This is a genomic window from Erwinia sp. B116 (genome assembly GCF_002865965.1).
In the GTDB taxonomy this organism is placed as follows: domain Bacteria; phylum Pseudomonadota; class Gammaproteobacteria; order Enterobacterales; family Enterobacteriaceae; genus Erwinia.
Genome location: NZ_JRZZ01000002.1, coordinates 243467 through 285945, shown reverse-complemented (window position 1 = coordinate 285945; position 42479 = coordinate 243467). Strand labels below are relative to the sequence as shown.

The 42479-nt window shown below is 59.2% G+C and carries 35 protein-coding genes and 1 pseudogene; 16 read left to right on the top strand and 20 right to left on the bottom strand.

All coding sequences use genetic code 11. The features are described 5' to 3' along the window. A partial coding sequence (locus tag NV64_RS23635; RefSeq protein WP_369878850.1) for a hypothetical protein occupies window positions 1-421 on the bottom strand: 421 nt, incomplete at its 3' end. 80 nt (window positions 422-501) lie between these two features. On the opposite strand from NV64_RS23635, the gene NV64_RS02745 reads away from it, so the two are divergent. Beyond that, the gene (locus tag NV64_RS02745; protein WP_101505261.1) at window positions 502-1512 is read left to right on the top strand and encodes an alpha/beta fold hydrolase; all 1011 of its coding nucleotides are present in this window, start codon (window positions 502-504) and stop codon (window positions 1510-1512) included. Window positions 1513-1573: 61 nt separating this feature from the next. Here NV64_RS02745 and gyrA read toward each other — a convergent pair whose 3' ends face one another. Further along, a complete protein-coding gene (gyrA, locus tag NV64_RS02740) occupies window positions 1574-4231 on the bottom strand; it encodes a DNA topoisomerase (ATP-hydrolyzing) subunit A (RefSeq protein WP_101505260.1) in 2658 nt (885 codons plus the stop codon). Between the two features lie 192 nt (window positions 4232-4423). Here gyrA and ubiG point away from each other — a divergent pair, with 192 nt between their 5' ends. From ubiG to yfaE, 4 genes are all read left to right on the top strand, one after another. Beyond that, complete coding sequence (gene ubiG / locus NV64_RS02735) at window positions 4424-5155, top strand: bifunctional 2-polyprenyl-6-hydroxyphenol methylase/3-demethylubiquinol 3-O-methyltransferase UbiG (RefSeq protein ID WP_056239587.1); 732 nt, start codon at window positions 4424-4426, stop codon at window positions 5153-5155. A gap of 440 nt (window positions 5156-5595) precedes the next feature. Beyond that, entirely contained in the window at window positions 5596-7881 is a 2286-nt protein-coding gene (gene nrdA, locus NV64_RS02730) for a class 1a ribonucleoside-diphosphate reductase subunit alpha (protein ID WP_101505259.1), read from the top strand. A 120-nt stretch (window positions 7882-8001) separates the two neighbouring features. Next, the gene (gene nrdB / locus NV64_RS02725) at window positions 8002-9132 is read left to right on the top strand and encodes a class Ia ribonucleoside-diphosphate reductase subunit beta (RefSeq protein WP_101505258.1); all 1131 of its coding nucleotides are present in this window, start codon (window positions 8002-8004) and stop codon (window positions 9130-9132) included. 12 nt (window positions 9133-9144) lie between these two features. Further along, window positions 9145-9405, top strand: coding sequence for a class I ribonucleotide reductase maintenance protein YfaE (gene yfaE, locus NV64_RS02720; RefSeq protein WP_056239579.1), 261 nt, complete (start codon window positions 9145-9147; stop codon window positions 9403-9405). Between the two features lie 276 nt (window positions 9406-9681). On the opposite strand, the gene NV64_RS02715 is transcribed toward yfaE, so the two are convergent. Together NV64_RS02715 and paaZ are read right to left on the bottom strand one after the other, a co-directional pair. Beyond that, a complete protein-coding gene (locus NV64_RS02715) occupies window positions 9682-10872 on the bottom strand; it encodes a nicotinamide mononucleotide deamidase-related protein YfaY (RefSeq protein ID WP_101505257.1) in 1191 nt (396 codons plus the stop codon). Between the two features lie 81 nt (window positions 10873-10953). Beyond that, complete coding sequence (gene paaZ, locus NV64_RS02710; protein ID WP_101505256.1) at window positions 10954-13011, bottom strand: phenylacetic acid degradation bifunctional protein PaaZ; 2058 nt, start codon at window positions 13009-13011, stop codon at window positions 10954-10956. A 294-nt stretch (window positions 13012-13305) separates the two neighbouring features. Here paaZ and paaA point away from each other — a divergent pair, with 294 nt between their 5' ends. From paaA to paaX, 8 genes are read left to right on the top strand one after another with little or no spacing between them, the layout of a single operon-like run. Next, window positions 13306-14274, top strand: coding sequence for a 1,2-phenylacetyl-CoA epoxidase subunit PaaA (gene paaA / locus NV64_RS02705; protein ID WP_056239568.1), 969 nt, complete (start codon window positions 13306-13308; stop codon window positions 14272-14274). After that, the gene (gene paaB, locus NV64_RS02700; RefSeq protein WP_056239566.1) at window positions 14249-14533 is read left to right on the top strand and encodes a 1,2-phenylacetyl-CoA epoxidase subunit PaaB; all 285 of its coding nucleotides are present in this window, start codon (window positions 14249-14251) and stop codon (window positions 14531-14533) included. The genes paaA and paaB overlap by 26 nt, the downstream gene beginning before the upstream one ends. 6 nt (window positions 14534-14539) lie before the next feature. Next, a complete protein-coding gene (gene paaC, locus NV64_RS02695; protein ID WP_101505255.1) occupies window positions 14540-15301 on the top strand; it encodes a 1,2-phenylacetyl-CoA epoxidase subunit PaaC in 762 nt (253 codons plus the stop codon). A 9-nt stretch (window positions 15302-15310) separates the two neighbouring features. Further along, a complete protein-coding gene (gene paaD / locus NV64_RS02690; protein WP_056239560.1) occupies window positions 15311-15805 on the top strand; it encodes a 1,2-phenylacetyl-CoA epoxidase subunit PaaD in 495 nt (164 codons plus the stop codon). A 10-nt stretch (window positions 15806-15815) separates the two neighbouring features. Next, on the top strand, window positions 15816-16871 hold the full coding sequence (gene paaE, locus NV64_RS02685) for a 1,2-phenylacetyl-CoA epoxidase subunit PaaE (RefSeq protein WP_101505254.1): 1056 nt from the start codon (window positions 15816-15818) through the stop codon (window positions 16869-16871). An 8-nt stretch (window positions 16872-16879) separates the two neighbouring features. Further along, on the top strand, window positions 16880-17728 hold the full coding sequence (gene paaG, locus NV64_RS02680; protein ID WP_082502384.1) for a 2-(1,2-epoxy-1,2-dihydrophenyl)acetyl-CoA isomerase PaaG: 849 nt from the start codon (window positions 16880-16882) through the stop codon (window positions 17726-17728). Window positions 17729-17788: 60 nt separating this feature from the next. Continuing rightward, window positions 17789-19105 carry an AMP-binding protein gene (locus NV64_RS02675; RefSeq protein ID WP_101505253.1) on the top strand — a complete coding sequence of 439 codons (1317 nt, stop codon included), beginning with the start codon at window positions 17789-17791 and terminating at the stop codon, window positions 19103-19105. 43 nt (window positions 19106-19148) lie between these two features. Beyond that, window positions 19149-20096, top strand: a complete 948-nt coding sequence (paaX, locus tag NV64_RS02670; RefSeq protein ID WP_101505252.1) for a phenylacetic acid degradation operon negative regulatory protein PaaX — start codon at window positions 19149-19151, stop codon at window positions 20094-20096. Between the two features lie 65 nt (window positions 20097-20161). Here the strand turns inward: paaX and elaB are convergent, their stop codons facing one another. After that, window positions 20162-20473 (bottom strand): stress response protein ElaB, encoded by a 312-nt coding sequence (gene elaB, locus NV64_RS02665; protein ID WP_056239550.1) that lies wholly within the window; start codon window positions 20471-20473, stop codon window positions 20162-20164. A 236-nt stretch (window positions 20474-20709) separates the two neighbouring features. On the opposite strand from elaB, the gene NV64_RS02660 reads away from it, so the two are divergent. Further along, a complete protein-coding gene (locus tag NV64_RS02660) occupies window positions 20710-22365 on the top strand; it encodes a glucan biosynthesis protein D (protein ID WP_056239548.1) in 1656 nt (551 codons plus the stop codon). Between the two features lie 33 nt (window positions 22366-22398). Here NV64_RS02660 and NV64_RS02655 read toward each other — a convergent pair whose 3' ends face one another. From NV64_RS02655 to lrhA, 15 genes and pseudogenes are all read right to left on the bottom strand, one after another. Further along, window positions 22399-22851: a GNAT family N-acetyltransferase gene (locus NV64_RS02655; protein WP_056239545.1), complete on the bottom strand. Its 453-nt coding sequence runs from the start codon at window positions 22849-22851 to the stop codon at window positions 22399-22401. 65 nt (window positions 22852-22916) lie between these two features. Continuing rightward, window positions 22917-24368, bottom strand: coding sequence for an NADH-quinone oxidoreductase subunit NuoN (gene nuoN, locus NV64_RS02650; RefSeq protein ID WP_056239542.1), 1452 nt, complete (start codon window positions 24366-24368; stop codon window positions 22917-22919). Between the two features lie 6 nt (window positions 24369-24374). Next, on the bottom strand, window positions 24375-25895 hold the full coding sequence (nuoM, locus tag NV64_RS02645; protein ID WP_101505251.1) for an NADH-quinone oxidoreductase subunit M: 1521 nt from the start codon (window positions 25893-25895) through the stop codon (window positions 24375-24377). Between the two features lie 107 nt (window positions 25896-26002). Then, window positions 26003-27841 carry an NADH-quinone oxidoreductase subunit L gene (gene nuoL / locus NV64_RS02640; protein WP_056239534.1) on the bottom strand — a complete coding sequence of 613 codons (1839 nt, stop codon included), beginning with the start codon at window positions 27839-27841 and terminating at the stop codon, window positions 26003-26005. After that, the gene (gene nuoK, locus NV64_RS02635) at window positions 27838-28140 is read right to left on the bottom strand and encodes an NADH-quinone oxidoreductase subunit NuoK (RefSeq protein ID WP_056239530.1); all 303 of its coding nucleotides are present in this window, start codon (window positions 28138-28140) and stop codon (window positions 27838-27840) included. Before nuoK ends, nuoL begins: the two co-directional genes overlap by 4 nt. Continuing rightward, window positions 28137-28691 carry an NADH-quinone oxidoreductase subunit J gene (nuoJ, locus tag NV64_RS02630; RefSeq protein ID WP_056239527.1) on the bottom strand — a complete coding sequence of 185 codons (555 nt, stop codon included), beginning with the start codon at window positions 28689-28691 and terminating at the stop codon, window positions 28137-28139. The genes nuoK and nuoJ overlap by 4 nt, the downstream gene beginning before the upstream one ends. Window positions 28692-28701: 10 nt before the next feature. Next, window positions 28702-29244, bottom strand: a complete 543-nt coding sequence (nuoI, locus tag NV64_RS02625) for an NADH-quinone oxidoreductase subunit NuoI (protein WP_056239524.1) — start codon at window positions 29242-29244, stop codon at window positions 28702-28704. A gap of 12 nt (window positions 29245-29256) precedes the next feature. Then, window positions 29257-30234 carry an NADH-quinone oxidoreductase subunit NuoH gene (gene nuoH / locus NV64_RS02620; protein ID WP_056239521.1) on the bottom strand — a complete coding sequence of 326 codons (978 nt, stop codon included), beginning with the start codon at window positions 30232-30234 and terminating at the stop codon, window positions 29257-29259. Beyond that, window positions 30231-32957, bottom strand: coding sequence for an NADH-quinone oxidoreductase subunit NuoG (nuoG, locus tag NV64_RS02615; protein ID WP_101505250.1), 2727 nt, complete (start codon window positions 32955-32957; stop codon window positions 30231-30233). Before nuoG ends, nuoH begins: the two co-directional genes overlap by 4 nt. A gap of 49 nt (window positions 32958-33006) precedes the next feature. Then, window positions 33007-34347, bottom strand: a complete 1341-nt coding sequence (gene nuoF / locus NV64_RS02610) for an NADH-quinone oxidoreductase subunit NuoF (RefSeq protein WP_056239514.1) — start codon at window positions 34345-34347, stop codon at window positions 33007-33009. Beyond that, window positions 34344-34859: an NADH-quinone oxidoreductase subunit NuoE gene (gene nuoE / locus NV64_RS02605; RefSeq protein WP_056239511.1), complete on the bottom strand. Its 516-nt coding sequence runs from the start codon at window positions 34857-34859 to the stop codon at window positions 34344-34346. The genes nuoF and nuoE overlap by 4 nt, the downstream gene beginning before the upstream one ends. Before the next feature lie 2 nt (window positions 34860-34861). Beyond that, window positions 34862-36675: pseudogene (gene nuoC, locus NV64_RS02600) on the bottom strand (NADH-quinone oxidoreductase subunit C/D). A gap of 104 nt (window positions 36676-36779) precedes the next feature. Further along, a complete protein-coding gene (locus tag NV64_RS02595; RefSeq protein WP_056239505.1) occupies window positions 36780-37454 on the bottom strand; it encodes an NADH-quinone oxidoreductase subunit B family protein in 675 nt (224 codons plus the stop codon). A gap of 16 nt (window positions 37455-37470) precedes the next feature. After that, a complete protein-coding gene (locus NV64_RS02590) occupies window positions 37471-37908 on the bottom strand; it encodes an NADH-quinone oxidoreductase subunit A (RefSeq protein WP_056239504.1) in 438 nt (145 codons plus the stop codon). 665 nt (window positions 37909-38573) lie between these two features. After that, window positions 38574-39503, bottom strand: coding sequence for a transcriptional regulator LrhA (gene lrhA, locus NV64_RS02585; protein ID WP_056239501.1), 930 nt, complete (start codon window positions 39501-39503; stop codon window positions 38574-38576). A 1030-nt stretch (window positions 39504-40533) separates the two neighbouring features. On the opposite strand from lrhA, the gene NV64_RS02580 reads away from it, so the two are divergent. Then, window positions 40534-41751 carry a pyridoxal phosphate-dependent aminotransferase gene (locus NV64_RS02580; protein WP_056239498.1) on the top strand — a complete coding sequence of 406 codons (1218 nt, stop codon included), beginning with the start codon at window positions 40534-40536 and terminating at the stop codon, window positions 41749-41751. Between the two features lie 80 nt (window positions 41752-41831). Then, the gene (gene yfbR / locus NV64_RS02575; protein WP_056239495.1) at window positions 41832-42428 is read left to right on the top strand and encodes a 5'-deoxynucleotidase; all 597 of its coding nucleotides are present in this window, start codon (window positions 41832-41834) and stop codon (window positions 42426-42428) included. Window positions 42429-42479: the final 51 nt, after the last annotated feature.

Here is a 42479-nt window from a genome sequence, read left to right as displayed (position 1 = left end):
TGACCGTTAACGCGCTGTGGCTGAACGCGAGCGGATAAAACGCGTCGCTGCCGCCGCGCAGGCGGTGCAACATTGCGGCGGCGCAGCCCAGCCAGACGGCGGGCAGCAGCGGATCGATCGCCTGCGGCAGCCACGCCACCGCCGCCGCCATGGTCAGGATCGCCCCGGCAGCAGCAAGGTAACGCGGCCGCCGGCCCATCGCCTGCGCCAGCGCGGCGCGGCACAGCAGCGGCAGCGCGGTGGCGGTCACCGGCAGCAGCCGCGGCCAGCCGTTAGCATCCGGCAACGCCACCAGCCCGGCGTTCAGCGTGTGAACCAGGCAAATCAGCAGCAGCGCTCGCCACGGCCACCCCGTCGCCCGCCGTTGTAACAGCAGCAGCAGGCAGACCAGGCTGAGCAGAAAATTAACCGGTATCAGCATGGGACTCTATCGCGATCGAGGACGCCACGCGTCCGTAAACTTCTGATAATAGGCTTCTTTATACACAAGGAATCCAAAAAATGCGCGTAATAATTGTCTTACTGCTGCTGATTACCAGCTTCACCAGCCACGGTTATAGTGTGGGCAGCCAGCTTGAAACTGTCAGCAACGGCCAGCATGGCCGCCCGTTAAAAGTGAGGATTTTCTACCCCAGTGCCGACGCGGGCGTCCCCACGTTGCAGGGGGCGAATGCCGTTTTTGGCGGATTCAGTGCGATTGAGCATGCTCATCCTGCGGACGGACGTTTCCCATTGATCGTGCTGAGCCACGGCAGCGGCGGCAACAATACCAGCCTCGCCTGGCTGGCGGTGCCGCTGGCGGCCCGCGGGGCGATCGTCATCGCCGCCAGCCACCCCGGCAGCACCACCGGCGACTCGCGGCCGCAAACCGACCTGACGCTGCAAATCCGCGATCTCAGCCAGCTGATTAGCCACTATCTGCAGGCCCCGGCCTGGCGGCCTTACATCGACCGCAACAACGTCGGTGCCATCGGCCACTCTAAAGGCGGCTACAGCGTGCTGGCGCTGGCCGGGGCGCAGGTGACCCGCGAGAGCCTGACCCGCTACTGTCAGCAGATGCCGCAGATGCCGGACTGCCAGTTTTACCAGCGCGGCGGCGTGCAGCGCGAGCAGACCGACAATGCCCGGCTGGCGGCCAGCTACCGCGATACGCGGGTGAAGTGGGTGGTGGCGCTCGATCCGGGCATGAGCTACGCCTTCACCCCGGCCAGCCTGCAGAGCATCAGCGTGCCGCTGCGGGTGATTGCCGCCGGCTACTACATCCGCGCCACCGGCGATATGACGCTGGGCGCAGAACGGCTCCCCCTGCCGGTAACGGTGCTGAAAGACGCCGGGCATTACGATTTCCTGCCGCTGTGCCAGCCGACGGCGCAGAAGATTTTAGCCGGGGAGGAGGAAGGGGAAGCCTTTATCTGCGAAACGCCCGCGGCAGAGCGAGAACTGATCCACCGCCAGACGATTGCGGCAGTCGGGGCGCTGATGCAGCGCGTCACGCATTCGGGAGGGAAATAACAGGCATAAAAAAGCCGGTTCAGCTGAACCGGCTTTTTATCAACGCTCGCAGGGTGAACGATTACTCGTCGTCTGCCTCAGCGGCGTCGTCATCGGCGTCGGCCGCATCGTCTTCCGCGTCCACTTCCGGGGCGATATCGTCATCCCCTTCCGCCACGCTGCCGTCGATGGCGTCCAGCTCTTCTTCTTCCACCGGTTCCGCCACGCGCTGCAGGCCGACCACGTTCTCGTCTTCAGCGGTACGGATCAGGATCACACCCTGGGTGTTACGGCCCACCACGCTGACTTCGGAAACGCGGGTACGTACCAGAGTACCGGCGTCGGTAATCATCATGATCTGATCGCTGTCGACCACCTGCACCGCGCCGATCACCGGCCCGTTACGTTCGGTGACTTTAATCGAGATCACGCCCTGAGTCGCACGCGACTTGGTCGGGTACTCGCTGTTGGCGGTACGCTTACCGTAACCGTTTTGCGTCACGGTAAGGATTGCCCCCTCGGCACGCGGTACGATCAGCGACACCACGCTGTCGCCTTCGGCCAGCTTGATGCCGCGTACGCCGGAAGCGGTACGGCCCATGGCGCGCACGGCGGTTTCTGCAAAGCGCACCACTTTACCGGCCGCAGAGAACAGCATCGCCTCGTCCTGGCCGTTGGTCAGCGCCACGCCGATCAGCTCATCGTCGTCACGCAGGTTCACCGCGATAATGCCGGCGCTGCGCGGACGGCTGAACTCGGTCAGCGCGGTTTTCTTCACGGTACCGCTGGCGGTAGCCATAAAGATGTTGAAGCCTTCCGCATACTCGCGCACCGGCAGGATCGCGGTGATACGCTCGTTGGCTTCCAGCGGCAGCAGGTTGACGATCGGACGTCCACGTGCGCCACGGCTGGCTTCCGGCAGCTGGTAAACCTTCATCCAGTACAGGCGGCCACGGCTGGAGAAGCACAGAATGGTGTCGTGGGTGTTGGCCACCAGCAGACGGTCAATAAAGTCTTCTTCTTTAATACGCGCGGCCGACTTGCCTTTACCACCACGGCGCTGGGCCTCGTAGTCGGTCAGCGGCTGGTACTTGACGTAGCCCTGATGCGACAGGGTTACCACCACATCTTCCTGGTTGATCAGGTCTTCGATGTTGATGTCCGCGCTATTGGCGGTGATTTCAGTACGGCGTGCATCGCCAAACTGGTCGCGGATCAGGATCAGCTCTTCGCGGATCACTTCCATCAGACGATCGGCGCTGCCAAGGATATGCAGCAGCTCGGCGATCTGCAGCAGCAGATCCTTGTACTCGTCCAGCAGCTTCTCGTGCTCAAGGCCGGTCAGCTTCTGCAGACGCAGGTCGAGGATCGCCTGGGCCTGCTGTTCGGTCAGGTAGTACTGGCCGTCGCGGATACCGTACTGCTCTTCCAGCCACTCCGGACGCGCGGCGTCATCACCGGCACGCTCCAGCATGGCAGAGACGTTGCCCAGCGCCCACGGACGCGCGATCAGGCCGGCCTTCGCTTCGGACGGGCTGGCCGCACGGCGGATCAGCTCGATAATCGGGTCGATGTTGGCCAGCGCCACCGCCAGGGCTTCGAGGATGTGCGCACGGTCACGCGCTTTACGCAGCTCAAAGATGGTACGGCGGGTGATCACCTCACGGCGGTGGCGGACAAAGGCTTCCAGAATGTCCTTCAGCGGCATGATTTTCGGCTGGCCCTGGTGCAGCGCCACCATGTTGATACCGAACGAGGTCTGCAGCTGGGTCAGTGAGTAGAGGTTGTTCAGCACCACTTCACCGACCGCATCGCGCTTCACTTCGATCACGATGCGCATGCCGTCTTTATCGGACTCATCGCGCAGGGCGCTGATGCCTTCCAGACGTTTCTCTTTCACCAGCTCGGCGATTTTCTCGATCAGGCGCGCTTTGTTGACCTGATACGGGATCTCATGCACCACGATGGTTTCGCGGCCGGTTTTGGCGTCCACTTCCACTTCGCCACGGGCGCGGATGTAAATCTTGCCGCGGCCGGTGCGGTAGGCTTCTTCAATTCCGCGGCGGCCGTTGATAATCGCGGCGGTCGGGAAGTCAGGGCCCGGAATGTGTTCCATCAGCCCTTCGATGCTGATGTTCTCATCGTCGATATAGGCGAGGCAGCCGTTGATCACTTCGGTCAGGTTGTGCGGCGGTATATTGGTCGCCATCCCCACCGCGATACCGGATGAACCGTTGATCAGCAGGTTAGGGATTTTGGTCGGCATCACTTCCGGGATCTGCTCGGTGCCATCATAGTTTGGCACAAAGTCGACGGTCTCTTTTTCCAGGTCCGACAGCAGTTCGTGAGCGATTTTTGACATGCGCACTTCGGTGTAACGCATGGCCGCCGCGGAGTCGCCGTCCACGGAACCGAAGTTACCCTGGCCGTCGACCAGCATATAGCGCAGCGAGAACGGCTGTGCCATACGCACGATGGTGTCATACACCGCGCTGTCACCGTGCGGGTGATATTTACCGATGACGTCGCCGACAACACGGGCGGATTTTTTATACGGCTTGTTCCAGTCATTACCGAGCACGTTCATGGCGTAAAGCACACGGCGGTGTACCGGCTTCAGACCATCACGGACATCTGGCAACGCACGGCCAACGATGACCGACATTGCATAATCCAGATAAGAGTTCTTTAACTCTTCTTCGATATTGACCGGTGTAATTTCGCGGGCCAGGTCGCTCATGGAGGCGCTTTCCTTACTGTTAATTCCCGGATTCAAAGGTGCGAAAGTATATCACAATGCGTCCAGGTGGTGAACGGAAAGCGGCGGTTTGGCCGCTTTATTGCATTCCCGCCCGGGTGGCTGGCGTTGCGCCGCCCACCGCCGCGTGGAAAGATGTATACTTCAGCAAATTTTGGCAGGAGTAAGAACCGAATGACGACGGAAAAACACCCGGCTGGCGCCAACGTAGACGCCAGCGAGATCGCAAAATTTGAGGCAGTGGCCTCACGCTGGTGGGATCTGGAGGGGGAATTTAAGCCCCTGCACCGTATCAACCCGCTGCGCCTCGGCTGGATTGGCCAGCATTCGGGTGGGCTGTTTGGTAAGAAGATCCTCGACGTCGGCTGCGGCGGCGGCATCCTCGCCGAGAGCATGGCGCGTGAAGGGGCCAACGTCACCGGGCTGGATATGGGGGCCGAACCGCTGCAGGTGGCGCGCCTGCACGCCCTGGAGAGCGGCGTCAGCATCGACTACGTGCAGCAAACCGTCGAAGAGCACGCGGAGCAGTTCGCCGGCCAGTACGACGTGGTGACCTGTATGGAGATGCTGGAGCACGTGCCGGACCCGCGTTCGGTGGTGCACGCCTGCGCGCGGCTGGTAAAGCCCGGCGGCGAGGTGTTTTTCTCCACCATTAACCGTAACAGCAAGGCGTGGCTGATGGCGATTATCGGCGCGGAGTACGTGCTGCGCATGGTGCCGCGCGGCACCCACGATATTAAGAAATTTATCCGCCCCGGCGAGCTGCTGAACTGGGTGGATGAAACGCCGCTGCGCGAGCGCCATATCATCGGCCTGCACTACAACCCGCTGACTAACCACTTTAAGCTGGCCCCCGGCGTCGACGTTAACTACATGGTGCACACCCACCGCGAGCTGGCGGATTAACCCGCAGCGGGCGGATCCTTCCGCCCGTTTATTTCGCCGCCCTGCCGACGCCGGTTAGCAGGGCGAACCTGTTTACCCTGCTGGCTCCCTGCCCGGTCACCCCACGGATATGCTGGCTTTTGCCGTCCCATTAGTCGATTCGCGAAGAATGCGCAAGAATTCCGCGATCGAACTTTTTGTGCAAAATAATTCTCTGCCCATTGACATCAACCTGGAGCCTTTAGATACGCGGACTTAGCCAAATACCCCGTCACCCGCCCTCAAAACCCTGCGAAAATCAAGCCTTGTTAAGCATGGGGAAAACCCTAAAATATGCCCCATCTAGTGACAACAACTTCTTCCAACCCCTACATATAGTGTTTATCCACAGAGTTACTCACAATGAGCAGGCTGTGTATAAACGTGGGGATTATTTGCTATAAGGACAGGTAAAACGCGACATGAATCAGAGTCTGCTTGTAACCAAACGCGACGGCCGCACCGAACGCATCGATCTCGACAAAATCCACCGTGTGCTCGACTGGGCTGCCGAAGGGCTGCAAAACGTCTCCGTCTCTCAGGTTGAACTGCGTTCACATATTCAGTTCTATGAAGGCATCCGCACCTCTGATATTCATGAAACCATCATCAAGTCTGCCGCCGACCTGATCTCGCGTGACGCGCCGGACTACCAGTACATGGCCGCGCGCCTGGCGATCTTCCACCTGCGTAAAAAAGCCTACGGCCAGTTTGAGCCGCCGGCGCTGATTGACCAGGTGAAACGCATGGTCGATATGGGCAAATATGACCGTCACCTGCTGGAAGACTACAGCGTGGAAGAGTTCGCCGAGATGGACGGTTTTATTGACCACTGGCGCGATATGAACTTTTCCTACGCCGCGGTCAAGCAGCTGGAAGGCAAATATCTGGCGCAGAACCGCGTCAGCGGTGAGATCTACGAGAGCGCGCAGTTCCTCTACATCCTGGTCGCCGCCTGCCTGTTCTCCGGCTACCCGCGCGATACGCGCATGAGCTACGTTAAGCGTTTCTACGATGCGATCTCCACCTTTAAAATCTCGCTGCCGACGCCGATCATGTCCGGCGTGCGTACCCCGACCCGCCAGTTCAGCTCCTGCGTGCTGATCGAGTGCGGCGACAGCCTGGACTCGATTAACGCCACCTCCAGTGCGATCGTGAAGTACGTTTCCCAGCGCGCCGGTATCGGCATCAACGCCGGCCGCATTCGCGCACTGGGCAGCCCGATCCGCGGCGGTGAAGCCTTCCATACCGGCTGCATCCCGTTCTACAAACACTTCCAGACCGCCGTTAAGTCCTGTTCACAGGGCGGCGTGCGCGGCGGGGCAGCCACGCTGTTCTACCCGATGTGGCATCTGGAAGTGGAAAGCCTGCTGGTGCTGAAAAACAACCGTGGCGTGGAAGGCAACCGCGTGCGCCATATGGACTACGGCGTGCAGCTGAATAAGCTGATGTATCAGCGCCTGCTGAAAAACGAAGATATCACCCTGTTCAGCCCGTCTGACGTGCCGGGCCTGTACGACGCCTTCTTCGCCGACCAGACGGAGTTTGAGCGCCTGTACACCAAATACGAAAAAGACGACAGCATCCGTAAGCAGCGTATCAAAGCGGTTGAGCTGTTCTCGCTGATGATGCAGGAGCGCGCCTCCACCGGTCGTATCTACATTCAGAACGTTGACCACTGCAACACCCACAGCCCGTTTGATCCAAGCATCGCGCCGGTACGCCAGTCGAACCTGTGTCTGGAAATTGCGCTGCCGACTAAACCGCTGCTGGACGTGAACGACGAGAACGGTGAAATCGCCCTCTGTACGCTGTCGGCGTTTAACCTCGGTGCCATCGACAGCCTGGACGACCTGCAGGAGCTGGCCACCCTCGCCGTGCGTGCGCTGGACGCGCTGCTCGACTATCAGGATTATCCAATCCCGGCCGCCAAACGCGGTGCCATGGGTCGCCGTACTTTAGGTATTGGCGTGATTAACTTCGCCTACTACCTGGCGAAGAACGGCGTGCGTTACTCCGACGGCAGCGCCAATAACCTGACGCATAAAACCTTCGAGGCGATCCAGTACTGGCTGCTGAAGGCCTCCAACGATCTGGCGATCGAACAGGGTGCCTGCCCGTGGTTCAACGAAACCACGTATGCGCAGGGCATTCTGCCGATCGACACCTACAAGAAAGATCTGGATGCGATCAGCGACGAGCCGCTGCACCTCGACTGGGAAGCGCTGCGTGAGTCAATCAAAACCCACGGCCTGCGTAACTCCACGCTGTCGGCGCTGATGCCGTCTGAGACTTCGTCGCAGATCTCCAACGCCACCAACGGTATCGAGCCGCCGCGCGGTCATATCAGCATTAAGGCGTCGAAAGACGGCATTCTGCGTCAGGTGGTGCCGGAGTATGAGCGCCTGAAAGACCAGTATGAGCTGCTGTGGGAGATGCCGAACAACGACGGCTATCTGCAGCTGGTTGGCCTGATGCAGAAATTTATCGATCAGGCGATCTCTTCGAACACCAACTACGACCCGACGCGCTTTGCCAACGGTAAGGTGCCGATGAAGCAGCTGCTGAAAGATCTGCTGACCGCCTATAAGTTCGGCGTGAAAACGCTGTACTATCAGAACACCCGCGACGGCGCGGAAGATGCGCAGGACGATCTGGCGCCATCGATTCAGGATGACGGCTGCGAAAGCGGCGCCTGCAAAATCTGATACAGCTGAACAGGGCCGGGGCAACCCGGTCTCTGTACGTGATACCGTCGGCCGGGCTCTCCCGGCCGCTATCTTTTCATACCGGCCGGCGTTTCCGGCATCAAGACACTGGAACTACTGATGGCTTACACCACGTTTTCACAGAATAAAAATGACCAGCTGAAAGAGCCGATGTTTTTCGGCCAGTCGGTTAACGTTGCCCGTTTCGATCAGCAGAAATACGACATTTTTGAAAAGCTGATCGAAAAACAGCTGTCGTTCTTCTGGCGTCCGGAAGAGGTGGATGTTTCCCGCGATCGCATCGACTATCAGGCGCTGCCGGACCACGAAAAACACATCTTTATCAGCAATCTGAAGTACCAGACCCTGCTGGATTCGATTCAGGGCCGCAGCCCGAACGTGGCGCTGCTGCCGCTGATTTCAATCCCGGAGCTGGAAACCTGGATTGAGACCTGGGCGTTCTCTGAGACCATTCACTCGCGCTCTTACACCCATATCATCCGCAACATCGTTAACGATCCGTCGCTGGTGTTTGACGATATCGTCACCAACGAGCAGATCCTGTCGCGCGCCAAAGATATTTCCGGCTACTACGACGATCTGATCGAGATGACCAGCTACTGGCATCTGCTGGGTGAAGGTACCCATCAGGTGGCCGATAAGACCGTTACCGTTAACCTGCGCGCGCTGAAGAAGCAGCTCTATATCTGCCTGATGAGCGTCAACGCGCTGGAAGCGATCCGCTTCTACGTCAGCTTTGCCTGTTCGTTCGCGTTTGCCGAGCGCGAGCTGATGGAGGGTAACGCCAAGATCATCAAGCTGATCGCCCGTGATGAGGCCCTGCATCTGACCGGCACCCAGCATATGCTTAACCTGCTGCGCAGCGGCGAAGACGATCCGGAGATGGCGGAGATCGCCGCCGAGTGCCGTCAGGAGTGCTATGACCTGTTTGTGCTGGCGGCCGAGCAGGAGAAGGAGTGGGCGGAGTATCTGTTCAGCGGCGGTTCGATGATCGGCCTGAACAAAGATATTTTGTGGCAGTACATTGAGTACATTACCAATATCCGTATGAATGCGGTGGGGCTGGATCTGCCGTTTAAGACCCGTTCTAACCCGATTCCGTGGATCAACTCCTGGCTGGTGTCGGATAACGTGCAGGTGGCACCGCAGGAAGTGGAAGTGAGCTCTTATCTGGTCGGCCAGATCGATGCGGAAGTGAACACCGACGATCTCAGCGATTTCGAGCTGTAAGCGGCCCGTTCGATGTCCCGTTCGTTGATTACGCTGCGTGCTTCGGGTACGCAGCTGGAGTGTCAGGGTGAGCACCCTTCCCTGCTGGCAACGCTTGAAGCACAGCAGATCTGCGTGGAGTATCAGTGCCGTGAAGGTTACTGCGGTTCCTGTCGCGTGCAGTTGCTGAAGGGCCAGGTGAGCTATGCTGAGAAGCCGCTGGCGTTTGTGCAGCCGGGGGAGATTTTACCCTGCTGTTGTCGGCCGCAGGGTGATATTGAGATCGATCTCTGATCGGCACCTTGTGCCATTCCGTTTCCGGACCAGGTGGGCTGTGCTCGCTGGAAAAGCTTAAAAGCTTAAGGCAGCGCCTGTTGGAGCAGTGTGCTCGGCTCAGGGAGCCTGTACACTCCGCAAAGACGCAAAAAACGTCGTCCCTGACGGCTCAGCACGGGACATCCCTGTCCCGTGATGCTTTGCTCCGTGTACAGGCTCCCATCGCTTTATGTTCTGAGTCGTCTGTATGGAAAACAACTGCAATGAGCACAATGAGCAATGATTAACTAGCGATTAGAGAGTTTCCACCACGTCGATCCAGCCGTGGCCGGTGGTGACGGTCTGGCCGTTCAGCCAGCGGCGCAGCATGTTCATCGCCAGCATCGCGACCATGTCCTGTCTCGCTTTCAGAGCGTAGCGGCTGACGTTGAACTTCACTTTCTGCGCATAGGTTGCCTGCTGGGTGTGTAGCGCAAAGCCCAGCAGGTCGTTATGAATGCCGCCGACCACCAGCCCCAGTTCGGCCCCGCTTTCCAGCGCCAGCTGCTCTGCGCGGGCGGCCAGTTCGGCCAGCGTTTCCGGCTGGGTGGGCAGGATGTTACCTGCGGCCAGTTCGCTGCCGCCGGAGGCCAGCTGCCACTGCAGCAGGCCGGCGGTAAACTGCTCGCTGACGCTCAGGCGCAAATCGCGTTCATGCAGACGGCGCGCCAGCTGTTCCGGCAGCGTTTCGAAGCCTTCAAAAATGACGCTGTCGCCGGCCAGTTCGCGTACCTGTTGCCAGAATGCTTCCATCTCGGCCAGTCTTGACGCCGGGCCGTTCAGCTTCAGTTCGATGATCGGCATCGATGCGCGGTAGCCCATCACCAGTCCGTCAGGCAGCGACAGCGCTTCGATCTCTGAGGCCAGGTCGCTTTCGCCGCGGCCAAAGGTAGTCATGCGCAGGCACAGCGGCGGTTCGGGCAGCTGGAAGCGCGCTTTCAGGCGCGGCAGGATCTGATCGGTGACCATGACCTTGTATTCCGACGGTACGCCCGGGGTGAAGAAGATCCAGCAGCGGTTCAGCTCAATCGCAAAGCCACAGGCGGTGCCAACCGGGTTATCGATCATTTCGGCACCAAGGGGGATTTCAGCCTGTTTGCGGTTGCTCGGTGCCATCACCTTGCCCCGGCTGGCAAAGAACGCCTCCATTTTTGCCAGCCATTCGGCGTGAATTTGCAGTGGAACGCCTGCCGCCGTGGCGGCGGCCAGTGCGCTGAGGTCGTCGCTGGTCGGGCCGAGGCCACCGTTGACGATCAGCACGTCGGCGACCTTGCTGCGTTCAGTCAGCACCTGCACCAGCTCCGGCAGGCTGTCGCCCACCGTCTGGCGGCTGGTCATCGGCAGGCCGTGCTCAAACAGCAGCGCAGCCAGCCAGGCGGCATTGGTATCGACGATCTGCCCGTGCAGGACTTCGTCACCCGTAGCGAGCATTTCCACTCTGATCATTGTTTTCTCCGGTAGGGTCGTTTTTTTCACTTTAAGAACAGCTTAGGAGAAAAACAATGGCTGCTGTGCAATTAAAGCGACTCAGGCCGACGGTACCCGCTGCGCCACCAGAGTGAGGATGCGGTAAAGCGCGACGTGCTGCTGGTGCTGGTTAAAGACCTGTACGTCCCACTCCACCACGCCACAGGGCGGTTCGTCCGTTTTGGGGGCTTTTCTTCTCTTGCTCAGGCAGGTCAGCTGCGCCTGCAGGGTATCGCCGATTTTAACCGGATGGGTAAAGCGCAGCGCTTCCAGCCCGTAGTTGGCCAGCACCGGGCCGACCCCGGCATCGACAAACAGCCCGGCGGCGGCGGCAACCACAAAGTAGCCGTGTGCCACCCGCTCACCAAACAGCGACTGCGCGGCGGCGGTTTCGTCAGTGTGGGCATAGAAACGATCGCCGCTGAGGTTGGCAAAGTTGACGATGTCAGCTTCGGTAATCGTGCGCCGGGCGGTCAGCACGCCGTCGCCCGGCTGCAGCTCCTCAAAGTGTTTGCGGAACGGGTGGCGGTGGTCGGTGTACAGCGGCGCGCCGCGCAGCCACTGGCCGCCCACCGCCGCCAGCATCAATGGGCTGCCCTGCACGGCGGTGCGCTGCATATAGTGTTTGACCGCCCGCAGCCCGCCCAGCTCCTCGCCACCGCCGGCGCGCCCCGGGCCGCCGTGAACAAGTTGCGGTAACGGCGAGCCATGGCCGGTGGACTCTGCCGCTGCCGCCGTGTCCAGTACCAGCAGGCGGCCGTGGGCACAGGCGACAGCCCTTACTGTCTGTGCCGCCAGCGCCGGATCGGCGGTGACCAGCGTCGCCACCAGGCTGCCCTGGCCCATCAGCGCCAGCGAAATCGCCTGTTCACGGCTGGCGTAACTCATCAGCGTGGCCACCGGGCCGAACGCCTCCACACCGTGTACTGCCTCGTTGTGCAGCGGGTCACGGCACAGCAGCAGGGTGGGCGGGTAAAAGGCACCCGCCGGGTTGCTGCCCTCGCTCAGCTCCAGTTGCGCCAGCGAACCGCCACACAACGCCTCGCAGCCACTACTCAGCAGCCGGTCAACCTGCTGCTGCACCGCCTCACGCTGGGCGTGGCTGGCCAGCGCGCCCATGCTGACCCCGGGTAGCGCCGGGTCACCCACCACCACCGCAGCCAGCGCCTCAGACAGCGCCTGCTGTACCGCTGGCAGCTGCGTTTCAGGCACCAGAATGCGGCGGACAGCGGTACATTTCTGACCGGCCTTGCTGGTCATTTCGCGTACGACTTCATCAATAAATAGTGAGAATTCAGCCATTTTTGGCGTCACGTCATCGCCGAGGATGCAACAGTTCAGCGAATCCGTCTCCATACTGAACGGAATGGATTTCGCCAGCAGGCCAGGGTGAGCCCGCAGTTGCCTGCCGGTCTGCGCCGACCCGGTAAACGTGACCACATCCTGATAATCGAGATGGCTGAGCAGGTCCCCCACCTCACCGCAGATCAGCTGCAGCGCCCCCTCCGGCACCAGCCCGCTGTCGGTAATCAGCCTGACCAGACCCTGCGCCAGCGGTGCCGAGGTACTGGCAGGCTTGACGATCGCCGGCATCCCGGCCAGCCAGCAGGGAGCCAGTTTCTCCAGCATCCCCCAGCAGGGAAAGTTAAAAGCGTTGATATGCAGCGCCACGCCCTGACGGCTGCTCAGCAGATGCCGGGCAACAAACTGCCCCTGTTTTGACAACGGGATAGCGTCGTCTTCCAGCCACAGTGTGTCCTCCGGCAGTTCGCGACCGGCGAGGCTGGCATAGGTAAACAGCGTACCGATGCCGCCCTCAATGTCCACCCAGCCATCGCGGCGGCTGGCCCCGGTGCGGGCCGAAAGGGCATAAAGGCGCTCTTTGTTGGCCAGCAAAAATTTTGCCAGTGCCTTCAGCATCTGCCCACGCTGCAGAAAAGTCATCGCTACCAGCGCCTGGCCACCGTGCAAACGCCCGTAAGCCAGGCTTTCCACCAGGGGCAGCCCCGCGCTGCACAGTTGATAATCGGCTTCACCGCTTAATGGATGGTTAAACCGGCGGGCGTTGCCTTTACCGAACGCCCAGATGCCACACAAATAACTGGTCACATTTTCCATTCTTCCTCCACCAATACCATTTAATGATACTTATCATTTTTATGGTGTATCACATTACAGCAAAATCTAACCAGCGCTGTTTTTGCTAAAAATGGAAAACGCATTTTTAATGCACTTGTCATTTAAAAAAATTAAATCACTGTTAAATCTCGTTTTTTAAAAATATTTGTGAAGCGCGATCTTAAAACCACATTTCCTGTGTGGATCAGGGAAGGCGCTGCTCGTAGAGTGGATAAATGATACTTATTTTTTCATTTAACACCGAATAGTGAATCAAATTAAATGGAGAGCACGATGGATAACGCCGACCTGCAGAGGCGATTTGACGCCGCCATCGCCGACGAGCGGGCGATCGAACCCCGCGACTGGATGCCTGATGCCTACCGCCAGACACTGATCCGCCAGATTGGCCAGCACGCCCATTCTGAGGTGGTCGGCATGCTGCCGGAGGCGAACTGGATCACCCGCGCGCCCAGCCTGCACCGTAAAACAATTCTGCTGGCCAAAGTGCAGGATGAAGCCGGGCACGGGCTTTACCTCTACAGCGCCGCCGAAACCCTCGGCTGCAGCCGCAGCGAGCTGTATCAGAAGATGCTGGCGGGCCGGATGAAATACTCGTCAATTTTTAACTACCCGACCCCGGAATGGGCCGATATCGGGGTCATTGGCTGGCTGGTCGATGGCGCGGCCATTGTTAATCAGGTGGCGCTGTGCCGCACCTCTTATGGCCCCTACGCACGGGCGATGGTGAAAATCTGCAAGGAGGAGAGTTTTCACCAGCGCCAGGGCTATGACGCCTGTCTGGCGCTGGCCTGCGGCACGCCGCAGCAGCGCGCCATGCTGCAGGCAGCCATCAATCGCTTCTGGTGGCCGGCGCTGATGATGTTTGGCCCCAGTGACAAAGACTCCACCCACAGCGCGCAGAGCCTGGCATGGAAAATAAAGCGCCACAGCAACGACGAGCTGCGGCAGAAATTTATTGATAACACCGTACCGCAGCTGGAGGCACTGGGAATGACCGCCCCCGATTCGGCGCTGCATTTTGATGAGGCCAGCGGTCACTATCGTTTTGGTGAGATCGACTGGCAGGCGTTTTATGCGGTGATCGCCGGCCACGGCATCTGCAATTACGAGCGGCTTGCGGCCAAAAACCTGGCCTGGCAGGCGGGCAGCTGGGTGCGCGAAGCTGCACTGGCCCACGCTACAAAACATCCATCCCACGCTGCAGGAGCACCTAATGACTCAGGAATGGCCGCTGTATGAAGTTTTTATCCGAAGCCAGCAGGGGCTGGCTCATCGCCACGTCGGCAGCCTGCACGCCGCCGACGGGCAGATGGCGCTGGAAAACGCCCGCGATGCCTACACACGGCGCGGGGAAGGCAGCTCGGTATGGGTGGTGCCTTCCGCGCAAATCTGCGCCTCACAGCCGGAGGATCGCGGCGCATTCTTTGACCCGGCTGACGATAAAATCTATCGCCATCCGACCTTCTTCCCGCTGCCTGATGGCATCAAAAATATGTGAGGCCGGATGAACCTTCCACAGGATGACCTGCTGCACTACGTGCTGCGTCTGGCGGATACGCCGCTGATCCTCGCCCAGCGGCTGGGCGCCTGGTGCGGCCACGCGCCGGAGCTGGAGATTGACCTCGCACTGTCCAACATCGCGCTGGATCTGCTGGGCCAGGCGCGGAATTTCTATCAGTATGCCGCCGGACTGGCCGGGCCGGGCTGGGATGAGGATCGCTTCGCTTTTCAGCGCGACGAATCCGCGTTCAGTAACCTGCTGCTGGCCGAGCAGCCTAACGGCGGTTTCAACGACACGCTGGTGCGCCAGTTCCTGCTGGATGCGTGGCACCACTGCCTGTACCGGCAGCTCAGCCTCAGCCGTGATGCGTCGCTGGCAGCGATAGCAGCCAAGGCGCTGAAGGAGGTCACCTATCACCTGCGTTTCAGCAGCGGCTGGATGATCCGGCTCGGCGACGGCACCCTGCAAAGCCATGACAGAATGCAGCAGGCGCTGAACGGGCTGTGGCGCTTTACCGCTGAACCCTTTCTCAGCGATGCAACCGAGCAGCGCCTGGTGCAGCAAGGGATCGCGCCCGATGCGGCCGCACTGCAGGCGGCCTGGCATACGCTGACCGCCCCGGTGCTGCAGGCCGCCACCCTGACCCCACCGACTGAGGCGGCCTGGCGCCACGGCGGTAAACAGGGGCAGCACAGCGAACATTTTGGCTATCTGCTGGCAGAGATGCAGTTCCTGCCACGCAGCCAGCCTGGCTGCCGCTGGTAAGGGGGGACGATGAAGATCACGCAAATGACTCTGCAGCATCCTGCTGTTGCCGGTATCTGGCGCTGTCTGCGGCAGATCCCCGACCCGGAGCTGCCGCTGTTATCCATTACCGAGCTGGGGATGATCCGCGCGGTCAATGCAGCTCCGGCTGGCTGGCAGGTGGTGCTGACACCCACTTACTCCGGCTGCCCGGCCACCAGGTTCCTGCAGGACGACATCCGCCAGCGGCTGCAGCAGGCAGGGTATCCGTCGGCCGAGGTGGTGGTTAGTCTGCATCCGGCCTGGAGCAGTGACTGGATCAGTGAGACTGGCCGCCGCAAGCTGCTGGAGGCTGGCATTGCGCCGCCCCACCGCTGTGCGGCAGCGACGATCTGCCCTGTTGCCTGCCCGCGCTGCGGCAGTCTGCACACCGAACAAATCAGTGAGTTTGGCTCTACCGCCTGTAAAGCGCTGTACCGCTGCTGCGCGTGCCGCGAACCCTTTGATTACTTCAAGTGTCTGTGAGGGGAAAACGATGTCACAGTTTCATCATCTGACGGTAGAGGCCATTGAACGACAAACGGCCGATGCCGTGGCCATTACCTTTGCCCTCCCTCCGGGCGCGGCGGAGATCTGGCGCTTCACGCCCGGCCAGCATCTCACCCTGCGCGCCCGCGTTGATGGCGAAGATCTGCGCCGCTGTTACTCCATCAGCTCCGCGCCAGAAGATAACCGGCTGCAGATTGGCGTCAGGGCGGTGCCGGGCGGCCGCTTTTCACAGCATCTGCACCGGCATCTGCACCCCGGCGACACGCTGGACGTCATGCCGCCACAGGGGCAGTTTGGCTACCGGCCCCGTCCCGGGCACCAGGGTGATTATCTGGCACTGGCGGCAGGGTCAGGCATTACGCCGTTGCTGGCGATTATCAGCAGCACGTTGCAGCAGGAGCCCGACAGCCGCTTCACGCTGGTTTACGCCAACCGCCATACGCAGTCGGCGATGTTTCGCAAGACGCTGGCCGATTTGAAAGATCGCTTTCTGCAGCGGCTGCAACTCTTCTGGCTGTTCAGCCAGGAAAGCTCGGACAGCCCGTTACTCAGCGGGCATATCGACGCCGGGTACCTGGCGCAGCTGCATGCCCTGATCGGGCTGAACCACTTTCAACAGGCGTTTATCTGCGGCCCGACGGCGATGATGGACAACGCACAAAGCGCGCTGGGACAGGCCGGGATCGCCGCACAGAATATTCACCGCGAACAGTTTGATGCCGGCCACCAGCACCCGTTACCCATCCGCACCAGCCGTGATCAGCGCTGCGACGTGGAAATTCTGCATGACGGCCGCCGCCAGAAAATTGCCCTGCAGCCGCAGGACCGCAGCATTCTGGACGCTGCGCTGCGCCAGGGGATCGACCTGCCCTTCGCCTGTAAGGGCGGGGTTTGCGCCACCTGCAAATGCCGCCTGAAATCCGGCGACGTGACGATGGAGGTCAACTACAGCCTCGAACAGGATCAGCTGAACGCAGGCTATATCCTCAGCTGCCAGGCATGGCCGAAAGGCGACGGCGTGGTGCTGGACTTTGACGTTTAGGAGCCATGATGAACGAGACACCGAATTCACCACAGGCCAGCGCTGACGGCGGGCAGCAGGCCGGCGAACATCAGCCGCCGGTGCTTGCACGGCTGACGCACGGCGTGCTGCAACTTACCCTTAACCGCCCGCAGCGGCTGAACAGTTTTAATCCCGCGATGCACCTGGCGCTGGCCGCCGCGCTGGAACGCGCCGAAACCGACGACGCCGTGCGCTGCGTGCTGCTGACCGGGGCCGGCCGGGCGTTTTGCGCCGGGCAGGATCTCAGCGACCGCCGTACTCGCCCGGGCGATAACCCCGCCGACCTCGGGCTGTCGGTTGAAAAACACTATAACCCGCTGATCCGACGGCTGACCGCGCTGCCAAAGCCGGTGGTCGGCGCGATTAACGGCGTGGCAGCCGGAGCCGGGGCCTCGCTGGCGCTGGCCTGCGATCTGACGCTGGCCGCACGTTCGGCCAGCTTTCTGTTTTCATTCTGCCGCGTAGGGCTGGTGCCGGACAGTGGCGCCAGCTGGTTTCTGCCGCGCAAAGTGGGTTACGCCCGGGCGGCGGGTATGGCCCTGCTGGGCGATAAGATCGGCGCAGAGCAGGCCCTGAACTGGGGGTTGATCTGGCAGGTGTGGGAGGATGACCAGCTGGAAAACGCCTGCATGCAGCTGGCGCAGCGTCTGGCCGGGCAGGCAACCGCCGCGCTGGGTATGACCAAGCGGGCACTGCAGGCAGCGGCCACCCACACCCTCAGTCAGCAGCTGGATCTGGAGCGCGACCTGCAACAGCAGGCCGGGCGCAGTGACGATTACCGCGAAGGCGTCAACGCTTTCCTGACAAAGCGGCAGGCACACTTCAGCGGAAGATAGCAGCCAACACGCCGCGCGGGGTCAGCACGGCAATCACATCATCTATCAGGGAGAGACAAAATGAGCAGCCTGGTTCCAACCCTTGATCCGATCGAATATGCCTCACGCGAGGCACTGGAAGCCCTGCAGCTGGAGAGGCTGAAGTGGACACTGCATCTCGCCTGGGAAAACGTGCCGATGTACCGGAAAAAGTTTACCGCGGCGGGCGTACACCCCGGCGATTTACGGCAGCTGAGCGATATCGTTAAGTTCCCTTTCACCTCCAAGCAGGATCTGCGCGACAACTATCCTTTTGCCACCTTTGCCGTCCCCTCCGAGCAGATTGTGCGCCTGCACGCCTCTTCCGGCACCACCGGAAAACCGACGGTGGTGGGTTATACCGCCGCCGACCTGGCGCGCTGGTCCGGGCTGGTGGCTCGCTGCCTGCGTTCGGTGGGAGTAACCACACGTGATAAGGTCCATATTGCTTATGGCTACGGCCTGTTCACCGGGGGGATGGGGGCGCACTACGGTGCGGAAAAACTCGGTGCCACGGTGATCCCGGCTTCCACCGGACAGACTGAAAAGCAGGCGCAGTTGATCCTCGACCTGCAGCCGGACGTAATAATGGCGACCCCGTCTTACTGTCTGGCGCTGACCGATGAGCTGGAGCGGCGCATGGGGGGTGATGCGCGCGGCTGCTCGCTACGGCTGGGGGTGCTTGGCGCCGAGCCATGGAGCGCCGCACTGCGCGGTGAGATCGAGAGCCGGCTGGGGATCACAGCCTGTAATATCTATGGCCTCTCCGAAGTGATGGGGCCGGGGGTGGCGATTGAGTGCGATGGCCCGGATGCCGGCTCCACCATCTGGGAAGATCATTTCTATCCTGAAGTCATCGATCCTCTGACGCTGGAACTGCTGCCTGCCGGAATACGCGGTGAGCTGGTTTTTACCAGCCTGAGCAAGGAAGCAATGCCGGTGATCCGCTATCGCAGCCACGATATGAGTTCTCTGTTGCCCGGCGGCAGGAGGCCGATGCGGCGCATGGCCGCTATCAGCGGCCGCTCGGACGATATGCTAATCGTGCGGGGTATCAACATTTTTCCCTCCCAGCTTGAAGAGCAGATTATGCGCTGCCCTGGCCTCTCCTCCCATTATCTGCTGGAAGTGAGCCGCAGCGGCAATCTTGACCACCTGGCGCTGCGGGTGGAGAGAAAGACGACGCTGGATGCCAGCCGCAGTGATGAAACCGCGAAGCAGCTGCAGCACCATATTAAATCGCTGATTGGCATCAGCGCGCAGGTCAGCGTGGTTGAACCGGGTACGTTGCCGCGTTCCGAGGGAAAAGCGGTACGGGTTGTCGATAGCAGAGGAACACAGGACGCTGTACCGCATTGAATATGCTAAGGTAAAGGTTGTTTCCGTCCGCAACGGGGCACTGATGCCTGATAAACTCGATAGTTTTATTCGCCACTCGCTGGCCGTACAGCCGCTGAGCGGTACTTCGCTAATTATCTCTCTGTACGGTGATGCGCTGAGTCAGCGTGGCGGCGAGGTGTGGCTGGGTTCGCTGAGCGCGCTGCTGGCGCCACTGGGCTTCAGTGACCGCTGGGTGCGCACCGCCGTTTTTCGACTGCAGAAGGAGGGCTGGCTGGAGGCGGAAAAAGCCGGACGCCGCAGCTATTACCGACTTTCTGAACACGGCCTGCAACAGTTCCGCCACGCGGAAAGCAAGATCTATCAGGGCGAACCCGCTTTATGGAACGGCGAGTGGGATCTGCTGCTGCTGGAAGGGGTGGAAAAAACCGTACGCGCCCGCCTTCGGCAGTCTCTGGGCTGGCTCGGCTTTGGGCAGCTGAGTACAACGCTGCTGGCCGCCCCGGCAGACATCCGCCGCGACGTCACCGCCCTGCTCAGCGAACTCCCCGGGGGCGAGAACACCATCTGGTTCCGCGCACAGTCTGCCGGTGAACGTTCTGCCGGTTGTCTGAAGCGTCAGGTGGCGAACAACTGGGCGCTGGATGAGATGGCAGCGCACTACCAGCAGTTTATTGACGCGTGGCGCCCGCTGATGCTGATGCTGCGCGATCCACAGCAGCCGGTCAGTGAACAACAGGCTTTTGAGCTGTGCCTGTTGCTGATCCATGCCTGGCGCCGGGTGGTGCTGCGCGATCCACAGCTGCCTGACGCACTGCTTCCGCCGCAGTGGCCGGGGCATACGGCACGCCATCTGTGCATCAATCTTTACCGGCGTCTTGCATTACCGGCTACGCGGCGGGTCAGTCAGCTGGCAGAAAGTCGAATTGGCGAGTTGCCACAACCGTGCGCGGCATTTTATCAGCGCTTTGGCGGTCTGGAGTCTGTGGGTCATCAGCAGGCAACTGCTTAAGAAGGGGGAAGCGGAACAGATCGGGGGCAGAATAACGGCGCCCCGCAGGGCGCAGTTTGTGCAGCTTAGCGGCGTGCCAGCAGCAGGCCAACGACCAGCCCAACGGTGGCACCAACGCCAATCCCCTGCCAGGGTTTGTCATGCACGTACTCGTCGGCGCGGGATACCGCCTGGCGGGCGCGGTAGTAGTAGCTGTCCGACGCGTTACTGATGCGCGTTTTTACTTCATCCAGCGACTTTTCGGCTTTGGCCTTCAGCTCAACGTACTTCTGATCGGCCGGATCGCCCGACGATTTCAGCACCTCTTCCAGCGTTTTGGTCAGCAGCGCCAGGTCATCATCCAGGCGATTGTCATTAGGTTCATTTGATACAGACATCTTTCATCCTCCGTGGTCGAATTAATTGTCGCATTCACATTAACTATAGACCGTTTTTCGCCGATGAAATCACTGCGGTTACAGGATTTATCTGATAAATTCTGCGTGAACTGAATCAAACCCTGAGCAAGCTGTCGTAACTCCCTGTACCCGGAAGCCTTCCGGTTATGCGAATGTGTATTTTACATGCACGACAGTCACTACAAACTCGTTCACCTGAGGAAATATTTTCCGGCATGAATCGTAGAATGTTTATGAAAGCGTCAATGGCATTCGCAACCCTGAGCGGGATGTCCGGCTTATCCACCCTGTTCTCCCAGGCCGCCTGGGCAGAGAGCGATATTGCCGACGGCACCGCGGTGCGTTTTGATTTCGACGTGCTGAAAAAGCTGGCCGCAGACCAGGCGAAACATGCCTGGAGCGGCGCACCGGCCCCGCTGCCGGACACGCTGGCGACCCTGACCCCGCAGGCCTATAACGAAATCCAGTACGACGCCGGCCACTCGCTGTGGAACGGCCTGGATAACCGACAGCTTGACGTTCAGTTCTTCCACGTCGGCATGGGCTTTAAGCGCCGTATCCGCATGTTCTCGGTAGATGGCGACCGGCAGGCCCGAGAAATCCACTTCCGCCCGGAGCTGTTTAACTACAACAACGCTCACGTGGATACCAAACAGCTGGAGGGAAAAACCGACCTTGGCTTTGCCGGCTTCCGCGCCTTTAAAAAACCGGAACTGGCTAAACGCGACATCGTCTCGTTCCTCGGCGCCAGCTACTTCCGCGCCGTGGATGAAACCTTTCAGTACGGTCTCTCCGCGCGCGGCGTGGCCGTCAATACTTTCACTAACGGCAAGGAGGAGTTCCCGGACTTCACCGCCTTCTGGTTTGAAACGCCAAAGGCGGAAGACACCACCTTTACCGTTTACACCCTGCTGGACGGTGCCAGCTGCACCGGTGCCTACAAGTTCATCATTCACTGCGAAGAGAAACGCGTGGTGATGGAGGTGGAAAAACACATCTACGCGCGTAAGGATATCGAGCAACTGGGTATCGCGCCGATGACCACCATGTTCAGCTGTGGCAATAACGAACGCCGCATGTGCGACACCATTCACCCGCAGATCCACGACTCCGATCGCCTGGCGATGTGGACCGGCAGCGGCGAGTGGATCTGCCGCCCGCTCAACAATCCGCAGCGCCTGACCTTCAACGCCTATCAGGATGAAAACCCGCGCGGCTTTGGCATGTTGCAGCTGAATCACGATTTCCAGGATTACCAGGACGTGATTGGCTGGTACAACAAGCGCCCGAGCCTGTGGGTGGAGCCGACGGACAAGTGGGGCAAAGGTGCGGTGGCGCTGATGGAGATCCCAACCACCGGTGAAACGCTGGATAACATCGTCTGCTTCTGGCAGCCGGCCGAGCCGATCAAGGCCGGCAGCGCGCACAGCTACAGCTACAAGCTTTACTGGAGCGGCCTGCCGCCGGTACGCAGCGGCCTGGCGAGGGTGAACGCCACCCGCACCGGCATGGGCGGCTTCCCGGAAGGCTGGGCACCGGGTGAACACTACCCGAACGTCTGGGCGCGCCGCTTTGCGGTGGACTTCGTCGGCGGTGACCTGAAAGCTGCCGCGCCGAAGGGGATTGAGCCGGTGATTAATATCTCATCCGGCACCCTTAAACAGGTGGAGATCCTCTACGTCGAACCGATTGACGGTTTCCGCATCCTGTTTGACTGGTATCCGGACAGCGACGCCACCACCCCGGTGGATATGCGCCTGTTCCTGCGTACCAAAGACGATACGCTGAGCGAAACCTGGCTGTATCAGTACGCGCCGCCTCCGCCGGACAAACGCAAATACGTTGATGACCGGATTATGACCGCCGGTTAAACGATCGACAGGCGGCTGCGGCCGCCTGTTTTATTATCCGCGCAGCATATCGATGTGCGGAATGCCGTCCTCGTCGTACACCTCTCCCGTCGCTACAAAACCCGCGCTGCTGTAAAAGCGTTGCAGGTGCGCCTGCGCCGAAAGAAACTGCGGCTGCTGCGGCCAGTGGCGTTCACAGCAGGCTATCGCATGTTTGATTAACCGGCTGCCGAGGCTCAGGCCGCGCGCCTCGCTGCTGACGATCACCCGACCGATTTTCACCGGCTCGCCGGCGGCCTGTGGCGCGAGAATGCGGGCGTACGCCAGCAGCCGGTCTTGATACAGCCCGAGCAGATGGCGGTTGCCCCCCAGCAGATCGGCCCCATCAATATCCTGATAGACGCACCGCTGTTCAACCACAAACACCTGGCTACGCAGCGCCAGCAGCTGGTAAAGCCGGGCGGCGGTCAGCTCGCCGTGGTGCAGATCCTGCCACTCAATTTCCATCGTTTCCTCGCAAAAAAAATCGGGCCACAGGGGCCCGATTGTTATCGATATCCGAACGTTTTATCTCACGGCGTCGCCAGCTGCACCAGCGAAATCAGCGGCTGCGGGTAGACGCCCAGCAGCAGCACCAGCACGGCGGAGATCAGCACCACGATACCGCCCGCGGTAGTGGCCCAGTTCGCCGGGGTGTCGCGCTGCATCAGTTCCGGGCCGGCCAGATACAGGCTGACGGTAACGCGCAGATAGTAGTACAGGCCGATGGCGCTGCCGAGCACCAGCGCGCCGGTCAGCCACCACAGGTGCGCCTGCACGCCGACGGCGATCACGTAGAACTTACCGATAAAGCCGAGAGTCATCGGGATACCGGCCAGCGACAGCATCATCACGGTCATCACCGAGGCCAGGATCGGGCGATGCCAGAACAGGCCACGGTAGGAGTAGAGTGAATCGGCATCCGCACCGCGATACGGGCTGGACATCAGCGTCACCACGCCGAACGCGCCGAGGCTGCTGAACAGGTAGCCGGCCAGATAAACGCCAACCGCTTCCAGCGACAGCCCCTGCGACTGCACGGCGATCAGCGCCACCAGCAGATAGCCGAGGTGGGCGATCGACGAGTAGCCGAGCAGGCGCTTGATGTTACGCTGCGAAATCGCCATCAGGTTACCGAACAGCATGGAGGCAACGGCAATAATACCCAGCACGGTGCGCACGCCTTCGCTGTCGACGGCCGGCGCGTTGATAAACAGACGCATCAGCACGCCGAAGATGGCAATTTTGCTGGCGGTGGCCAGGAAGGCGGTAACCGGTGCCGGAGCACCCTGATACACGTCCGGCGTCCACAGGTGGAACGGAACCAGCGACAGCTTAAAGCCGAAGCCGACGATCATCAGGCCAATACCGGCCAGCAGCAGCGGCTGCTGGACCAGGCTGTCGTTAAGGCTCTCACCGAGCGCGACGAAGCCCAGGTTGCCGCTGTTGGCATACACCAGCGCCATACCGAACAGCAGGAAGGACGACGCTGCGGCAGACAGGATGGTGTACTTAATCGCCGCTTCCAGCGACCGGTTCTGCTGGAAGGCGTAGCCCACCAGACCGAACAGCGGCAGCGACAGCAGCTCAATACCGATAAACAGCGCCGCCAGGTGGTTGGCGCTGGCCAGCACCACGCCGCCCAGCGCGGCAATCAGCACCAGCAGGTAGAACTCTTCTTTGTTATCCGGGTAGGTGCTCAGCCACGGATAGGCGAAGGTGCAGGTCGCCAGGCTGGCGAGGATCACCAGCCCGGTGTAGAGCATCGAGTAGCTGTCCACCCGCAGCAGCGGGGTGACGTCCATTGGCCCTGCCTGGCCGACAAAGTACAGTGAGAACAGCGCCAGGTTAAGACCAATCACCGCCAGCGTCGCATTGACGAAGTGGTTGCGTCGCCACGCAATGGACAGCATCACAACTACCACCGTCAATCCGACGATCAGCAGCGGTAGAAGCGCGATCAAGTGTTGAGGAGTTATTGTCATGGCGAATTACGGCCTTGTAGTTGAAATTGAAGCGGTAAACCACTGCTGGATATTACTCATCGCAGCGTGGGAGGTGTCCAGAATCGGCTGCGGGTAAACCCCCACCAGCACCAGCAGAACCACCAGGACCATAATCATCAGAAACTCACGTGGCGACATGCTGCGCAGTGGCGTATCTGACTTAGGCGCACCGTAGTAAGCGCGCTGCATCATGATCAGTGAGTAAACCGAGGCAAACACCAGACCGAAGGTGGCAATAACGATAATCACCGGTGCGCTCTGGAAGCTGCCGGTCAGGATCATAAACTCACCGACAAAGTTACCGGTGCCCGGCATGCCGAGGTTGGCCACCGCGAAGAACAGTGACAGACCCGGCAGCCATTTGATGCGAGACCACAGGCCGCCCATCTGGCGCATATCACGGGTGTGCAGGCGCTCATACAGCTGGCCGCAGAGGATAAACAGCGCCGCCGCCGACAGGCCGTGGGCGATCATCTGCACCACTGCACCCTGGAAGGCCAGCTGGCTGCCGGTGTAGATAGCAATCAGCACGAAGCCCATATGCGAGATCGAGGTGTAGGCGATCAGACGTTTGATATCGTACTGAGAGAACGCCATCCACGCACCGTAGAAGATGCCAATGATACCGAGCCACATGGCAATCGGTGCGAACTCGGCCGACGCGTTCGGGAACAGCGGCAGTGCAAAGCGCAGCAGGCCGTAGGCGGCGGTTTTCAGCAGGATCCCGGCCAGGTCAACGGAACCGGCGGTCGGTGCCTGGCTGTGCGCGTCCGGCAGCCAGCCGTGCAGCGGCACCACCGGCATTTTTACCGCGAAGGCGATAAAGAAGCCGAGCATCAGCAGGTATTCCACGCCGTGCGACATTGGCGTCTTCAGCAGCAGCTCGTAGTTGAACGTCCAGACATTGGTAGCGCTGTAGTGCACAAACACCAGCGCCAGAATGGCGATCAGCATGATCAGGCCACTGGCCTGGGTGTAGATAAAGAACTTGGTGGCGGCGGTAATTCGCGTCTTGCCGTCGGAAGCCTTGTGGCCCCACAGCGCGATCAGGAAGTACATCGGCACCAGCATCATCTCCCAGAAGAAGAAGAACAGGAACATGTCGATGGCGAGGAACACACCGATCACGCCGCCGAGGATCCACAGCAGGTTGAGGTGGAAGAAACCGTGCCACTTCTCAATCTCGTTCCACGAACAGAGGATCGCCATCACGCCCAGCAGGCCGGTCAGCACGACCATCAGCAGCGACAGGCCGTCCAGCGCCAGGTGGAAGTTAATGCCGAAACGCGGGATCCACGGCACGGAGAATTCGGATTGCCACTGCGGCAGCCCGGTCGCCTGGGTCAGTGAGTAACCGCCCTGCAGCCACAGCTGCAGTGACAGGACCAGCGTCAGTCCCATCGCGATCAGTGCTATCCAGCGCGGTGCTTTCGGTCCGAAACGTTCGAACTGCCAGGCCAGCAGGCCACCGACGAAGGGTAGTATAATGAGCCAAGGTAATAACATGGCGATCTGTTCCCTTTAATGAATCTGAACGGGCCGATGACGCCCAACTTTCAGTTTGTTTTTAAGCCATCTTTTCGGGGGGGAAAGCCCCCCCCACTCACTAACCTTTACAGCACCATCAACAGGCCCAGCACCACCACGGCACCGATGCTCATCGCGGCCAGATACCAGCGCAGATATCCGTTCTCACTCACCAGCAGCCCTTTGTTACTCAGGCTGGCCAGCCCTGCCGGGATGTTCATCAGCGAGTTCAGCGGGTCGCGTGAGAGCAGCCGGGCAATAAGCAGGTAAGGCTTAACGAAGACTTTGTCGTACAGCCAGTCGAAGCCCCAGGCAGCAAACCACCAGGTGGAGAAGAAACGACCCGGCGCGCTGTTGGCGATGGAGGTCACCAGCGAGCGTTTGCCCAGCCACAGCGCCGCGGCCAGCAGAATACCGACAATCGCCACCACGCCGGAACCGATCTCAAGCCACAGCACGCTGCCGTGCGCCAGCTCGGTGGTTTCCGGCAGTACGCCGCGCAGCGGTGGCACAATCAGCGCACCGATAAAGGTTGAGAGCACCAGCAGCACCAGCAGCGGCAGGTGATGGGTAATCCCCTTGCCCGCGTGCGCGTGGATCTTCTCTTCACCGTGGAAGGTGATGAAGATCATGCGGAAGGTGTAGAGCGACGTCATAAAGGCCCCGGCCAGGCCGGCAACCATCAGGTTGAGATGACCGTTAGCCAGCGCACCGGCAAGGATCTCATCCTTACTGAAGAAGCCGGCAGTGATCAGCGGCAGTGCCGACAGCGCCGCGCCGCCTACCAGGAAGCAGGTGTAGACCAACGGAATGCTCTTACGCAGGCCGCCCATCTTGAAGATGTTCTGCTCGTGGTGACAGGCAAGGATCACCGAACCGGACGAGAGGAACAGCAGCGCTTTAAAGAACGCGTGCGTCATCAGATGGAAGATAGCCGCGTCCCACGCCTGCACGCCCAGCGCCAGGAACATGTAGCCAATCTGGCTCATGGTCGAGTAGGCCAGCACGCGTTTGATGTCGGTCTGCACCAGCGCGGCAAAACCGGCCAGCAGCAGCGTTACCGCACCAATAATGCCAACCAGGTGCAGAACGTCCGGCGTTAACAGGAACAGGCCGTGGGTACGGGCAATCAGGTAAACGCCGGCGGTGACCATGGTCGCCGCGTGGATCAGGGCAGAAACCGGGGTCGGACCCGCCATCGCATCGGCCAGCCAGGTCTGCAGCGGTAGCTGAGCGGATTTACCGACCGCGCCGCCCAGCAGCATCAGGGTAGCCCACTGCAGCATGTGGTTGTCAGCGGCGAAGTGCGCCGGTGCCAGTTCTACCACCTCACGGAAGTTCAGCGTGCCCAGTTCGTTCCAGAGGATGAACAGCGCAAACGCGAGGAACACGTCACCGACGCGGGTGATGACAAAGGCTTTCATCGCCGCCGCACCGTTGTTCGGGTTGGTGTAGTAGAAGCCGATCAGCAGGTAGGAGCAGAGGCCCACGCCTTCCCAGCCGAGATACATCAGCATCAGGTTATCGGCCAGCACCAGAACCACCATGCTGGCGATAAACAGGTTGGTATAGGCGAAGAAGCGCGAGTAACCCTCTTCCCCACGCATATACCAGGAGGCAAACATATGGATAAAGAAGCCGACGCCGGTGACCACCGACAGCATGGTCAGCGACAGGCCGTCCAGCGTCAGGTTAACGTCAATCTTAAAGTTGCCGACCTGCATCCAGGTCCACAGCGCCTGGTTAAACACCTGCTGACCGTTGTTGAAGAAATCCACGCCGGCATACAGGGTGACCAGCGCCGCCAGGCCCACCGAGCCCATACCGACGGTTGCTGACAGGTTCTCGGACCAGCGGCCACGGGAGAACGCCAGCAGCAGGAAGCCGATCAGCGGAAACAGGACTGTTAAATAGAGAAGGTTCATCCGCGCATCTCGCTCACTTTATCAATGTTGAGGTTCTGGCTGCGGCGATGAAGCTGCAGCAGCAGCGCCAGGCCAATGCTGGCCTCCGCTGCAGCCAGGCTGATCGCCAGGATAAACATCACCTGGCCGTCTGCCTGGCCCCAGTAACTCCCCGCCACCACGAACGCCAGTGCCGCAGCGTTAATCATGATTTCGAGGCTAATCAACATAAACAGCAGGTTGCGGCGGATCATTACCCCGGTCAGGCCGAGGACAAACAGGATCGCCGCCAGAATCAGGCCGTGCTGCAGAGGGATCATAGCTGCTCCTCTTTACGATTTTTAGCCGCGTCAGCCGGGCGGTTGCTGAGCACCTCGCCCGCACGCTGTTCACGTCCGATGTGATACGCCACCACCAGACCGGCCAGCAGCAGCATTGACGCCAGCTCGACCGCCAGCACGTAAGGTCCGAACAGGCTGATACCGACCTGTTTCGCGTCGATCATCGTGCCTTCGATGCCCTGGTCATTCACCGTGCGGATGGCATAGACAATCACCGTCAGCAGCACCAGCGACAGCAGGCCCGGGCCTGCCCACATGCCCGGCTTCAGCCAGTCACGCTCCTGCTGCACTTCGGCACCGCCGAGGTTCAGCATCATCACCACGAAGACGAACAGCACCATAATGGCACCGGCATAAACGATAATCTCCAGCGCACCGGCGAAATAGGCACCGAGTGAGAAAAACACGCCGGAGACCGCCAGCAGTGAGACGATCAGGTACAGCAACGCATGTACCGGGTTGGTGTGGGTGATCACGCGCAACGTCGCGACCACCGCCACCAGACCACACAGATAAAACGCAAATTCCATGCCTGGCTCCTTAAGGTAACAAGCCTTTGACGTCGATGGGTGGAGCTTCGTTTTCAGCGGAGCCTTTATCTTTACCGTCGATCGCCATACCCGCCATCCGGTAGAAGTTGTATTCCGGGTATTTGCCCGGGCCGGAGATCAGCAGGTTCTCTTTTTCATAGACCAGATCCTGGCGTTTAAACTCACCCATTTCGAAGTCCGGGGTCAGCTGAATCGCCGTGGTCGGGCAGGCTTCTTCACACAGGCCACAGAAGATGCAGCGCGAGAAGTTGATGCGGAAGAACTCCGGATACCAGCGGCCATCGGCCATTTCGGCCTTCTGCAGCGAGATACAGCCCACCGGGCAGGCAACCGCACACAGGTTACAGGCCACGCAGCGCTCCTGGCCGTCCGGATCGCGCGTCAGCACGATACGGCCACGGTAACGCGGCGGCAGATAAACCGGCTCTTCCGGGTACATCATGGTTTCACGTTTCGCGAAGGCGTTCAGGCCAATCAGCCAGATACTGCGTAACGTGGTGCCGAAACCAACGGCAAGTTCTTTTAATGTCATGTTCTTAACCCCTTACTGCGCCGTGTACAGAATCACTGCGGCGGTAGCCAGCAGGTTCAACAGCGTCAACGGCAGACAAACTTTCCAGCCGAACGACATTACCTGGTCATAGCGCGGACGCGGCAGAGCAGCACGAATCAGAATAAACATCATCATGAAGAAGGCCGTTTTAATAGCGAACCAGAAGATCGGTGGCAGCCACGGACCGTGCCAGCCGCCGAAGAACAGCGTCACAATCAGCGCGGAGACGGTGACGATACCGACGTATTCACCGACGAAGAACAGGCCGAACTTCATACCGGCATATTCAATGTGGTAACCATCGGCCAGTTCCTGCTCCGCTTCTGGCTGGTCAAACGGGTGGCGGTGACACACCGCAACGCCGGCGATACAGAAGGTCATAAAGCCGAGGAACTGCGGGATCACGTTCCACAGGTGAGTCTGGCTGTTAACGATCTCAACCATGTTGAACGAGCCGGCCTGCGCCACCACGCCCATCAACGACAGGCCGAGGAACACTTCGTAGCTCAGGGTCTGCGCGGAGGCACGCATCGCACCCAGCAGCGAGTATTTGTTATTACTCGACCAGCCGGCGAACAGCACCGCATACACCGCCAGGCCTGCCATCATCAGGAAGAACAGCAGGCCGATGTTCAGGTCTGCGCCCATCCAGGTGGAGGTAACCGGCACGATCGCCATCGCCAGCAGCAGCGAGGTAAAGGCGATCATCGGTGCCAGGGTAAAGATCACCCGGTCGGTAAACGGCGGGATCCAGTCCTCTTTAAAGAACATTTTGATCATGTCGGCCACCAGCTGCAGCGAACCGCCCCAGCCGACACGGTTAGGTCCGTAGCGGTTCTGGAACAGGCCGAGCAGGCGACGTTCGCCGAAGCTCATAAAGGCACCGCAGCCGACCACCACGAACAGGATCACCAGCGCTTTACCCACGGCGATCAGCACATCAATCACTTCCGGTGTCAGCCAGTTCATTGGACTGCCTCCTGCAGATTGTCAATTTCAGCGCCCGACAGGAACGGCGGGATGCCCGGCAGACCGAGCGGCAGACCCACCTGCCCTGCCTGCAGCTGGCTGGAGAAGCGTACCGGCAGACGCAGCTGCTCACCCTGACAGGTAAACTGCAGCACCGCACCGGCATTAACGCCCAGCTTCGCGGCGTCCTGCGGGTTGACCACCACGCAAGGCGCGGCCATACGCTGCTGGATAACCGGTGCACGCTGGGTCATCTCCTCACTGCCAAACAGCTGGAAGTAAGGGGCGACGCGCCAGCTGTTCTCATTACCGGTAAAGGATGCCGGTACGTTATCGAACCATGCCAGCTGGCCTTCGGCCGCTTCGAACAGACGCACGCCCGGATCGCCGTTACGCAGTTTACCGCCCACTTCAGCCTGGAATTTATTCCATGCCTGCGGTGAGTTCCAGCCTGGTGCCCAGGCAAACGGGATCTGCGAGCGCGCGGCGCCCGGCTGGTTGTTCCCTTCCATTGAGAAGGCGAACATGGTGTCTTTATCCTGCGGCTGACGCGGTTCATGCACGCTGATGTTGGCGCGCATCGCGGTTCGGCCGCTGGAGCGGTGCGGTGAACGCGACAGCTTCTGACCACGAATACGGAAACTGGCATCCGGCGCGGCGTCTTTGATCGCAGCCAGCTGCGGCAGTGCCGCCACACAGGCGTCAATCACGTGATCCAGCTGGCTCCAGTCCACTTCGCGGCTGTTGATGGTGCTCTGCAGGGAATGCAGCCAGCGCCAGCTCTCCAGCATCTGTACTTTTTCGTCGTAGTAAGCCGGGTCATACACCTGGAAGAAGCGCTGTGCGCGGCCTTCCTGGTTAATCACCGTGCCATCGCTCTCGGCAAAACTGGCCGTAGAGAGGATCAGGCCGGCCTGTTCGGTGGTTTTGGTGCGCTGATGGTCGATAACGATCACGTTGGCGGTGTTGCTCAGCGCCGCGTCAACCTGCGCTTTCGGCAGGTGGCGATAAAGGTCGTTTTCCAGCACGATAGCCGCATCGGCTTCACCGCTGGCCAGCTGGCTCAGCGCTGCGTCAAGCGTCTGACCGCCGATCAGACCGACACCGATGCTGTTTGTTGCCGTTGGCAGCAGGGTGATACCGACGTCGGCACCGCGCCCTTTCAGCGCTTTCGCCACGTTGGCCGCCGCCTGAATCACCGCTTCACTGCCGGCGTTGGTGCCGGAGATGATCAGCGGTTTACGGGCACCGGCCAGCGCCTGCACCACGACGTCGATTTTACCAGCGAGAGACTTATCAAGATCGCTCACCGCCGGTGCGCTGGCGTCCAGCTCATGGGCGATAGCGAAGCCGAGACGCGCCTGGTCTTCTACCGGGGCGCGATAGCTCCACGCGGCGATGTCATCCATGCGGGTTTCGTCAACGTTGGTGATAAACAGCGGGTGTTTGGCGTTCTGTCCGATGTTAAGGATCGCCGCAATCTGCCAGTCGGCGACTTTCTGCGCCGCGGCCATATCACGGGATTTGCCCTTCACCGCCTGACGTACGGCCAGCGCAATGCGCGCGCCGGTCTGGGTCAGATCTTCACCCAGCACCAGCACCGCATCGTAGCTTTCAATATCGTGCAGCGATGGCGTATGGATACCTCCGTCGCGCAGAATGCTCAGCATCAGCTCCAGACGCGCCTGCTCGCCCGCCGGGATACCGGTAGAGAAGTTCTCAGCGCCGACCAGGTCGCGCAGCGCAAAGTTGCTCTCAACGCTGGCGCGCGGGGAACCGATACCGATCACCTTCTTCGCCTGGCGCAGCACATCGGCGGCCCCCTGCATCGCCTGCTCGGCGTTGAGGGCGATCCAGTCGTTGCCACGACGCTGCAGCGGCTGGCGCGGACGATCTTTCAGGTTTACGTAACCGTAACCGAAACGGCCCCGGTCACAGAGGAAATAGCTGTTAACGGTGCCGTTGTAGCGGTTTTCAATGCGGCGCAGCTCGCCATAGCGCTCGCCCGGGCTGGTGTTACAGCCGATGCTGCACTGCTGGCAGATGCTTGGCGCGTACTGCATGTCCCACTTACGGTTATAACGCTCGGAGTGGGTTTTGTCGGTGAACACGCCGGTCGGGCAGATTTCTACCAGGTTGCCGGAGAACTCGCTCTCCAGCACGCCATCTTCCGGGCGGCCAAAGTAGACGTTATCGTGCGCGCCGTACACGCCGAGGTCGGTGCCGTCGGCGTAATCTTTGTAGTAGCGCACGCAGCGGTAACAGGCGATGCAGCGGTTCATCTCGTGAGAGATAAACGGACCGAGATCCTGATTGCGGTGGGTACGCTTGGTGAAGCGGTAACGGCGGAAGCTGTGGCCGGTCATCACCGTCATATCCTGCAGGTGACAGTTGCCGCCCTCTTCACACACCGGACAGTCGTGCGGGTGGTTGGTCATCAGCCACTCGACCACGCTTTCGCGAAACTCTTTCGCTTCACCATCGTCGATTGAAATAAAGGTGCCGTCAGACGCTGGCGTCATACAGGACATCACCAGACGACCGCGGGTATCTTCGGCGTTAGCGTACTGTTTTACCGCGCACTGGCGGCAGGCGCCAACGCTACCGAGCGCCGGGTGCCAGCAAAAATAGGGAATATCGAGGCCGAGGGAGAGACACGCCTGTAGCAGGTTGTCTCCGCCATCCACATCATATTCTTTACCGTCTACATGAATTGTAGCCATAGTGAACATGCTTCCGTAAGGCCCGTCATAAACGGGCGTTAAACTTTGCTTACCAGCGCGCCTTTAACAGGTTGGGCTGGATGCCGCTAATTGCGTGAGCGTTGCTGTAAACCTGAGGCGCCATCCCCGCTTCGAACTCTTCGCGGAAGTATTTAATGGCGCTCTGCAGCGGCTCTACCGCACCAGGCGCATGCGCACAGAAGGTTTTACCCGGGCCGAGCTGGCGGCAGAGTTGCAGCAGGGTTTCAATATCCCCAGGCTGCCCCTGCTTACGCTCCAGCGCGCGCAGAATTTTGACGCTCCACGGCAGGCCATCGCGGCAGGGCGTACACCAGCCGCAGGATTCGCGGGCGAAGAACTCTTCCAGGTTACGCACCAGCGACACCATATTGATCTCGTGGTCCACCGCCATCGCCAGCGCGGTACCCAGACGGCTGCCGGCTTTGCCAATGGTGGCAAACTCCATCGGCAGGTCGAGGTGCTGCTCGGTGAGGAAGTCGGTCCCGGCACCGCCCGGCTGCCAGGCTTTAAACTTCAGCCCGTCACGCATGCCGCCGGCGTACTCTTCGAGGATCTCGCGCGCGGTGGTGCCAAACGGCAGTTCCCAGACGCCCGGGTTTTTCACCCGGCCAGAGAAGCCCATCATTTTGGTACCGGCGTCGTCGCTGGTAGAGATGTTCTTGTACCACTCCACGCCGTTGGCAAGGATCGCCGGCACGTTGGAGAGGGTTTCCACGTTATTTACGCAGGTCGGCTTGCCCCAGGCACCGGCCGAGGCCGGGAACGGCGGCTTGGAGCGCGGGTTGGCGCGGCGGCCTTCCAGCGAGTTAATCAGCGCCGTCTCTTCACCGCAGATGTAGCGGCCGGCACCGGTGTGGACCATCAGCTCGAAGTCAAAGCCGGTGCCGAGGATATTTTTACCCAGCAGGCCCGCTTCGGTGGCTTCGGCAATCGCGCGGCGCAGGTTTTCCGCCGCCTCGATATACTCGCCGCGCAGGAAGATGTAGCCGCGATAGGTTTTCAGCGCGAAGGCGCTGATCAGCATGCCTTCCACCAGCTGGTGTGGCATCTGCTCCATCAGCAGACGGTCTTTATAGGTGCCCGGTTCCATCTCATCGGCGTTACACAGCAGGTAACGGATGTTCATGGACTCGTCTTTCGGCATCAGGCTCCACTTCAGGCCGGTGGAGAAGCCGGCACCGCCGCGCCCTTTCAGGCCGGAGTCTTTAACCGCATTGACGATCTCTTCCGGTGACATGCTTTTCAGCGCTTTTTCCGCGCCGGCATAACCGTTTTTGCTGCGGTATTCGTCAAAAAATACCGGTGCCTTATCCTCACGCATCCGCCAGGTCAGCGGATGGGTTTCGGCAGTACGCACGATCTGTCTCATTGATACTGCTCCAGTAATTTGACGATACCTTCCGGGGTCAGATGCACGTGGGTATCATCACCCACCATCATTACCGGCCCTTTGTCGCAGTTACCGAGGCAGCAGGTTGGCAGCAGGGTAAAACGCCCGTCCGCGGTAGTCTGGCCTGGCTTGATATGCAGATTCTCTTCCAGCGCCGTCTGGATCCCCTGATAGCCGGTGATATGGCACACCACGCTGTCACAGTAACGGATCACATGGCGACCCACCGGCGTGCGGTAGATCTGGCTGTAAAAGGTGGCAACGCCTTCAACGTCGCTGGCCGGGATGCCCAGTACGTCGGCAATGGCACCGATCGCGCCGTCCGGCACCCAGCCGCGCTGCTTCTGTACGATTTTCAGCGCTTCAATAGAGGCGGCACGGGCATCTTCGTAGTGGTGCTTCTCATGCTCGATGGCGTCGCGCTCTGTCGCACTCAGCATGAAAGCTTCAGTAACTTCGATCGTTTCGATCGCAATTCGTTGATCGTGCATAATTAGCGGTCCACGTCTGACATAACAAAATCAATACTACCGAGGTATACGATCAGGTCGGATACCAGGCTGCCGTTGATCACCGAAGGGATCTGCTGCAGGTGCGGGAAGCTCGGCGTGCGCACGCGGGTGCGGTAGCTCATGGTGCTGCCGTCGCTGGTCAGGTAGTAACTGTTGATCCCTTTGGTCGCCTCAATCATCTGGAAGGATTCGTTGGCCGGCATTACCGGGCCCCAGGAAACCTGCAGGAAGTGAGTGATCAGGGTTTCGATATGCTGCAGCGTGCGCTCTTTCGGCGGCGGCGTGGTCAGCGGATGGTCGGCTTTGAACGGGCCTGCCGGCATGTTCTTCAGGCACTGCTCCAGAATGCGCATACTCTGGCGCATCTCTTCCATCTTCAGCATCACACGGGTGTAAGCACAGCTGACGCCATCACCGATCGGCACTTCAAAGTCGAAGTTCTCGTAACCGGAGTACGGACGCCATTTACGCACGTCAAAGTCGAGACCGGTGGCGCGCAGGCCAGCACCGGTAGTGCCCCACGCCAGGGCCTCTTCCATGTTGTAGGCGGAAACGCCTTTGGAACGGGCAATCAGCACCGAGTTCTTCAGCGCGGTCTGTTCGTAGGCTTTCAGACGCTTTGGCATCCAGTCGAGGAATTCGCGCAGCAGGCGTTCCCAGCCTTTCGGCAGGTCATGCGCCACACCGCCGATGCGGAACCAGGCCGGGTGCATACGGAAACCGGTGATGGCTTCCACTACGTCATAAATTTTCTGGCGGTCGGTAAAGGCAAAGAACACCGGTGACATGGCACCAACGTCCTGAATAAAGGTCGAGATATACAGCAGGTGGCTGTTGATACGGAACAGCTCTGATAGCATCACGCGGATCACGTCCACGCGCTCGGGCACTTTGATACCGGCCAGTTTTTCTACCGCCAGCACGTACGGCATTTCGTTCACGCAGCCGCCGAGATACTCGATGCGGTCAGTATACGGAATGTAGCTGTGCCAGGACTGGCGTTCGCCCATCTTTTCCGCACCGCGGTGGTGGTAACCGATGTCCGGCACGCAGTCGACGATCTCTTCGCCGTCCAGCTGCAGGATGATGCGGAACGCACCGTGCGCTGACGGGTGGTTCGGGCCAAGGTTGAGGAACATAAAGTCCTCATTGGCCGTGCTGCGCTTCATGCCCCACTCTTCCGGCTTGAAGGTCAGCGACTCCATCTCCAGATCTTCTTTCTGCTTCGTCAGCTCATACGGGTCAAACTCGGTGGCGCGCGCCGGGTAGTCTTTCCTCAGCGGGTGCCCTTCCCACGTCTGCGGCATCATGATGCGCGTCAGGTGCGGGTGACCAACCACGTCGATACCGAACATCTCCCAGGTTTCGCGCTCATACCAGTTGGCATTCGGGAAAATTTTGGTAATGGTCGGCACATGCAGGTCATTTTCAGACAACGCCACCTTGAGCATAATGTCGCGGTTGCGTTCAATGGAGATGAAATGGTAGAAAACGGAAAAATCCGCGGCCGGTAAACCGTCGCGGTGGGTACGCAGGCGCTCGTCCATGCCATGCAGGTCATACAGCATGACGTAGGGTTTTGGCAGCTTGCGCAGGAACTCAATAACTTCCAGTAACTGCTCACGACGCACCCAGACCACCGGCACACCGGTGCGGGTAGGCTGCACGGTAAAGGCATCCGGTCCAAAGCGGTTACGCAGCTCGCCGATCACCGGATCATCCTGGTGATCACGGGTTTGCCATAAAGGCTGAGCGAGATCTTGCGTGGTTAAATCTGTCATAGGTTATTCACCATGCTGGCCTGTCACACAGGCACTCAGTGTTGGCGTCAGGTGGGTCAGCGCAGATGACTTAGTGTTGTTTTGCGCGCTTGATTGACCACATCCATAAACTGCTGTCTTAAATTTCGTCAGGGGTTCGCAGGTTAGTCACCGCGATGCGCTCTGCCTGTTTGCGTTCGCGCTCAGACTGCATATTGGCGCGATAAACCCCCTGATCGCCCACCACCCACGACAGCGGACGGCGCTCTTTGCCGATCGACTCCTGCAGCAGCAGCAGCGCCTGCATGTAGGCTTCCGGGCGCGGCGGGCAGCCAGGGATGTACACATCCACAGGCAGGAACTTATCAACGCCCTGCACCACGGAGTAGATGTCATACATGCCGCCGGAGTTGGCACAGGCACCCATTGAAATCACCCACTTAGGTTCCAGCATCTGGTCATACAGGCGCTGCACTACCGGGGCCATCTTGGTGAAGCAGGTCCCCGCCACCACCATGAAATCGGCCTGACGCGGCGACGCACGAATCACTTCCGAGCCAAAACGCGCCACATCGTGCACCGCAGTGAACGAAGTGGTCATTTCGACGTAGCAACAGGAAAGACCGAAGTTAAACGGCCAGAGTGAGTTTTTGCGCCCCCAGTTCACCATGTCGTGCATGGCGTGTTCCAGCTTGCCCATGTAGACGCTTTGATGAACGTGCTTTTCCAGGGGATCGGTGACGATCTCCTGTTTCTGCAGGGGATAACGGTCGTTTTCGCCGTTGGGGTCTACGCGAGTGAGCGTATAGTCCATGTGTTGTGCCTCGCTGTTACTGCGTATGACGATTGGAATGCGAAATGGTGGTCTTCTTCACATCAAAGCGACGACGGGGCGGTGCCCAGTCCAGCGCGCCGATGCGAACCAGGTAAACCAGGCCAGCAAGCAGAACCAAAATGAAAATGGCGGCTTCTACAAAGCCGACCCAGCCGCTTTCGCGAATGGCAGTCGACCATGCATAGAGATAGAGGGCCTCAACGTCGAAGATGACGAAGAACATCGCGACCAGATAGAACTTGGCGGACAGGCGCAGTTTGGCGCTGCCAACGGAGGCGATCCCGGATTCAAAAGGGGTGTTTGTATGCCTTCCGCGGGCTTTTGAGCCGAGGAACCATGCTCCGGCTAACATCAGGCAGCAGAGGCCGATGGAGACGACGAGAAAAACAGCAAATGCCCAATGATGGGCGACGACTTCTGTGGTTGTTGACATACCTTTGCTTACTCACCAAAAGTGGTGTCTCGCGTCCTGCTCTATGCTGGCAGTTAACAACACCACAACGATTCAAGGGAAGAATGAAAAAACCTTATAAATTTTGCTGTCACCAGAGTAGCCAGCAACTTTATGGGGTTTTTTACTCCTTTCACTAACCTTTTGTCAACTTAGACAAATGTATTCGTACATTAATTTACAGCCGCAACACCACATTAACAATTAGTGCCTAAAAAAAGCGCTAAATCGTGTCAGTGGCATCATGTGATCATAGTGCAGCGAGCAAATCCTTGCAGGAAACAGGTCTATGAATTTGTCTATTTTGGCAGGATTAGTCACGTTTTCCTGCCCCTTAATGGGGTTATTTTTTTGATCCAGGACACACTTTTATCTTTTTCGCATCAAAAACAGGCGACTCGGGGGGGCTAAATCAATTCAATAATTGAACCAATTGATTCATACCAGGAAGGAAGAATGTCGATTTGGCTTAACGTCTGCTTTTGCAGCAGGTGAATGGCGAAATGCGCTTTAACCGGGAGGTTCAGACAGAATTAATCACAATAAAAAGGCCTTTCGGTGAACATTTCACACGAAAGGCCTTTTTTAATCATTTAAACGGGCAGCAGCGACTGACTAATGAGAAAAATAATCGTTTACGTTAACAGTCACTCTTCTTCGTCAAGGAAGACGGCACCGTCAGTCGTCGGCGTCACCGCCAGGCTGTACGGATCGTTACCCGACTCCATTGCGTTGAAGATTGCCAGCGCCAGCTCGTTATCGCTCTGCGGATTACGGCACAGCAGGTACTCCGTATCCGGCAGCGGCGGCAGGCCTTCCGCCGCCCCCATCACGCGCAGTTCCGGGCTCATCATCTCGACCGGACGCGCCGTCACGCCGAGGCCGGCTTTCACCGCCGCGCGGACCGCCGCCAGGGTCGAGGCCACGTAGGAGATGCGCCACGGGATACCCGCTTCGTTCAGATGGTCGATGGCCATGTCACGGTACGGGCTTGGCTCATCCAGCAGCACCAGAGGAATCGCTTCGCCACGCTGGAAGATGTAATCCGCCGCGCAGTACCACAGCGTTGGCGAGGTACGCAGCACCTGCCAGGTAAAGTTACCCGGGCTGGAGGTGGTCACCACCAGGTCGACCTCGCCCTGATTGAGCATCTCCATCATAAACGGATTGCGCTTCACCCGAACGTCAATCGCCAGTTTCGGATAGACCGAGGTAACGCGGTTAAGCAGGAACGGCAGGATGGTATCGGAGGTGTCGTCAGACGCCCCGATAGTCAGTACACCCTGAATGTTGCTGTACATCAGCGAGGTGCAGGCTTCATCATTGAAGCGCAGGATTTTTCTGGCGTAACCCAGTAGCTGAATCCCATGTTCAGTGAGCAGCTTATTACGCCCATGTCGGGCAAACAGCTCTTTGCCGACCAGTTGCTCCAGTCGTTGCATCTGCTGGCTGACTGCCGACTGCGTTCTGCAGACCGCCGCCGCCGCCGCCGCAAAGGTATTCAGATCGGCAACGGCAACAAAGGTTCTCAGCAGATCGAGGTCGAGATTGAGTATCGGACGATTTGCGTTAGTCATGTTTTTCTTCACTTTATAAGTTTTTTATACAAACAGCTACCCTGGTATTACCAGCCCTATCAATGGGATAAGGCGATAACTAGTGCGCAATGGCGATAGTGCTAAGCAATGAAACATTGCCCGATGCATTACTTTCATTCGCTGACGTGAAGGACCTGGTCTCCCGCCTGCACTGACACATCACGCGCCAGCCGCATCGCTAAAGTGGAAAAGGTTCTTCCGTCTGATACATCATTAATGCACGCAGTACTAACCCATAAGTTGCAGGAAGCCGCGTCGTTGTCGTTATTGCTCCCCCGAGATGACTCAATGACGTGTTGAGAGGGGGAATGATGGGTCTAAAACAACCCTGAAAATTAAATTACCAGAACGCTGTGGAAACAGCTAAAAAGTTAAGTGTCACTTAAGCTTCAGGGGTATAAAAAGCATTTTTTCATTCCCCGCGACACCGGCTCGCCCGCTACAAAGTCTCCTGAAAGGTATCCTGACATACTGCCGTCTACTTTTTAAGCCCCAGGATGATTATTCTCATCACTAAAGTATGATTTAGTCGGTCACCCGCCGAAAGCAGGCAAAAAATTGGGCAAATCCGATTTTTTTTGCCTTCGCTCTGGTGCCGGAGGCATAACGTCAAACCCGACCCGCCGGTCGTTCAACTTTTACACAATCGACGAATTGAGCAAAAAACAGACAGACAAATAAGGCTTGTTTGACTGTTTACTTTATCATTAATCCATCATTTTTTACCTAAACGGGAGAGTTACAGATACGTAGTCTGCCGTTGAGGGGGCAAGAGTCTATACCGGAACTGGCTCAGGCAGCTATTAGTATCGACGAACGCCGCTTTACAAGCACGAAATGTCACCTTAAACCCCTGTTCGTCACCACTCTGCCAGTTGCCGGAAAAAACGTCCTTTAACCTGTCAAAGCCTGCCGCCGCCCTTCAAAAGCACCGGGGAGAGGAGTACATTGTGTGATGTTTCAATTTTCCCGGCGGAAAATGGCTTTCTGCCAGTCAAGGTGACAGAAGATGACCCCAATTGATAAATCCAGCAAACTGGATAATGTGTGTTACGACATTCGCGGCCCGGTGTTGAAAGAAGCCAAACGCCTCGAAGAAGAAGGTAATAAAGTCCTAAAGCTGAACATCGGTAACCCTGCCCCCTTTGGTTTTGAAGCCCCGGACGAAATCCTGGTTGACGTGATCCGTAACCTGCCGAGCGCGCAAGGCTACTGCGACTCCAAGGGCCTCTACTCGGCGCGGAAAGCGATCATGCAGCACTACCAGGCACGCGGCATGCGTGACATGACCGTGGAAGATATCTATATCGGCAACGGCGTGTCAGAGTTGATTGTTCAGTCGATGCAGGCGCTGCTGAACAGCGGTGATGAGATGCTGGTCCCCGCCCCGGACTACCCGCTGTGGACCGCCGCCGTTTCGCTCTCCAGTGGCAAGGCCGTGCACTATCTGTGCGACGAATCTGCCGGCTGGTTCCCGGACCTCGACGATATCCGCAGCAAGATCACCCCGCGTACCCGCGGCATTGTGATCATTAACCCGAACAACCCGACCGGTGCGGTATACAGCAAAGAGCTGCTGCTGCAGGTGGTTGAGATCGCCCGCGAACATAACCTGATTATCTTCGCCGACGAAATCTACGACAAAATTCTGTATGACGCCGCCCAGCACCACTCGATCGCTGCGCTGGCGCCGGACCTGCTGACCATCACTTTTAACGGTTTATCAAAAACCTACCGCGTGGCGGGCTTCCGTCAGGGCTGGATGGTGCTGAACGGGCCGAAGAAACACGCCAAAGGCTATATTGAAGGGCTGGAGATGCTGGCCTCAATGCGCCTGTGCGCCAACGTCCCGGCGCAACACGCGATCCAGACCGCGCTCGGCGGCTATCAGAGCATTAGTGAATTTATTCAGCCCGGCGGCCGACTGTATGAACAACGCAACCGCGCATGGGAGCTGATTAATGAGATCCCCGGCGTCAGTTGCGTGAAGCCGCAGGGCGCGCTGTATATGTTCCCAAAAATTGACGCGAAAAAGTTCAACATCCACGACGACCAGAAGATGGTGCTGGACTTCCTGCTGCAGGAAAAAGTGCTGCTGGTGCAGGGCACCGCGTTTAACTGGCCGTGGCCGGATCACGTGCGCATCGTCACCCTGCCGCGCGTTGATGACCTTGAGATGGCGATTAACAAGTTTGGTCGCTTCCTCGGCGGATACCGCCAGCTGTAACCCCCGCGTTCCTTGTGTTTTCCGTACGTTAACAGAGAGCGGTAACCCCGCTCTCTGTCATTTCCAGCAGAGGCAACATCATGAACCAGAGTCATTTTTTCGCCCACCTCTCGCGCCTGAAGCTGATCAACCGCTGGCCGCTGATGCGCAACGTGCGCACCGAAAACGTCTCCGAGCACAGCCTGCAGGTGGCCATGGTCGCCCACGCGCTGGCGGTGATTAAAAATAAGAAATTCAACGGCAACCTCAACGCCGACCGTATCGCGATGATGGCCATTTATCATGATGCCAGCGAAGTGCTGACCGGCGACCTGCCGACGCCCGTTAAGTACTACAACGCGCAAATCGCCCACGAATACAAAAAGATTGAGAAGATTGCCCAGCAGAAGCTGATCGAAATGCTGCCGGAAGAGCTGCGTTCGGCCTGGGCACCGCTGATAGATGAGCAACAGCACAGCGAGGCGGAGACCGCCATCGTCAAACAGGCGGACGCGCTTTGCGCTTATCTGAAGTGCCTGGAGGAGCTGTCGGCGGGTAACAACGAGTTCCTGCTGGCCAAGGCGCGGCTGGAGAAAACCCTCGCCCAGCGCCACAGCCCGGAGATGGACTACTTTATGACCGTATTTGTGCCGAGCTTCAGCTTATCGCTGGATGAGATTAGTCAGGAGTCGCTGTAAGCCGCATCAGACACAGGGCAGGTCAGAAAAGAAAAAAAGCACTGAGAGGAT

Excerpts from the sequence above, each read along its gene's own strand:
- NV64_RS02745 (WP_101505261.1), top strand. The coding sequence starts at position 502 with ATGCGCGTAATAATTGTCTTACTGCTGCTGATTACCAGCTTCACCAGC.
- gyrA (WP_101505260.1), bottom strand. The coding sequence starts at position 4,231 with ATGAGCGACCTGGCCCGCGAAATTACACCGGTCAATATCGAAGAAGAG.
- ubiG (WP_056239587.1), top strand. The coding sequence starts at position 4,424 with ATGACGACGGAAAAACACCCGGCTGGCGCCAACGTAGACGCCAGCGAG.
- nrdA (WP_101505259.1), top strand. The coding sequence starts at position 5,596 with ATGAATCAGAGTCTGCTTGTAACCAAACGCGACGGCCGCACCGAACGC.
- nrdB (WP_101505258.1), top strand. The coding sequence starts at position 8,002 with ATGGCTTACACCACGTTTTCACAGAATAAAAATGACCAGCTGAAAGAG.
- yfaE (WP_056239579.1), top strand. The coding sequence starts at position 9,145 with ATGTCCCGTTCGTTGATTACGCTGCGTGCTTCGGGTACGCAGCTGGAG.
- NV64_RS02715 (WP_101505257.1), bottom strand. The coding sequence starts at position 10,872 with ATGATCAGAGTGGAAATGCTCGCTACGGGTGACGAAGTCCTGCACGGG.
- paaZ (WP_101505256.1), bottom strand. The coding sequence starts at position 13,011 with ATGGAAAATGTGACCAGTTATTTGTGTGGCATCTGGGCGTTCGGTAAA.
- paaA (WP_056239568.1), top strand. The coding sequence starts at position 13,306 with ATGGATAACGCCGACCTGCAGAGGCGATTTGACGCCGCCATCGCCGAC.
- paaB (WP_056239566.1), top strand. The coding sequence starts at position 14,249 with ATGACTCAGGAATGGCCGCTGTATGAAGTTTTTATCCGAAGCCAGCAG.
- paaC (WP_101505255.1), top strand. The coding sequence starts at position 14,540 with ATGAACCTTCCACAGGATGACCTGCTGCACTACGTGCTGCGTCTGGCG.
- paaD (WP_056239560.1), top strand. The coding sequence starts at position 15,311 with ATGAAGATCACGCAAATGACTCTGCAGCATCCTGCTGTTGCCGGTATC.
- paaE (WP_101505254.1), top strand. The coding sequence starts at position 15,816 with ATGTCACAGTTTCATCATCTGACGGTAGAGGCCATTGAACGACAAACG.
- paaG (WP_082502384.1), top strand. The coding sequence starts at position 16,880 with ATGAACGAGACACCGAATTCACCACAGGCCAGCGCTGACGGCGGGCAG.
- NV64_RS02675 (WP_101505253.1), top strand. The coding sequence starts at position 17,789 with ATGAGCAGCCTGGTTCCAACCCTTGATCCGATCGAATATGCCTCACGC.
- paaX (WP_101505252.1), top strand. The coding sequence starts at position 19,149 with ATGCCTGATAAACTCGATAGTTTTATTCGCCACTCGCTGGCCGTACAG.
- elaB (WP_056239550.1), bottom strand. The coding sequence starts at position 20,473 with ATGTCTGTATCAAATGAACCTAATGACAATCGCCTGGATGATGACCTG.
- NV64_RS02660 (WP_056239548.1), top strand. The coding sequence starts at position 20,710 with ATGAATCGTAGAATGTTTATGAAAGCGTCAATGGCATTCGCAACCCTG.
- NV64_RS02655 (WP_056239545.1), bottom strand. The coding sequence starts at position 22,851 with ATGGAAATTGAGTGGCAGGATCTGCACCACGGCGAGCTGACCGCCGCC.
- nuoN (WP_056239542.1), bottom strand. The coding sequence starts at position 24,368 with ATGACAATAACTCCTCAACACTTGATCGCGCTTCTACCGCTGCTGATC.
- nuoM (WP_101505251.1), bottom strand. The coding sequence starts at position 25,895 with ATGTTATTACCTTGGCTCATTATACTACCCTTCGTCGGTGGCCTGCTG.
- nuoL (WP_056239534.1), bottom strand. The coding sequence starts at position 27,841 with ATGAACCTTCTCTATTTAACAGTCCTGTTTCCGCTGATCGGCTTCCTG.
- nuoK (WP_056239530.1), bottom strand. The coding sequence starts at position 28,140 with ATGATCCCTCTGCAGCACGGCCTGATTCTGGCGGCGATCCTGTTTGTC.
- nuoJ (WP_056239527.1), bottom strand. The coding sequence starts at position 28,691 with ATGGAATTTGCGTTTTATCTGTGTGGTCTGGTGGCGGTGGTCGCGACG.
- nuoI (WP_056239524.1), bottom strand. The coding sequence starts at position 29,244 with ATGACATTAAAAGAACTTGCCGTTGGTTTCGGCACCACGTTACGCAGT.
- nuoH (WP_056239521.1), bottom strand. The coding sequence starts at position 30,234 with ATGAACTGGCTGACACCGGAAGTGATTGATGTGCTGATCGCCGTGGGT.
- nuoG (WP_101505250.1), bottom strand. The coding sequence starts at position 32,957 with ATGGCTACAATTCATGTAGACGGTAAAGAATATGATGTGGATGGCGGA.
- nuoF (WP_056239514.1), bottom strand. The coding sequence starts at position 34,347 with ATGAGACAGATCGTGCGTACTGCCGAAACCCATCCGCTGACCTGGCGG.
- nuoE (WP_056239511.1), bottom strand. The coding sequence starts at position 34,859 with ATGCACGATCAACGAATTGCGATCGAAACGATCGAAGTTACTGAAGCT.
- NV64_RS02595 (WP_056239505.1), bottom strand. The coding sequence starts at position 37,454 with ATGGACTATACGCTCACTCGCGTAGACCCCAACGGCGAAAACGACCGT.
- NV64_RS02590 (WP_056239504.1), bottom strand. The coding sequence starts at position 37,908 with ATGTCAACAACCACAGAAGTCGTCGCCCATCATTGGGCATTTGCTGTT.
- lrhA (WP_056239501.1), bottom strand. The coding sequence starts at position 39,503 with ATGACTAACGCAAATCGTCCGATACTCAATCTCGACCTCGATCTGCTG.
- NV64_RS02580 (WP_056239498.1), top strand. The coding sequence starts at position 40,534 with ATGACCCCAATTGATAAATCCAGCAAACTGGATAATGTGTGTTACGAC.
- yfbR (WP_056239495.1), top strand. The coding sequence starts at position 41,832 with ATGAACCAGAGTCATTTTTTCGCCCACCTCTCGCGCCTGAAGCTGATC.